This window comes from Xanthomonas sacchari (assembly GCF_040529065.1).
Classification (GTDB): Bacteria; Pseudomonadota; Gammaproteobacteria; order Xanthomonadales; family Xanthomonadaceae; genus Xanthomonas_A; species Xanthomonas_A sacchari.
The window spans coordinates 1824267-1881221 of record NZ_CP132343.1 but is presented as its reverse complement, the minus strand read 5'-3'; the positions used below and the strand labels follow the sequence as shown (position 1 = coordinate 1881221).

At 67.9% G+C, this 56955-nt stretch carries 47 protein-coding genes and 1 pseudogene (1 of these 48 cut by a window edge); 24 read left to right on the top strand and 24 right to left on the bottom strand.

Going from position 1 to position 56955, the window contains the following annotated elements:
• Positions 1–252 precede the first annotated feature (252 nt).
• The 5 genes from RAB71_RS07930 to RAB71_RS07910 all read right to left on the bottom strand — a co-directional run bounded on the left by RAB71_RS07930 (position 253) and on the right by RAB71_RS07910 (position 6950).
• Positions 253–1056, bottom strand: coding sequence for a dienelactone hydrolase family protein (locus RAB71_RS07930; protein ID WP_029561959.1), 804 nt, complete (start codon positions 1054–1056; stop codon positions 253–255).
• A gap of 79 nt (positions 1057–1135) precedes the next feature.
• Positions 1136–2572 (bottom strand): UDP-N-acetylmuramoyl-L-alanine--D-glutamate ligase, encoded by a 1437-nt coding sequence (murD, locus tag RAB71_RS07925; RefSeq protein WP_029561960.1) that lies wholly within the window; start codon positions 2570–2572, stop codon positions 1136–1138.
• On the bottom strand, positions 2553–3908 hold the full coding sequence (gene murL, locus RAB71_RS07920; RefSeq protein WP_010341995.1) for a UDP-N-acetyl-alpha-D-muramoyl-L-alanyl-L-glutamate epimerase: 1356 nt from the start codon (positions 3906–3908) through the stop codon (positions 2553–2555). The genes murD and murL overlap by 20 nt, the downstream gene beginning before the upstream one ends.
• Positions 3905–4357, bottom strand: coding sequence for a hypothetical protein (locus RAB71_RS07915; RefSeq protein ID WP_010341996.1), 453 nt, complete (start codon positions 4355–4357; stop codon positions 3905–3907). The genes murL and RAB71_RS07915 overlap by 4 nt, the downstream gene beginning before the upstream one ends.
• Positions 4341–6950 (bottom strand): bifunctional aspartate kinase/diaminopimelate decarboxylase, encoded by a 2610-nt coding sequence (locus tag RAB71_RS07910; RefSeq protein WP_010341997.1) that lies wholly within the window; start codon positions 6948–6950, stop codon positions 4341–4343. Before RAB71_RS07910 ends, RAB71_RS07915 begins: the two co-directional genes overlap by 17 nt.
• Positions 6951–7080: 130 nt before the next feature.
• On the opposite strand from RAB71_RS07910, the pseudogene RAB71_RS07905 reads away from it, so the two are divergent.
• Positions 7081–7361, top strand: a pseudogene (locus RAB71_RS07905) (PhzF family phenazine biosynthesis protein); the annotation flags it as partial.
• A 168-nt stretch (positions 7362–7529) separates the two neighbouring features.
• The gene (locus tag RAB71_RS07900) at positions 7530–8408 is read left to right on the top strand and encodes a PhzF family phenazine biosynthesis protein (protein ID WP_010342000.1); all 879 of its coding nucleotides are present in this window, start codon (positions 7530–7532) and stop codon (positions 8406–8408) included.
• A 98-nt stretch (positions 8409–8506) separates the two neighbouring features.
• On the opposite strand, the gene RAB71_RS07895 is transcribed toward RAB71_RS07900, so the two are convergent.
• Both RAB71_RS07895 and RAB71_RS07890 read right to left on the bottom strand, forming a co-directional pair.
• Positions 8507–9112 (bottom strand): glycine zipper 2TM domain-containing protein, encoded by a 606-nt coding sequence (locus RAB71_RS07895; RefSeq protein ID WP_010342001.1) that lies wholly within the window; start codon positions 9110–9112, stop codon positions 8507–8509.
• A 227-nt stretch (positions 9113–9339) separates the two neighbouring features.
• Positions 9340–9771: an OsmC family protein gene (locus tag RAB71_RS07890; protein WP_010342002.1), complete on the bottom strand. Its 432-nt coding sequence runs from the start codon at positions 9769–9771 to the stop codon at positions 9340–9342.
• Between the two features lie 290 nt (positions 9772–10061).
• Between RAB71_RS07890 and RAB71_RS07885 the strand changes: the two genes are divergently transcribed.
• The 5 genes from RAB71_RS07885 (at position 10062) to RAB71_RS07865 (ending at position 12950) form a co-directional block, all read left to right on the top strand.
• A complete protein-coding gene (locus RAB71_RS07885) occupies positions 10062–10460 on the top strand; it encodes an HU family DNA-binding protein (RefSeq protein ID WP_026143706.1) in 399 nt (132 codons plus the stop codon).
• A gap of 143 nt (positions 10461–10603) precedes the next feature.
• A complete protein-coding gene (locus RAB71_RS07880) occupies positions 10604–11299 on the top strand; it encodes a tellurite resistance TerB family protein (protein WP_010342004.1) in 696 nt (231 codons plus the stop codon).
• A 4-nt stretch (positions 11300–11303) separates the two neighbouring features.
• A complete protein-coding gene (locus RAB71_RS07875) occupies positions 11304–11870 on the top strand; it encodes a M23 family metallopeptidase (protein ID WP_010342005.1) in 567 nt (188 codons plus the stop codon).
• Positions 11871–11964: 94 nt separating this feature from the next.
• Complete coding sequence (locus RAB71_RS07870) at positions 11965–12264, top strand: DUF3861 family protein (RefSeq protein ID WP_010342007.1); 300 nt, start codon at positions 11965–11967, stop codon at positions 12262–12264.
• Between the two features lie 89 nt (positions 12265–12353).
• Complete coding sequence (locus tag RAB71_RS07865) at positions 12354–12950, top strand: DUF1439 domain-containing protein (RefSeq protein WP_010342008.1); 597 nt, start codon at positions 12354–12356, stop codon at positions 12948–12950.
• A 135-nt stretch (positions 12951–13085) separates the two neighbouring features.
• Here the strand turns inward: RAB71_RS07865 and RAB71_RS07860 are convergent, their stop codons facing one another.
• Positions 13086–13631, bottom strand: a complete 546-nt coding sequence (locus tag RAB71_RS07860; protein WP_010342010.1) for a type 1 glutamine amidotransferase domain-containing protein — start codon at positions 13629–13631, stop codon at positions 13086–13088.
• A gap of 97 nt (positions 13632–13728) precedes the next feature.
• Positions 13729–14196 (bottom strand): SET domain-containing protein, encoded by a 468-nt coding sequence (locus RAB71_RS07855; protein WP_010342011.1) that lies wholly within the window; start codon positions 14194–14196, stop codon positions 13729–13731.
• Positions 14197–14390: 194 nt separating this feature from the next.
• Here RAB71_RS07855 and RAB71_RS07850 point away from each other — a divergent pair, with 194 nt between their 5' ends.
• The 9 genes from RAB71_RS07850 (at position 14391) to upp (ending at position 24032) form a co-directional block, all read left to right on the top strand.
• Positions 14391–14849 carry an SUF system Fe-S cluster assembly regulator gene (locus RAB71_RS07850; RefSeq protein ID WP_010342012.1) on the top strand — a complete coding sequence of 153 codons (459 nt, stop codon included), beginning with the start codon at positions 14391–14393 and terminating at the stop codon, positions 14847–14849.
• Positions 14850–14864: 15 nt separating this feature from the next.
• Positions 14865–16307 carry a Fe-S cluster assembly protein SufB gene (gene sufB / locus RAB71_RS07845; protein WP_010342013.1) on the top strand — a complete coding sequence of 481 codons (1443 nt, stop codon included), beginning with the start codon at positions 14865–14867 and terminating at the stop codon, positions 16305–16307.
• 185 nt (positions 16308–16492) lie between these two features.
• On the top strand, positions 16493–17260 hold the full coding sequence (sufC, locus tag RAB71_RS07840) for a Fe-S cluster assembly ATPase SufC (protein WP_010342014.1): 768 nt from the start codon (positions 16493–16495) through the stop codon (positions 17258–17260).
• Positions 17257–18519 (top strand): Fe-S cluster assembly protein SufD, encoded by a 1263-nt coding sequence (sufD, locus tag RAB71_RS07835; protein ID WP_010342015.1) that lies wholly within the window; start codon positions 17257–17259, stop codon positions 18517–18519. Before sufC ends, sufD begins: the two co-directional genes overlap by 4 nt.
• Positions 18516–19766, top strand: coding sequence for a cysteine desulfurase (locus RAB71_RS07830; RefSeq protein WP_010342016.1), 1251 nt, complete (start codon positions 18516–18518; stop codon positions 19764–19766). Before sufD ends, RAB71_RS07830 begins: the two co-directional genes overlap by 4 nt.
• A 101-nt stretch (positions 19767–19867) precedes the next feature.
• Positions 19868–20404 carry a GNAT family N-acetyltransferase gene (locus RAB71_RS07825; RefSeq protein ID WP_010342017.1) on the top strand — a complete coding sequence of 179 codons (537 nt, stop codon included), beginning with the start codon at positions 19868–19870 and terminating at the stop codon, positions 20402–20404.
• Positions 20401–20733 (top strand): non-heme iron oxygenase ferredoxin subunit, encoded by a 333-nt coding sequence (locus RAB71_RS07820; RefSeq protein ID WP_010342018.1) that lies wholly within the window; start codon positions 20401–20403, stop codon positions 20731–20733. The genes RAB71_RS07825 and RAB71_RS07820 overlap by 4 nt, the downstream gene beginning before the upstream one ends.
• A gap of 348 nt (positions 20734–21081) precedes the next feature.
• Positions 21082–23262 (top strand): methyl-accepting chemotaxis protein, encoded by a 2181-nt coding sequence (locus RAB71_RS07815; protein ID WP_104609482.1) that lies wholly within the window; start codon positions 21082–21084, stop codon positions 23260–23262.
• Between the two features lie 137 nt (positions 23263–23399).
• Positions 23400–24032 carry a uracil phosphoribosyltransferase gene (gene upp, locus RAB71_RS07810; RefSeq protein ID WP_010342021.1) on the top strand — a complete coding sequence of 211 codons (633 nt, stop codon included), beginning with the start codon at positions 23400–23402 and terminating at the stop codon, positions 24030–24032.
• 25 nt (positions 24033–24057) lie between these two features.
• Here the strand turns inward: upp and RAB71_RS07805 are convergent, their stop codons facing one another.
• Positions 24058–25788: a glycoside hydrolase family 9 protein gene (locus RAB71_RS07805; protein ID WP_175300582.1), complete on the bottom strand. Its 1731-nt coding sequence runs from the start codon at positions 25786–25788 to the stop codon at positions 24058–24060.
• A 187-nt stretch (positions 25789–25975) separates the two neighbouring features.
• Between RAB71_RS07805 and RAB71_RS07800 the strand changes: the two genes are divergently transcribed.
• The 5 genes from RAB71_RS07800 to RAB71_RS07780 are packed head-to-tail and all read left to right on the top strand — an operon-like array spanning position 25976 to position 33928.
• Positions 25976–27463 carry an efflux transporter outer membrane subunit gene (locus RAB71_RS07800; RefSeq protein ID WP_199774619.1) on the top strand — a complete coding sequence of 496 codons (1488 nt, stop codon included), beginning with the start codon at positions 25976–25978 and terminating at the stop codon, positions 27461–27463.
• Positions 27464–27466: 3 nt separating this feature from the next.
• Entirely contained in the window at positions 27467–28669 is a 1203-nt protein-coding gene (locus tag RAB71_RS07795) for an efflux RND transporter periplasmic adaptor subunit (protein ID WP_010342026.1), read from the top strand.
• A complete protein-coding gene (locus RAB71_RS07790; protein ID WP_010342027.1) occupies positions 28666–31818 on the top strand; it encodes an efflux RND transporter permease subunit in 3153 nt (1050 codons plus the stop codon). The genes RAB71_RS07795 and RAB71_RS07790 overlap by 4 nt, the downstream gene beginning before the upstream one ends.
• Positions 31815–32498 carry a heavy metal response regulator transcription factor gene (locus RAB71_RS07785; RefSeq protein ID WP_010342028.1) on the top strand — a complete coding sequence of 228 codons (684 nt, stop codon included), beginning with the start codon at positions 31815–31817 and terminating at the stop codon, positions 32496–32498. Before RAB71_RS07790 ends, RAB71_RS07785 begins: the two co-directional genes overlap by 4 nt.
• A complete protein-coding gene (locus tag RAB71_RS07780; protein ID WP_010342029.1) occupies positions 32495–33928 on the top strand; it encodes a heavy metal sensor histidine kinase in 1434 nt (477 codons plus the stop codon). The genes RAB71_RS07785 and RAB71_RS07780 overlap by 4 nt, the downstream gene beginning before the upstream one ends.
• Positions 33929–33943: 15 nt before the next feature.
• Here the strand turns inward: RAB71_RS07780 and RAB71_RS07775 are convergent, their stop codons facing one another.
• The 3 genes from RAB71_RS07775 to RAB71_RS07765 are packed head-to-tail and all read right to left on the bottom strand — an operon-like array spanning position 33944 to position 36921.
• Positions 33944–34837 carry an MBL fold metallo-hydrolase gene (locus RAB71_RS07775; protein WP_010342030.1) on the bottom strand — a complete coding sequence of 298 codons (894 nt, stop codon included), beginning with the start codon at positions 34835–34837 and terminating at the stop codon, positions 33944–33946.
• Between the two features lie 45 nt (positions 34838–34882).
• Complete coding sequence (ggt, locus tag RAB71_RS07770) at positions 34883–36640, bottom strand: gamma-glutamyltransferase (RefSeq protein ID WP_010342031.1); 1758 nt, start codon at positions 36638–36640, stop codon at positions 34883–34885.
• Positions 36637–36921, bottom strand: a complete 285-nt coding sequence (locus RAB71_RS07765; RefSeq protein WP_010342032.1) for a YfhL family 4Fe-4S dicluster ferredoxin — start codon at positions 36919–36921, stop codon at positions 36637–36639. The genes ggt and RAB71_RS07765 overlap by 4 nt, the downstream gene beginning before the upstream one ends.
• A gap of 345 nt (positions 36922–37266) precedes the next feature.
• Here RAB71_RS07765 and RAB71_RS07760 point away from each other — a divergent pair, with 345 nt between their 5' ends.
• The gene (locus tag RAB71_RS07760; protein WP_010342033.1) at positions 37267–38211 is read left to right on the top strand and encodes an NmrA family NAD(P)-binding protein; all 945 of its coding nucleotides are present in this window, start codon (positions 37267–37269) and stop codon (positions 38209–38211) included.
• Here the strand turns inward: RAB71_RS07760 and RAB71_RS07755 are convergent.
• The 4 genes from RAB71_RS07755 to rsmD all read right to left on the bottom strand — a co-directional run bounded on the left by RAB71_RS07755 (position 38208) and on the right by rsmD (position 40479).
• Positions 38208–38705 (bottom strand): hypothetical protein, encoded by a 498-nt coding sequence (locus RAB71_RS07755; protein ID WP_010342034.1) that lies wholly within the window; start codon positions 38703–38705, stop codon positions 38208–38210. The genes RAB71_RS07760 and RAB71_RS07755 overlap by 4 nt on opposite strands.
• A gap of 130 nt (positions 38706–38835) precedes the next feature.
• On the bottom strand, positions 38836–39330 hold the full coding sequence (locus RAB71_RS07750) for a hypothetical protein (protein WP_010342035.1): 495 nt from the start codon (positions 39328–39330) through the stop codon (positions 38836–38838).
• Between the two features lie 40 nt (positions 39331–39370).
• A complete protein-coding gene (coaD, locus tag RAB71_RS07745) occupies positions 39371–39877 on the bottom strand; it encodes a pantetheine-phosphate adenylyltransferase (protein WP_010342036.1) in 507 nt (168 codons plus the stop codon).
• Positions 39874–40479 carry a 16S rRNA (guanine(966)-N(2))-methyltransferase RsmD gene (rsmD, locus tag RAB71_RS07740; RefSeq protein WP_010342037.1) on the bottom strand — a complete coding sequence of 202 codons (606 nt, stop codon included), beginning with the start codon at positions 40477–40479 and terminating at the stop codon, positions 39874–39876. Before rsmD ends, coaD begins: the two co-directional genes overlap by 4 nt.
• Positions 40480–40701: 222 nt before the next feature.
• Between rsmD and htpG the strand changes: the two genes are divergently transcribed.
• Positions 40702–42606 carry a molecular chaperone HtpG gene (gene htpG, locus RAB71_RS07735; RefSeq protein WP_010342038.1) on the top strand — a complete coding sequence of 635 codons (1905 nt, stop codon included), beginning with the start codon at positions 40702–40704 and terminating at the stop codon, positions 42604–42606.
• 542 nt (positions 42607–43148) lie between these two features.
• On the opposite strand, the gene RAB71_RS07730 is transcribed toward htpG, so the two are convergent.
• From RAB71_RS07730 to RAB71_RS07715, 4 genes are all read right to left on the bottom strand, one after another.
• A complete protein-coding gene (locus RAB71_RS07730) occupies positions 43149–43577 on the bottom strand; it encodes a hypothetical protein (RefSeq protein ID WP_138985731.1) in 429 nt (142 codons plus the stop codon).
• Positions 43574–44524 (bottom strand): RHS repeat-associated core domain-containing protein, encoded by a 951-nt coding sequence (locus tag RAB71_RS07725; protein WP_236614889.1) that lies wholly within the window; start codon positions 44522–44524, stop codon positions 43574–43576. The genes RAB71_RS07730 and RAB71_RS07725 overlap by 4 nt, the downstream gene beginning before the upstream one ends.
• Positions 44525–44791: 267 nt before the next feature.
• Entirely contained in the window at positions 44792–45070 is a 279-nt protein-coding gene (locus RAB71_RS07720) for a hypothetical protein (RefSeq protein ID WP_236614890.1), read from the bottom strand.
• Between the two features lie 104 nt (positions 45071–45174).
• Positions 45175–49359, bottom strand: coding sequence for an RHS repeat domain-containing protein (locus RAB71_RS07715; protein WP_234006552.1), 4185 nt, complete (start codon positions 49357–49359; stop codon positions 45175–45177).
• A gap of 392 nt (positions 49360–49751) precedes the next feature.
• Here RAB71_RS07715 and RAB71_RS07710 point away from each other — a divergent pair, with 392 nt between their 5' ends.
• Positions 49752–50774 carry an Ldh family oxidoreductase gene (locus tag RAB71_RS07710; protein ID WP_010343391.1) on the top strand — a complete coding sequence of 341 codons (1023 nt, stop codon included), beginning with the start codon at positions 49752–49754 and terminating at the stop codon, positions 50772–50774.
• A gap of 43 nt (positions 50775–50817) precedes the next feature.
• Here the strand turns inward: RAB71_RS07710 and RAB71_RS07705 are convergent, their stop codons facing one another.
• From RAB71_RS07705 to RAB71_RS07695, 3 genes are all read right to left on the bottom strand, one after another.
• Positions 50818–51759, bottom strand: a complete 942-nt coding sequence (locus RAB71_RS07705; protein ID WP_158255544.1) for a glycoside hydrolase family 43 protein — start codon at positions 51757–51759, stop codon at positions 50818–50820.
• 110 nt (positions 51760–51869) lie between these two features.
• On the bottom strand, positions 51870–54746 hold the full coding sequence (locus RAB71_RS07700; protein ID WP_010343393.1) for a TonB-dependent receptor: 2877 nt from the start codon (positions 54744–54746) through the stop codon (positions 51870–51872).
• A 494-nt stretch (positions 54747–55240) separates the two neighbouring features.
• On the bottom strand, positions 55241–56955 hold the 3' portion of the coding sequence (locus tag RAB71_RS07695; RefSeq protein WP_029562147.1) for a glycoside hydrolase family 127 protein. Its footprint extends 700 nt past the window's final position; 1715 of the gene's 2415 nt are visible here — the last part of the coding sequence; its start codon lies beyond the right edge, outside the window — the gene reads right to left on this strand; the stop codon is at positions 55241–55243.

Genomic DNA, 56955 nt, shown 5'->3' with positions numbered 1-56955 from the left:
CGCGCCGGGGGGATTGGGGAGTCGGGATTCGGGATTCGTTGAAACAGGGATTGGGGAATCGGGAATCGGGATTCGTGAGCGACTTGGCTGACGCCTGACGCGTTACTGCCTCACCCCGCTGAGGTCAACGGCGCACACGCCTTAGGTCTGATTACGCAGCGGAATTGGCAAAGCGCGATGTACCGCTTTTGCCAATCCCCAATCCCGCCAAGCACGCAGCGCGAGGCACCTCCCGAATCCCGGAGGCACGCCCTACTCCCGCCCGAACCGCTCCTCGAAGAAGTCCTCGAGCATCCGGTAGGCGCGCTTGGCGGCGCGGGGGTTGTACTGGCAGCCCGGCGGGCTGTTGGCGTCAGCTTCGGCGAAGCAGTGCACGGCACCGCTGAAGTTGACGAACTGCCAGTCGGCGCCGGCGCGGTTCATCTCCTGCTCGAAGGCGACGATGTCGTCGCGGCTCACGCTCTTGTCGTCGGCGCCGTTGAGCACCAGCACCGGCGCCTTGGCGCTGCCCGCGGCCGCCGGGGCCGCGGTGGCCAGGCCGCCATGCAGGCTGACCACACCGGCCAGTGGCGCACCGGCACGGACCAGTTCCAGCACCGTGGTGCCACCGAAGCAGAAACCGACCGCGCCGATCTTGGCCGGGTCCAGCGGCGCCTTGCCGGCCTGCGCTTTCAGCGCCGCCACCGCCGCCAACGCGCGTGCGCGCAGCGTGGCCGGGTCCTTCTTCAGCGCACCGGCGAACTGCCCGGCCTCGGCATCGTTGGCCGGCCGCTTGCCCTTGCCGTAGACGTCGGCCACCAACACCACGTAGTCGTCGCCGGCCAGGCGCTTGGCCTTCTCCACCGCGGAATCGTTGACGCCGCGCCAGTTCGGCACCATCACCAGGCCCGGGCGCTTGTCGTGGTCGGCATCATCGTAGACCAGCACGCCGCTGAAACTGTCCTTGCCGACCTGCCATTCCACCGGCTTGGCCTGCATCGCGGCCCAGGCCGGCAGCGGCAGCGCCAAGGCCAGCCCGAGCAACCCGGTCCACCGCATCATCGAACATGTGCGCATCGCCCTTCTCCCGTGGGAACCCGCGCGGGAGTGTACGCAAGGCGCCGCCAGCGCGATGTGTGCGCCGAGGCGACGCGGCTCAGGCGATGCCCAGCCCCGGAATGGCGCTGATCGCGTCCGGGTCGAACCCGGCCAGCGCGGCGAAATGGCGGCCGCGCGCCACGTAGTCGCGGTAGGCGCCGAAGCTGGGCGCGCCGGGCGACAGCAGCACCACGCCGCCCTGCTCGCCCAGCGCCGTGCGCGCCAGCGCCACCGCCTCCGCCAGGTCGGCCGCGGCATGCAGGCCGAAGCCGGCGGCGGCGGCCAGCGGCGCCAGCAGCGCATGGATGCGCGGGCCGTTGGCGCCCAGGGTGACGATCTCCAGCGGTGCCCCGCCATCGCGCATGTGGTCGGCGAAGTCCTGCCAGTCCAGGCCGCGGTCGTGACCGCCCACCAGCAGCGCGATGCGCCGCCCGCGGAAGCACTCCAGCGCCGCGAGGCTGGCATGCGGGGTGGTGCTGATCGAGTCGTTCACATAGGTCACGCCATCGCGCGTGCCGAGGGTCTGCAGCCGGTTCGGCAACGGCCGGAAACGATCGGCCGCCAGCGCCAGCGCCGCCGCATCCAGACCCAGCGCCTCGATCGCGGCCAGCACCGCGCACAGGTTGCCGCGGTTGTGCCGGCCCGGCAGCGGCGCCTGCGCGCTGTCGTACACCGCGGCGTCGCCGCGATAGACCACCTCGCCGCGCATGTGCCAGCCGTCCTCGCGGTTGAACCAGCGCACCTCGCTATCGGGCAGCTGCAGGGCGGCCAGTTGCGGATCGGCGGCGTTGAGCAGGGCGATGCGCGGCCGCGCATGGGTGACCAGCTCGAGCTTGTCGGCGATGTAGCGCGCCTGGCTGCCGTGCCAGTCCAGATGCTCGGGAAACAGGTTCAGCACCAGCGCCAGTTGCGGCCGTGCGCCGCTGCGGGCGACGTCGCCGGTCTGGTAGCTGGACAGTTCGATCGCCCAGTACTGCGGCGGCGGCATCGGCGCCAGCACTTCCAGCAGCGGCACGCCGATGTTGCCGACCAGGCCGGTGCGGTGGCCGCCGGCGCGCAGCAGGTGCGCCAGCAGCGCGGTGGTGGTGCTCTTGCCCTTGGTACCGGTGACGCAGACGCTGCCGGGCACCACCCCGTCGGCACCGGCGTGTTCGGCGAACCACAGCGCGGTACCGCCGATGAAGCGCGTGCCGCGCGCCGCGGCGGCCTGCGCCTCGGGCCGGTATGGACTGATCCCCGGCGACTTGATCACCACATCGAACGCGGCCAGGCGCTCGGCAGTGGCCTCGGTCTCGACACGCAACGCAGGATCGTGCAGCGCGGCGATCTCCGCGGCCTCCTCAGCCGAACAGAACACCGTCAGCGGCAGCGCGCGTGGCGATTCCCCGTTCCCGATTTCCGATTCCCAGCCACGCACCGCTGCATACGCCGCACGGCCCTCACGCCCCCAGCCCCACAGCGCGACGCGCTGCGACTCAAGCTGCGAAATTCGCACGCACGCGTTCCCACAGGTCGGCCGGGATGCGGTGCTGCGCGTCCAGTTCCAGCAACGGCTCCACGCGCAGGTCGGCGGGGTCGAGCTGCGGCTGGATCTCGCGGATGAAGCGCGCCACCAGCGCGTCCTCCTTCCATTCCGCGCGCGCCGCCAGCGCCGCCATCGCCGCGCGCGACTCGCGGCCTTCGCCGACGCACTCGAACGGCTTGTGGTCCTGGAACTCCAGCAGCGCATCGAAGCCGCCGGCCTGGCCGGCGTCGTCGAGCAGGTTGCGGCCGAAGATGCGCACCAGCCGCGTCTTGGGCATGAACGGCGCCAGCGCCAGGAACACGAAGTGGCACTTCGGGCAGACCCCGCACCAGCGGTGCGCCGGGCGCTCGCCGAGGATGTGGAAATTACGGTTGCAACTGGAGAAATGCGCGTCGTAGTGATCGGTCTTGGCGAACTGCCGCGCCACCGCCAGTTCCGACAGCGGGCGCAGCAACGAGTAGTAGCGCAGGTCCGCGGCCACGTAGCGCTGCACCTGCTCACCGAACGCCTGCTCGAAGGCCCAGCCCTTGGACCACTGGTGGTTGACCTCGCCGGTGCCGGCGATCTGGCTGCCATAGCTGGCCGAGTGCTCGTTGGAGAACACCACCTGGCCGGCGTCGTGCAGCACCGCGGCGAACACCAGGATCGCCGAGTTCACCGCCGTCACCGGGATATGCCCATTCCACGCACCCTGCCGGTTCAGCTCGAACAGTTCCGGCGCCAGCGTGCGGCCAATGTTCAAGGTCGGCAGGCCGGTGCGCTCGGCGCAGGCGCGGATCAGCTGCGAGCCGCCGATCCAGGTCACCGTCTGCGCCACGCCGGCCGCGCGCAAGGCCTCGATGCTGACCAGCGAATCCTTGCCGCCGCCGATCGCCACCAGCGCCTGGTCGCGCAGCCCGAGCGCCGCGGCATCGGCCGCGTCGGCCTCCGCGGCCGGGAAACGGATGCGCCCACGCAGGTCCAGGCCGTTGCGATAGGCGAACTCGCCCAGGCCATGCAGGTAGACGCTGTCCAGCAGCGCAGCGGTCTCCGCATCGATGGCGTAATCATCGATGACGATGCGCGGCGGCACCGCCGCCTTGTAGTAGCTGACGCCGGCGATCAGGTGCAGCAGGCGCAGGGCGCGCTGCGCCGCCTGCGCGCGCGCCGGGTCGAGCGCGAACGGCGCGCCGGGCACGGTGATGGTCTCCACCAGCTCCGGGCCGTCGTCGAACGCATAGACCAGGCGCGCCACGCCGCTGTCGGCGTCGAAGCCGCAGCGCACGAAGCGGAAGGTGGCGATCTGCTGTTTGTCGAAAGCGGTCATGGACGTCCTGCAAGCACACGGGTGTGCCGCAGATAGCGGCGGCACAGAAGAAATTCGAGCATCGAAAACGGCAAGGCGGCCCACAGCAGCGGCAGGCAGCCGAACACGAAGGCCATCAGCAGCAGTTGCCAGTGCTGTCCGGCCGGCACCGACGCGGCGGAGGCCAGCACGGCCACCAGCACATACAGCGCCAGCGCCGGCAGGTAGGCCAACGCGGCCAGGAGCGAGGTGCGCAGGGCCAGCGCGCCGGTGCTCGCCGCGGGCCCGCGGCGCTGCCAGCGCACCGCCAGCCATGCGCCGATGGCAGCGGCGGCCAACGCCGGCAACGCCCACTTCAGGCTGTCGGTCCACGGCAGCGATGTACCCGACTGATCCACCGCGGTGGCAGCCACCATCGCAAGCGCGCCGGCCGCGGCGCTGCCCGCGACGAACTCAGTCCGTGCGCGCATCGATCGCCTCCTCGCGGGGCAATTCGCGCTGGTTGTAGGTGCTGGCCATGCTGTAGCCGTAGGCACCGGTGTCGGCGATCAGCATCACGTCGTCGGGCGCGGTGCCCGCCGGCAGGCGCCGGCGCTTGCCGAACACGTCGCTGGATTCGCAGATCGGCCCGACCACGTCGAACACGGTCTCGGCCGGCTGTTCCAGGCGGCTCAGGTTCGCCACGTCGTGCCAGGCGTCGTACAGCGCCGGGCGGATCAAGGTGTTCATGCCGGCGTCCAGGCCGACCCGGCGGATACCGTCCTTCTCGATCACCTGGGTGGCGCGGGCCAGCAGCACACCGCATTCGGCGACCAGATAGCGGCCCGGTTCGATCGCCAGGCGGAACGCCGGGTGCACCGCCTTGGCCTCGGCTAGGCCCTGGGCGAAGGTGTCCAGGTCGAACGGTTCGTCGTCGGCGCTGTACGGGATCGGCAGGCCGCCGCCGATGTCGATGATCTCCACGCTGCCGATGCGCCGGGCGAAGCCGGCCAACTCGTCGCACATGCGCCGCCAGTGCTGCGCCGTCTCCACGCCGCTGCCCAGGTGCGCGTGCAGGCCGACGATGCGGATGTCCAGCGCGCGCGCGGCCTCGACGAACTCGTCGACGCGGGTCGCCGACAGGCCGAACTTGGAAGCCTTGCCGCCGGTGTTGACCTTCTCGTGGTGGCCGTCGCCATGGCCCAGGTCGATGCGCAGCCACAGGCTGCGGCCGCGGAACAGCTCCGGCCAGCGCTGCAGCGCCTCGACGTTGTCCACGGTCACGGTCACGCCCAGCGCGAACGCGGCTTCGTACTCGGCGCGGGGCGCGAAGCTGGGGGTGAACAGCACCCGCCGCGGCGACAGTTCCGGCACGATCTCGAACACCCGGCGCAGTTCGCCGTGCGAGACGCACTCCAGGCCGAAGCCTTCTTCTACCAGGGTCTGCAGGATCGCCGGATGCGCGTTGGCCTTGATCGCGTAGTAGCGCTGGTCCACCGCGGCGATCGCCTTCAGCGCACGCGCGCGTTCGCGCAGGGTCGGCAAGTGGTAGACGTAGCGCGGCGTGCCGGCCTCGGCCAGGCGCAGCAGATGCGCGCGCTCGCCCTGCCACCACGGCACCAGCCGCGGCCGCACCGTGCCGGCGATCTCGCGCCAGCGCGGGCCGAACACCTCGGTCTCCTCCACCGGCATCGCGCCGCTGTCGATCAGCTCGGCGTGCAGGATCGGCAGCAGTCCGTCGGCGTCGGTCTCGTCGATGACGAAGGTCAGGTTCAGGTCGTTGGACGACTGCGAGATCATGTGCACGCGCTCCTTGCCGAACGTGGCCCACACGTCCGAGAGCTTGTGCAGCAGCGAGCGCATGCCGCGCCCGACCAGGGTGATCGCGGCGCACGGCACGATGATCTTGACCCGGCAGATCTCCGCCAGGTCGGCCGACAGCGCCGCCAGCACGTCGGTGTTGACCAGGTTCTCGCTCGGGTCCAGCGACACGGTGACGTTGGTCTCGGCCGAGCCGATCAGGTCCACCGACAGCCCGTGCTTCTTGAACAGCGCGAACACGTCGGCCAGGAAGCCGACCTGCTGCCACATGCCGATGCCTTCCATCGACACCAGCACGATGCCGTTGCGGCGGCTGATCGCCTTGACCCCGGGCACGGTGCGGGCGTTGCCGTCGATGCTGGTGCCGGGCAGCTCCGGGCGCTCGGTGTCCAGGATCGCCATCGGCACGCCGCCATCGCGGCACGGCTTGATCGAGCGCGGGTGCAGCACCTTGGCGCCGGTGGTGGCGATTTCCTGCGCTTCGTAATAGTCCAGGCGGGTCAAAAGGCGCGCATCCGGCACCTCGCGCGGATTGGCGCTGAACATGCCGGGCACGTCGGTCCAGATCTCGACCCGGCTGGCGCCGAGCAGCGCGCCGAAATACGCCGCCGAGGTATCCGAGCCACCGCGGCCGAGGATGGCGGTGCCGCCGTCCTCGTGCCGGGCGATGAAGCCCTGGGTGATCAGCATGCGCGTGGGCTGGGCGACGAAGCGCGCTCGCCACTGCGGATCGGACTGCCACTGGCACGACACCGACAGGCGCCGCGACCAGGCGCTCTGGTTCGGCTGCGGCGGCAGCGCGTCCAGCCATTGCCGCGCGTCCATCCAGCCCATGTCCAGGCCGTTGGCGCGCAGGTAGGCGGCGCCGAGGGTGGAGGACAGCAGTTCGCCCTGCCCCAGCACCTCGGCCTGCCAGTCCAGCGTGCGCTCGGCCGCGCGCGGATCGTCGAGCAGGCCGCGCAGCGCCGCCAGGCGTTCGCCCAACACCGCCTCGGCGTCCAGTTCCAGTTCGGCCAGGAAGTCGCGGTGGCGCTGCTCCAGCGCGGCCACGCGCTGCGCGCTGTCGGCGCTGCCGTCGGCGATCGCGGTCAGTTCGTTGGTGACACCGGACAAGGCCGACACCACCACCAGCACCCGCGCACCGGTCTCCTCCGCGCGTTTTTTCGCCAGCCGTCCAATCGTGTCCCAGCGATGACGACGCGACACCGAAGTGCCGCCGAACTTGAGGACGATCCAGCGATCGACAGGAGAGGAAGCTGACATGGAGTGGGGGTGTCTGAGATGTGGGGAAAACGCCCGAATGCTCGAGCGGAACCCCCGATTCTACTGCCAACGGAGCGCGGATGAGCGCGCGCCGCCAGCCGCAACCGGGCGTCTTTTCCGCCAGCCTGGGGTGGGCACTCCACTGTGCGCGGTCCTCGATGCCGCCGACCTGGACGCACTGCGCATGCAGTGCCTGGCGGCCTGGCTGAACCTGTCAGAGACGGTGTTCTTCCTGCCGCCGGGCGCGGGCGCGGACGACCGCATCCGCCTCTTCAATCCCAGGGCGAACTGCCATTCGCAGGCCACCCCAGCGTCGGCGCGGCCTGGGCGGTCGTCGAACTCGGCCTGGCCACACCCCGCGACGGCGTGCTGATCCAGCAGTGCGATGCCGGTCTGCTGCCGGTGCGGATCGGTACCCACGCAGACGGTAGCCACGCCTTGGGGACGCAGTCCGCGTGCAGGCGCCGCGACACCATGCCGCCGCCGAGGGATGAACCGGCAACCTGGTGCAAGCGGTGATCGCCGACAAGATCGCTTGGTAGCTCCGGCCTCCCCCACCGCCGTCCGGAGTTTCCCGCCATGGCCGCACGCCGCTTCTTCCAGGTCGATGTCTTCTCCGCCCACGCCGGCAACGGCAATCCGCTGGCCGTTGTGCTCGATGCCGATGGATTGGACGCCGCTACGATGCAGGCCATCGCACGCTGGACGCGCCTGCCGGAAACCACCTTCGTGTTCGCGCCGACGCGCCCGGACGCCAGCTACGGCCTGCGCATGTTCAGCCCGCAGAAAGAAGTGCCGTTCGCCGGCCACCCCAGCGTCGGCACTGCGCACGTCGCGCTGCAAGCCGGCATCGCCACGCCGCGGGACGGCGTGCTGATGCAGGACGGCATCGCCGGCCTGCTGCCGCTGCGCGTCGATGTGGACGCTGGAGTACGCAGCATCGCCATCCGCACCCCGCGCGCGCAGGTGGCCGAGATCGCCGATGCCGCAGATGCGCGCCTGCAGGCGGCACTGCGCGGCTGGCCGCTGGGCGCGCTGCCGCCAGTGCGCATGGACGGTGGCCGCTGCTGGTGGCTGGTCGAAGTGGCCGACGAAGCCGCATTGCGCGCGCTGGCACCGGACTGGAACGCGATCGCCGCCCTGGCCGAAAGCACCGCCAGCATGGGCGTGTTCGCCTACGCCCGCGCCAGCGGCCAGGCCTATGCAGTGGCCGTGCGCGCCTTCGTCGGCAACGGCCGGCGCTTCGAGGACGCCGCCTCCGGTGCGGCCAACGCCGTGCTGGCGGCGTGGCTGGATCACAGCAAGGCCCTGCCCGGCAACGGCGGCCGCTACGTCGCCAGCCAGGGCCGCGAAGTCGGCCACGACGCCCTGCTGACGCTGCACGTGGACGAGACTGGGGAGGTGTGGTCTGGCGGCCAGGTGCAGACGGTGATCGAAGGCCACATCGACTGGCCCTGATCGAAGGTCGCCGGCACCTCGCATCGCAGGTGCCGACGGACGCGCAAACCAAAGGGCGCCTCGCAAGGAGGCGCCCTTTGGTTTAGTCGGGCAATACGTCAGTCGGGCAGCACGTCGACGCGGACGCGGATGCGGTCGCCCGGAGGCGAGGCGGTGCGGGTGTGGTAGTAGCGGCCGCCGTATTCGTAGGTCACGTCGTAGCCGTCGACACGGTCGTAGCGTTCGGTCCGATAGGACACCGGCTCGCATTCGCGGACCACGCCGCCACCGTAGCCGCCGCCATAGGCGCGGGCATTTGTGTCGTAGATCGAGCGGCCGGCCAGGCTGCCGAGCATGGTGCCGACGGCAGTGCCGACGAAGCGGCCATTGCCGCCGCCGACGCGGCTGCCGAGCACCGCACCGGCGATGCCGCCGACCACCGACGAGGCGGTGCGGCCGCCATCGGTGCCGCGGTAGCCGTAATCGCTGGCGTAGCTGCCGGACGCCGGGCGGTCGTAGCAGCGCTCGGTGGTCTCGCGCGGGCCGTTGACCTGCACCATGATCGGATCGGCGCGCACCACGCGCGCATATTCGTAGGTGCCGGACGCATACCCACGGTCGCGGTAGTCGTCATAGCGGGTGTAACCGTAATCCTGCGCGGCGGCGGAGCCGATGACGCCGACAGCGAGCGCAGCGGTCAACAGACGGGTCGAGAGCTTGTTCATGGCTATGGTTCCAAGCGCGTGGATCGCGCGACTGCATGCTCGATCCGAGGCGGTGAAACCAGACTGAATAGGGACGGTTGCGCCGCTTACATTTAGTGGCGCGACAGCATCGGGCAGCCCATGCGTGCAGGTCGGTACCGCAGCGATGTGCATGGCCGCCCCGCGGCGACACCATGTCGGTGCGCCGCAGCACGCGCGGCCCGGCATGCCGCCGGGCCGCACCGGGCTCAGCCCAATTCCGCTTCCAGACTGATCGGCACCGCGCTCAGCGCCTTGGACACCGGGCAGTTCTGCTTGGCGTCGTCGGCCAGTTCGCGGAAGCGCGCGGCCTCGATGTTCGGCACCACGGCCTTGACCTTCAGGCGGATCTGCGAGAGCTGCGGCCCGCCCTCCATCGACAGGTCGACGTCGGCGCGGGTGTCCAGCGCGGTCGGCGGAAAGCCGGCTTCGGTCAGCTTGGCAGACAACGCCATGGTGAAGCAGCCGGCGTGCGCGGCGGCGATCAGCTCCTCCGGATTGGTGCCCTTCTCCTCGCCGAAACGGCTGTTGAACGCGTAGCGGGTGTTCTCCAGCAAGCCGCTCTGCGGCGTGTTCAACCGGCCCTGGCCGGTCTTGAGATCGCCTTCCCAATGCGCGGTGGCGTGACGCGAAATGCCCATGCGAGGCTCCTGTCGGTGAGTGGAGCGCGGACCATAGGCGAGGCGGCGTTACGGGCTTGTGCTTCTGCCTGGCAGCGGCGATGGGCACGCGCGACAGCGGAAATGCCTGGCCATCTCGCCACGCGAAGTGCCGGCGCCGGCGCCGTCGTCGGCGAAAAAGACGCCAGTCGCGGCGAATATTCGCGTTTTTTTGCTTCCGGCCTATTGGCGCGGCGTAGCACATGCCCTACATTTCGCCATGCCGACGGGGTCGGCGCGACCCAAACCACCAAATACGGAATCAGGACATCATGGCAAAGACCGCAAAAAAGGCTGCCCCGAAGAAGGCAGTGAAGAAGGTAGCGACCAAGGCCGCCGCCAAACCGGCCGCTCCCAAGCCGATCAAGGACGTGCTGAGCAAGTCCGCGCTCGTCGCCCACATCGCCGAAACCAGCGGCGTGATCGCCAAGGACGTGCGCGCCGTGATGGCCTCGCTGGAGCACGCCGTGGCCGGTTCGGTCAGCAAGAAGGGCGCTGGCTCGTTCACCCTGCCGGGCCTGCTGAAGATCACCGCCGTCAGCGTGCCGGCCAAGCCGAAGCGCAAGGGCATCAACCCGTTCACCAAGGAAGAGCAGTGGTTCGCCGCCAAGCCGGCCACCACCAAGCTCAAGGTGCGCCCGCTGAAGAAGCTCAAGGACGCCGCGCTCTGAGCAGCGTCGCCTGATCCAGGCAAGCACACCGACGAGACGGCCCCGGCCGTCTCGTTTTTTTTGCGCGGCCTGCGCGCCCGGATTGACGGCCCGCTAAGGCCGCGACCGCTATACCGGTGCTTCCCTTCGATCGGATCACCTGCATGAAACTACAGGGCTTTCTCGACCAACTGCTGCAATCGGCGCAGGGCGTTCCCGGCCAGGCCACGGGCAAGACCGGCGCTGCCGCTCCGGCACCCGCCGGCACCGGCGGCCTGGGCGGCCTGCTCAACGCCGATTTCGGCAAGGGAGCCCTCAGCGGCGGCGCGCTCGGCCTGCTGCTCGGCAAGCACCGCACCACGCGCAAGCTGGCGACCTATGGCGGGCTGGCCGCATTGGGACTGATGGCCTATCGCGCCTATGGCGACTACCGGCGCCAGCAACTCGGCGCCGCCGCGCCCGAACCGCAGACGCTGGACCGGCTGCCGCCGCTGGAAGTCGAACAGCACAGCCAGGCGGTATTGCGCGCACTGGTCGGTGCGGCCAAGGCCGACGGGCACCTGGACGAACGCGAGCGCAACCTGATCGAAGGCGAATTCGCCCGCCTCCACGGCAACGACGCCGACGTGCAGCAGTGGCTGCATGCGGAACTGGAAAAGCCGCTGGATCCGGCCGAAGTGGCGCGCGCATCGACCACCCCGGAGATGGCCGCGGAAATGTATCTGGCCAGCCTGCTCGCCGCCGACGAACAGAGCTTCATGGAGCGCAGCTACCTGGACGAACTGGCACGACAGCTCGGCATCGACGACGCATTGAAGCAGCGCCTGCAGGAACAGGCAGCCGCCCTGCACGCGGACTGAGCGCATGGCCGCGGCGCCCACGCTTTCGCCGGCGCAGCGCCTGCGCCGCGAACTGCTGCGCGCGACCTTGCTGGCCGCACTGGCGGTGGCCGCGGCCTGGGCCTGGCGACATCCCTGGGCGCAGCGCCTGCGCGTCGGCTGGGAGTTGGCGCGCGCGCCGGCGCCGACGGCCCTGCACATGCCGGTCAAAGGCGTGGATCCGCGGCGCGTGGCCGCCACCTTAGGCGCGCCGCGCGGGCGCGACCGCCAGCACGCCGGCGTGGACATCTTCGCCAAACGCGGTACGCCGGTGGTGTCGGCGACGCGCGGCATCGTCGTCGCCATCGCCGACCGCGGCCTCGGCGGCCGCCAGGTCTGGGTACTCGGCCCGGCCCGGCAGCGTCATTACTACGCGCACCTGGAGACATGGGCACCCGGGCTGCAGGTCGGCGACCTGGTGGAACCGGGCGACCCGCTCGGCGCGGTGGGCGACAGCGGCAACGCGCGCGGCACGCCACCGCACCTGCATTACGGCGTCTACGCCGAAGGCGGCGCCTACGATCCGCTGCCGCTGCTGCGCGCGGCACGCTGAACGGACGCACTGGAACAGAGCGTCGCGGGCGGCGGGCTCGTGGCGCCGGTCGGTCGCGCCTATCTTGGAGGCACACACCGCGTGCGCCACTGCCATGACCGCCTCCCAACGCTACCGCGTCACCGTCACCCCGATCCAGGACGACGGCCTGCCCTGCCAGGGCCGCTGCACCATCGAACTGGAGGCGCGCTGCCGGCAGGACTGGATGCGCCTGCTCGAGGCGGCACAGCGCCAGCCCGGACTGCGCGGCGACGAGCGCGCCGCGCTGATCGTCGGCACGCAGTTGCTGCGCGGCCTCGGCGAGCGCAGCGAGGGAGAGGCGCGTGAACTGCTGGCGCCGCTGCAGCCGGCGCTGGACGCGCTGCTGGCACGGCTGGCGCTGCCGGCCGCCTGAGCGGCGACAGGCGCTCGGCCGGTTCCGCTAATCGCGCATTCACCGGCCACCGTTATGGTGAATTCCTCTCGTTCGCCCAGGGCTTCCCGATGATCTTCCGCAAGTTCACCCTGCGCGCGGCCGCGCTGCTGGCGTTCGCCGTCGCCACCCAGGCCCAGGCCGAACCGACCATCCAGGGCCGCCAGGTCAGTGTCGGCGCCGCCGACGTGCAGCACTACCTGGACGGCAGCTTCCCGCAGACGCACAAGGCGCTGGGCGGGCTGATCAAGATGACCGTACGCGATCCGAAGCTGAGTCTGCCGCCGGGCGACCGCCTGAAGATGCAGTTCGACCTGAGCATGGCCACGGGCGGCGGCGCGCCGACCCCGCTGGGCCAGGTCCTGCTGACCAGCGCGCTACGCTACGACCAGCAAAGCCAGAGCTTCCACCTGCAATCCCCGACCATCGACGACTTCCGCCCGGCCGCCAACGGCGGCAAGCTCGACGCCAACACGCGTGAGTTGCTCAATGCCTGGCTTGAGGATTACGCGCGCAAGGAGCCGATCTACAAGCTCGACCCGCGCCTGACCGCGATGCTGGGCGATGTGCAGATCCAGTCGGCTGGCGTGGAAAACGGCGCGCTGGTGGTGCGCTTCAACCAGGACATCGGCAAGCTGGTGCCGGCGGGCATGCTTCCGGGGCAGTAGCCCACGCGACGGCCAGGGTGCGGCGGTAGCCGCCACCAGCAGCGCACGTAGAAACGGCGGCCTCGGCCGCCGTTCCTGTTCCAGGTTTTCCCGCCTGCGCCACCATCGCGGCGGCGCAGACGAATCGCCGGGGACTCAGCCCAGCGCCTTGGCCACCGCCTGCGCGAAGGCCGGGATGTCGTCCGGCTTGCGGCTGGTGATCAGGTTGCCGTCCACCACCACCTCCTGGTCCTCCCAACGCCCGCCGGCATTGGACAGGTCGGTCTTCAGCGATGGCCACGAGGTCACCTGGCGGTCGCGCACCAGCCCGCTCTCGGCCAGCAGCCACGGGCCATGGCAGATCGCCGCCACCGGCTTGCCGGCACTGGCGAACGACTGGATGAAGGCGATCGCGGTCGGCTCGGTGCGCAGGTTGTCAGGGTTGATGACACCGCCCGGCAGCACCAGCGCGTCGTAGTCGCCGGCCTGGGCCTGTTGCAGGCGCTTGTCCACCGGCACGCTGTCGCCCCAGTCCTTCTTGTTCCAGCCGCGGATGCTGCTCGCGTCGCCCGGCGCGATCACGTCGACCTGAGCGCCCCAGGATTCGAGCAGGCGCTTGGGCTCCTGCAGTTCCGACTGTTCGAAACCGTCGGTGGCCAGGACAGCCACCTGCTTGCCGGCAAGGGAAGGCATTGCGCTCATGGGACACTCCTCGAGTAGGGGAGTCCCACCGTAGAAACGCGCCGGTGGCAGTACCGTGAACCGCGCGTCGGCGCGGCGTGCACGGCTGGACGCAACGTCAGCGCTTGGGCTGCAGCATGGTGCCGGTGCAGTTCTTGGCGCCGCAGCGGCACTCCCAGATCTTCTTCAGTCGCGGCGTGTGACGCTCGGCCAGGGTGATGCCGTAGTTGTAGGTGAGTTCCTCGCCGGGCTTGATGTCGCGCAGCGCCTCGATGACCACCTTGTCCTTGCGCCGGTCATCGCCCTCGGCCTCGACGATCACCGCTTCGCAGTTCGGCGCGCAGCTGTGGTTGATCCAGCGCGCGTCGTTGCCCTCGTAGTTGGCGTCGATCACGTAGTCGTCGCTGAGGGTGAACAGGAAGGTGTGCCCGGTCTCGACGTCGCCGGCTTCGTCGCGGTCGACCTCGGCGTGGCTGCGGCGGCGGCCCTTGTACTCGATGACCCGCTCGCCTTTCTTGAGCGGCAGCACGGCGAACACGCCGTTGCCATGGATGCGGGACTTGCGGGCGGCGATCTTGCGGGGCATGCGGCGATCCGGACAGGAAAGCCTAGATTCTGGCGCACATCGCCCGCGATCCCAAGTCTGCGCGTGCCGGCCCGCCGACCGCGTCCCCGCTCCGGCCCGATCGCACCGATCGAAACAAGAGATGAATAGCCTGCTTGGACGCTGCGGCGCAAAAGAGTACAATTTCGGTCCGCATTGAAATCCACCGCGTCGCCATGCTCCGCGTCACCAAGCTCACCGATTACGCCACCGTCGTGCTGACCGTGCTCGCCGCGCGTCCGAACGAAGTGTTGAGCGCGACCGAACTGGCCGAACAGGCCGGGCTGGAGCCGCCCACGGTCAGCAAGCTGCTCAAGCCGTTGGCCCAGGCCGGCCTGGTCGAGGGCCTGCGCGGCGTGCGCGGCGGCTATCGGCTGGCACGGCCGGCCGACGCCATCACCCTGATCCAGATCGTCGAGGCGATGGAAGGCCCGCTGGCGATCACCGAATGCAGCCACCACGGCAGCCAGTGCAGCATCGCCCAGACCTGCGGCGTGCGCTCCAACTGGCGGCTGATCAACGACGTGGTCGCCGATGCGCTGCGCGGCGTGACCCTGGCGCAGATGCTTCACCCCCTCCCCTCCTCCGGCGATCCGAAACGGCGTCCCATCGCCGTGCGGTTCGCGACCACCTGACCTGTAGGCAGCCCCATGGCCACCGAAAACGCTGAAATCCTGGAACGGCTGGGACGTCGCTACGACGCCGGCTTCGTCACCGACATCGAATCCGATTCGTTCCTGCCCGGCCTGAACGAGGACGTCGTGCGCGCCCTGTCCGTGAAGAAGGACGAGCCGGAATGGATGACCGAATGGCGCCTGGCCGCCTACCGGCACTGGCTGAAGATGCCGATGCCGCACTGGGCCAAGCTGGACATCGCGCCGATCGACTTCCAGGCGCTGAGCTACTACTCCGCCCCCAAGGGCCCGAAGTACGCCTCGCTGGACGAGGTGCCGAAGGAGCTGCTGGACACCTACGACAAGCTGGGCGTGCCGCTGCACGAGCGCGCCAAGCTGGCCGGCGTGGCGGTGGACGCGGTGTTCGACTCGGTCTCGGTCGGCACCACCTTCCGCAAGGAACTGGCCGAGAAGGGCGTGATCTTCTGCTCGATGTCCGAGGCGATCAAGGAACACCCGGAGCTGGTCAGGCAGTACCTGGGCAGCGTGGTGCCGGTCGGCGACAACTTCTTCGCCGCACTCAACTCGGCGGTGTTCTCCGACGGCAGCTTCGTGTTCATCCCCAAGGGCGTGCGCTGCCCGATGGAGCTGAGCACCTATTTCCGCATCAACGCCGGCCACACCGGCCAGTTCGAGCGCACCCTGATCGTGTGCGAGGACCAGGCCTACGTGTCCTACCTGGAAGGCTGCACCGCGCCGATGCGCGACGAGAACCAGCTGCACGCGGCGGTGGTCGAGCTGGTGGCGCTGGAAGACGCGGAGATCAAGTACTCCACCGTGCAGAACTGGTATCCGGGCGACGAGGAAGGCCGCGGCGGCATCTACAACTTCGTGACCAAGCGCGGCGAATGCCGCGGCGCGCGCAGCAAGATCACCTGGACCCAGGTCGAGACCGGTTCGGCGATCACCTGGAAGTACCCCTCGTGCGTGCTGCTGGGCGACGACTCGGTGGGCGAGTTCCACTCGGTGGCGCTGACCCATCACCGCCAGCAGGCCGACACCGGCACCAAGATGATCCACGTCGGCAAGCGCACCAAGAGCAAGATCGTCAGCAAGGGCATCAGCGCCGGCCGCGGGCAGAACACCTACCGCGGCCTGGTCAAGGTGGAGCGCAGCGCCGAGGGCGCGCGCAACTACACCCAGTGCGACTCGCTGCTGATCGGCAAGCAGTGCGGCGCGCACACCTTCCCCTACATCGAGGTCAAGCATCCGACCGCGACCGTCGAGCACGAGGCCACCACCTCCAAGATCAGCGACGACCAATTGTTCTATTGCCGCGCCCGCGGCATCGACCAGGAGAACGCGGTGTCGATGATCGTCGACGGCTTCTGCAAGCAGGTGTTCCGCGAACTGCCGATGGAGTTCGCGGTGGAAGCCAAGAAGCTGCTGGAAGTGTCGCTGGAAGGGTCGGTGGGCTAGCGCCTCTTCCTTCTCCCTTCGGGACCACGGCCCCCTTTTCGGGGGAAGGTGGCGCAAAGCGCCGGATGAGGGTACGTGCGAAGCCTCGCGCACCCAAACCCCGCGAGATGCTTCGCACCGCACCCTCACCCCAACCCCTCTCCCGGTGGGAGAGGGGCTAATCAAGAATTCTGATGGACTACCCCATGCTCAACATAGAAAACCTCCACGCCTCCGTCGCCGGCAAGGACATCCTCAAGGGCCTGTCGCTGCAGGTGAAGCCCGGCGAAGTGCACGCCATCATGGGTCCCAACGGCGCCGGCAAGTCCACCTTGGGCAACGTGCTGGCCGGCCGCGACGGCTACGAAGTGACCGCCGGCAGCGTGCGCTTCGACGACGCCGACCTGCTCGAACTGGAACCGGAGGAGCGCGCCGCCGCCGGCCTGTTCCTGGCCTTCCAGTACCCGGTGGAAATCCCCGGCGTGAACAACACCTACTTCCTGCGCGCCGCGCTCAATGCGCAGCGCAAGGCGCGCGGCGAGGCCGAGCTGGATTCGATGCAGTTCCTCAAGCTGGTGCGGCAGAAGCTGGCGGTGCTGCACCTGAAGGACGAACTGCTGCATCGCGGCGTCAACGAAGGCTTTTCCGGCGGCGAGAAGAAGCGCAACGAGATCTTCCAGCTGGCGGTGCTGGAACCGAAGCTGGCGATCCTCGACGAGACCGACAGCGGCCTGGACATCGACGCGCTCAAGACCGTGGCCGAAGGCGTCAACGCGCTGCGTTCGCCGGAGCGCGCGTTCGTGGTGATCACCCACTACCAGCGCCTGCTCGACTACATCAAGCCGGACGTGGTGCATGTGCTGGCCGACGGCCGCATCGTGCAGACCGGCGGCCCCGAACTGGCGCTGGAACTGGAAGCGCACGGCTATGCCTGGCTGAAGGAGCGCGTGGCGCCCGAGGCGGCAGTGCAATGAGCGCCCTGCTCGACTCGCTGGCCGCCGCGTTCCACGGCGACGCCGCCCGCCGCGCGCCGCTGGAGCAGGCGCTGCGCGACGGCCTGCCCGGCACGCGCAGCGAAACCTGGAAATACACCTCGCTGCGTGCGCTGGAGCGGCGCAGCTTTGCCGCGGCGCCGCAGAGCGCGCCAGTGGTGGACGCCGCGCTGCTCGACGGCATCCCGGCGCCGCGCCTGGTGTTCGTCAACGGCCGTGCCAGCGATGCGCTGTCGGACCTGTCCGGCCTGCCAGCCGGGGTGGAACTGCAGCGCCTGTCGACCATCCTGCGCAGCGGCGACGATGCCATGCGCTTCCTCGGCCGCCGCTTCGAACGCAGCGACGAGGTGTTCGCCCGGCTCAACGCCGCCCTCGCCGACGAAGGCAGCGTGCTGCGGGTGGACGCCGGTGTGCGCGTGGAACTGCCGCTGCACCTGGTGTTCGTCTCCACCGCCGCCGAGGCCGACCTGGCCTGGCACCATCGCCACCTGATCGAACTGCGCCAGGACGCAGCGTTGGCCGTGGTCGAGCATCACCTGCATGCCGGCGATGCGGCGCACCTGAGCAACAGCCTGGCGCACGTGCACCTGGCCGCCGGCGCGCAACTGACCCACGCCCGCGTCCAGGACGAAGCGGCGGGCGTCACCGCACTGCTGCGTACCGACGCGGTGCTTGCGCGCGACGCGCAGTACCGGCGCGTGGACCTGGAACTGGGCGGCGCGCTGGTCCGGCACGAACTGAATGTGCGCCTGGAGGGCGACAACGCCCGGCTGGTCGCCAATGGCGTGCTGCTCGGCAACGGCCGGCGCCAGTTCGATACCCGCCTGGGCATCGAGCACATCGCCCGCGACACCGCCTGCGAACTGCTGTGGCGCGGCGTCGCCACCGGCCGCAGCCGCGTGGCCTTCCATGGCGGCATTCATATCCGCCACGGTGCCGACGGCACCGCCGCGGCGCTGTCGAACAAGAACCTGCTGCTGTCCGCCGACGCCGAGATCGACACCCAGCCGGTGCTGGTGATCGATGCCGACGAGGTCAAGGCCGCGCACGGCGCCACCGTCGGCCAGCTCGATGCCAATGCGCTGTTCTACCTGCGCTCGCGCGGGCTGCCGCAGGAACGCGCGCAGCAGCTGCTGACCGCCGCGTTCTGCCGCGAGCCGGTCGGCACGCTGGAACCAGTGCTGGGCGAAGGCCTACTGGCGCGGCTGGAGCGGGCGCTCAGCGCCGCAGGCGTGGCATGAACGGGCCCGCCGCGCACACCGCCACGCCGCAGGCGCCGGACTGGGACGCGGTCCGCCGCGACTTCCCGCTGCTGATGCGGGAAGTGCACGGCAAGCCGCTGGTGTACTTCGACAACGCCAATACCGGGCAGAAGCCGCTGCAGGTGATCGCGGCGACCGACGCGTTCTACCGCCGCCACAACGCCAACGTCAGCCGCGCCGTGCACGCGCTCGGCAGCGAGGCGACCGAGGCCTACGAAGGCGCACGGACCCGGCTGGCGCGCTTCCTCAACGTACGCGCCGACGAGCTGGTGCTGTGCAGCGGCGCGACGTTCGCGCTGAACCTGGTGGCGTACTCGTGGGCGTTGCCGCGGCTGCGCGCCGGCGACACCATCCTGGTGTCGCGCATGGAGCACCACGCCAACATCGTGCCCTGGCAACTGGTCGCGCAACGCACCGGCGCCACGGTCAAGGTCGCCGAAATCACCGCCGACGGCGCACTGGACCTGGACGCGCTGCGCGCGGCGATGACCGCCGACGTCAAGCTGCTGGCCCTGGCCCATGTCTCCAACGTGCTGGGCACGGTCAACCCGGTCCGCGAGATCTGCCGCGAGGCGCGCAAGCGCGGCATCGTCAGCGTCATCGACGGCTCGCAGGCTGCGCCGCACCGGCCGCTGGACGTGGCCGCGATCGGCTGCGACTTCTACGCCATCACCGGCCACAAGATGTGCGGCCCGACCGGCACCGGCGCGCTGTGGGCGCGACGCGAGCACCTGCAGGCGATGCCGCCGTTCCTGGGCGGCGGCGAGATGATCAAGGAAGTCAGCTTCGACGGCACCGCGTTCAACGACCCGCCGCACAAGTTCGAGGCCGGCACCCCGAACATCGCCGGCTTCGTCGGCCTCGGCGCGGCGGTGGACTATCTGCAGGGGATCGGGCTGCAGCACGTGGAAGCGCGCGAGGCCGAACTGCTCGCGCACCTCACCGAGGAACTGCAGCGGATCGACGGCCTGCGTCTGTTCGGCACCGCACCGGGCAAGGCCGCAGTGGTCTCGTTCCTGATCGAGGGCGCGCATGCCCACGACCTGGCCACCCTGCTCGACCTGGAAGGCGTGGCGGTGCGTTCCGGCCAGCACTGCGCGCATCCGCTGCTGCAGTTCTACGGCGTCGCCGCCACCTGCCGCGCCTCGCTGGCGTTCTACAACACGCATGCCGAGATCGAGCGTTTCGTGGCGGCGTTGCGGAAGGTGCGGGCGCTGTTGGTTTGAGCGGGGATTGGGCATTCGGGATTGGGGATTCGTAAAGCGCCGCCTTCGCCAATCCCCAATCCCCACTCCCGAATCCCGGCCGCCAGGCTTAAAATCGGCCCATGCACACGCTCACCTTCCGCACCGCCACCGTCGACGATCTCGACGCCATCGCCGCGCTGGTCACCTCGGCCTATCGAGGCGACAGCAGCCGCGTCGGCTGGACCACCGAAGCCGACCTGCTCGACGGCAACCGCATCGACCGCGAGGTGCTGCGCGCCGACATCCTGCGTCCGCGCAGTCTGGTGTTGCTGGCCGAGCGCGATGGCGAATTGATCGCCTGCGCGCATGTCGCCGACGAGGACGGTGCCGGCTATTTCGGCATGTTCTCGGTGCAGCCGCAGGCGCAGGGCGGCGGCCTGGGCAAGACCGTGCTGGCCGAGGCCGAGCGCATCGCCTGGCAGGAATGGCGGTTGCCGCTGATGCGGATGTCGGTCATCGACCTGCGCGAGGAACTCATCGCCTTCTACGAGCGCCGCGGCTACCGCCGCACCGGCATCAAGAAGCCGTTTCCGTACGGCGATGCGCGCTTCGGCCTGCCCAAGCGCGAAGACCTGCGCTTCGAGGTGCTGGAAAAGCCGCTGGGCGGTGCTGCATGAGCGAGACCTGGACCTTCGTCTGCGCCGATGGCGAACTGCTGCCGGGCGAAATGAAGACGGTGTGGGACGAGGTGACCGATGCGCCGATCGTGGTGTTCAACTTCGACGGCCAGTTCTATGCGCTGGAAGACCGCTGCAGCCACGAGGACTACGAGCTGTCCCCCGGCACCTTCGACCCTGCTGCCGGCAGCATCGAGTGCGTGCTGCACGGCGCCCGATTCGACGTGCGCGACGGCCGCGCCCTGTGCGCACCGGCCTATGGCCCGGTGCCGAAGTTTCCGGTGAAGTCCGAACACGGCGGGCTGTGGACCCGCGACGACCGCGACTGAGGCCGCCCCACTTCGCCGCAATACGCACTTTGCCGCGCCCCTGGCGATAGCGTGACGCAGCATGCTCCTGCGCCTTGAACGCGCGTCGACACGGCCTTGATCCCAATCGCATCCTCACGGCGCGTGCACCTGCTGTGTGCATGCGCACGCGTGGGACATCTACAACTGGGATGGAAAGACCATCTCGATCGATCCGATTAAAGATCCCGATGCCCTCGCCGTTAACGGGAAACGAGGTAGACGAATATGCAATTGCGTCACGATTGCGTGAAATATTCGTTGCATTTCGTACCAAACAAGTGCCGCGACCATCCCTGGTACTCCCATCCCTCTTGCTAGGACCAGAGCATGACCGCTCTTCTGCATCGCTATAACGTTTCCCGGCGCCTCTCCTTCGCCTTCGGCCTGCTCATCCTGCTGTCCTGCGGGCTGGTGGTCGGCGGCCTGGTCACCCTGTCGCAGGCGCGCAGCCAGTTGGACACCGTCGCCCACCGCACCGTGTCCAGCATCGTCTATACCAACGAAATGCTCGATGCCAGTTCGGACATCGGCATTCAGTTGCGCAACATCGTGCTGCCGACCACGCAGGAGGAAAACATCGCCTTCGCCAAGATCATGGTGATGGAACTGCGCCGTTATCGCGAATACTGCACCAAGCTGTTCGCCATCCCCGCTACCAGCGCGCGCGATCACACCTTGCGCGAGCAGATGAACCGGACCTACGCGCAGGCGAGCGAGGTCAACCAGCAAGTGCTGGAACTGGGCCTGACCTACAAGTCCGACGACGCGATGAAGGTGCTGCTGCAGCAGGCCGCGCCGGCGACTCAGCGTTGGCGCGAGGCGATCAGCGCCTACGCCAGCTGGCAACGCAACAACGGCGAACAGGCCTACGCCGATGCGACCGCGGTGATGGCGCGCGGCCGCTTCCTGCTGATCGCTGGCGGCTTAGCAGTGGTGCTGGTCAGCAGCCTGCTGGCCTGGACGATCACCCGCAGCCTCACCGTGCCGCTGGCCCGCGCCACCCGTGCCGCCGAAGCCATCGCCGAGGGCCGCCTCGACAACGACGTGGCCACCGACGCGCGCGACGAACCCGGCCGCCTGCTGGTCGCGATGGGCCGCATGCAGACCCAGTTGCAGCGCTTCTCCCGCGAAACCGCGCTGATGATCGAGCTGCATGCCGACAAGGACATCAGCCACCGTATGCCGCAGGACTTCCCGGGCGTGTACGGCGAGCTGAGCAAGGGCATCAACACCATGATGTTCGAGCACCTGGACGCCATCGTCGAGGCCGTGGAGATCCTCAACGAGTACGCCAACGGCGACCTGCGCCGCGACGCGCGTCGCCTGCCCGGCAGCCGCGCGGTGCTGCACGAGTCGATGGATGCGGCCAAGGCGAGCCTGCTGGCGATCAACACCGAGATCAAGCGCCTGGCCGCGTCGGCCGCGGCCGGCGACTTCAGCACGCGCGGCGATGCCGCGCGCTTCCAGCACGACTTCCGCCTGATGGTGCAGGACCTCAACGCGATGATGGAGGTCAGCGACGTCAATCTGGGCAAGCTGTCGGCGTTGCTGCAGTCCATCGCCGCCGGCGACCTCACTACCCGCATGCATGGCGACTTCCACGGCGTGTTCGCACGGATGCGCGAGGACGCCAACGCCACCACCGACCAATTGACCGGCATCGTCGCGCGCATCCAGACCGCCGCCAGCAGCATCAGCGCCGCCGCCGGGGAGATCGCCAGCGGCAACGACGACCTGTCGCGCCGCACCGAACAGCAGGCCGCCAGCCTGGAGGAAACCGCCGCTTCGATGGAAGAACTGACCTCCACCGTCCGCCAGAACGCCGAGCATGCACGCCAGGCCAACCAGTTGGCGGTCGGTGCGGCCTCGGTGGCCTCGCAGGGCGGCGACGTGGTCGGCCAGGTCGTGCAGACCATGAGCGGCATCGAGGCGTCCTCCAAGAAGATTGCCGACATCATCTCGGTGATCGACGGCATCGCGTTCCAGACCAACATCCTGGCGCTAAACGCCGCGGTGGAAGCGGCCCGTGCCGGCGAGCAGGGCCGCGGCTTCGCAGTGGTCGCCAGCGAAGTGCGCACGCTGGCGCAACGCTCGGCCAACGCCGCCAAGGAAATCAAGGACCTCATCGATGACTCGGTCACCCGCGTCGCCGAGGGCTCGGCTCTGGTCGACCAGGCCGGCAAGACCATGCAGGAGATCGTGAGCTCGGTGCAGCGCGTCACCGACATCATGGGCGAGATTTCCGCCGCTTCGCAGGAGCAGTCGGCAGGCATCGAGCAGGTCAACCAGACCGTGACCCAGATGGACGAGGCCACCCAGCAGAATGCGGCGCTGGTGGAGGAAGCCACGGCCGCCGCGCGCGCGATGGAAGAACAGGCGGGCCAGCTGACCCAGGCGGTGGCGCTGTTCAAGATCGAGGCGGGCGGCAACGCATCGCCGGGCATGGCGCGCACCGTGACCGTGCAGCGCGCCCGAGCGCAGGCCGAGGCGCTCGAACCCGCGGCCTGAGTGTCGTCTCGGCATGGCCTGGGGCGCGCACGATCGGCGCGCCCCAGGCCATCCGCGCGGCATGCGCTGGCTCCGACACCTGGCGGCGCCGGAGCCGGCTGCGGCACACTGTGCGCCTCCCCCTTGCGAGCGCGCCCATGAAGATCGTCGAAGTCCGCCACCCGCTGGTACAGCACAAGATCGGCCTGTTGCGCGACGCGGCGCTGAGCACCAAGGGCTTCCGCGAACTGGTCACCGAGCTGGGCACCCTGCTCGGCTACGAGGCCACCGCCGACCTGGAGACCGAGACCCACACCATGGACGGCTGGGCCGGCCCGACCCAGGTGCAGCGCATCGCCGGCGCCAAGATCACCCTGGTGCCGATCCTGCGTGCCGGGCTGGGCATGCTGCCGGGCGTGCTGGCGCTGATTCCGGCGGCGCGGGTCAGCGTGGTCGGCCTGCAGCGCGACGAGGAAACGCTGCAACCGGTGCCCTACTTCGAACGCCTCACCGGCCGCCTTGAAGAACGCGACGCATTGATCCTGGATCCGATGCTGGCCACCGGCGGCACCCTGATCGCCACCGTGGACATGCTCAAGCGCGCCGGCGCGCGGCGGATCAAGGGCATCTTCCTGGTCGCCGCGCCGGAGGGCCTGCAGGCGCTGGAAGCGGCGCATCCGGACGTGGAGGTGTACACCGCCGCCATCGACGAACGGCTCAACGACAAGGGCTACATCCTGCCGGGCCTGGGCGACGCCGGCGACCGCATCTTCGGCACCCGCCTGGGCTGAGCGGCGCCACGGCGCCGGTGGTGGATCAGCGCTGCAGCACCTGCAGCGCGGCGCTGACGTACACCAGCGGCGCATTCCAGTTGATCGCCACTTCGTTGGTGGCGTAGCTGCATTCCTTGTCCAGGTACGACAGCGCCGGCAGCGACGACGTGTAGGCGTGCTTGCACGCGTCGGCGTCCTGCTGCCCCGGCTGCGGACCGCCGACCAGCCATCCCGGCACCGGCGTGGCCACGCCGTCGGCGATGGAGATGCGATGGTGGATGTGCATCGGCGAGCGCGCGCCGATGCCGGTGACGAAGGACAGGCCCAGCGGATTGCGGCCGAGCACGTAGTCCAGCTGCGACTGCGCGGCCTGCAGGTATTCGGGCTTGTGCTGCAACTGGTAGGCCTGCAGCAGCATCATCGCCTGGTTCAGCGCGGTGGCGTTGCTGCCCCAGTGGAAGTCGGCGTCGCGCATGGTCACGCGCCAGGCCGAGCCCTGCCATACCTGCACCAGGTGATCGCCCAGGCCCTCGATCTCGTCGGCGATCCGCGCCTGGTCGGCGCGCGGGGTCAGCCGCGCGCGGTGCTGCGCCAGCGACATCCAGGCCAGCCCGCCGACCTGGCGCCAGTCGGGCACGCTGGCCGGGACCTTGCGTGCCATCGCCGCCTCGTAGAACGCGTCGTCGGCGGTGGCCAGGTACAGCTCGGTGGCGGCCCAGGCGAACTCGTCGTCGAACTCGGTGTCGTCGTAGGCGCCGGTGTGCACATCGTCCGGCTGCCGGTAGGCCACGTCCGGATGCGCCTGCGCCCAGGCCCACGCGCGCCGCGACGCCTCCAGCATGCGCTTGGAGATGCCGCCGAACTGCGCGTCGTACGGCGCGTAGATGCGGCTGGCCTGGGCCATCACCGCAGCGAAGTCGAGCGTGGCCGCGGTGCTCTTCTGCACCACGTAGCGCGACGCGCGCGCCTGGTCCGGCATCTGCATGCCGGCGAAGTCCAGATTGGTCAGCTTGTGGTACACGCCGCCGTCGTGCGGATCCTGCATCGCCAGCAGCCACTGCAGGTTCCAGTCGACCTCGCGCAGGATGTCCGGCACGTCGCCGCCGCTGTTGGGAATGCCTTCGGGGTGCGTGCTGAAGTAGGTGGGGAACTGCTCGTAGGCGGCCAGCAGCGTGTACACGGTGATGCCGGAGCTGACCACGTACTTGTTGTAGTCGCCGGCGTCGTACCAGCCCTTGGGCGCGGCGATCACGGTGCCGGCCGGGCGCTCCGGCGAGGCCGCCGAGGCATGCACCAGCACGTGGTCGTCCGGGTGGCCGGCAGCGCGCGCGTGGCGGCCGGCGTAGGTGCCGTCCAGCGCGGTGCTGGCGCGGTTGTAGTAGTAGGCCTTGAGCGCGGCGCGCGACAGCGCGTTGTAGGCGTCTTCGCCGATGGCGAAGCTGTCCGACGGCGGCAGGCCGTCGACCTGCAGGCGGTAGCGGCCCGGCGTGCGCAGCGCGGAGAAATCGGCGATGCGCACGGTCTGCTGCGCCGGCGGCCACACCGCGGCGGCGCCGAGAGTGCCGCGCAGCACCACCTCGTCGCTGTCGGCGCGCGCGATCGAGAACGCGTCGCCATGGCCATCCGGCACCACCGCCAGCTTGCTGGCGGCAGGCAGGAAACCGACCTGATTCAGGCGGATCGGCGAGGGCATGGCGGTGTCGGCGTGCGAGGTGCAGCCGCCCAGCAACAGGCAGGCGAGGAACAGGCAGGACAGGGCGTGGGGCAGTTTCATGCGCCGATACTGGCCGGCCAGGATGACGGCTGCAAGCGCCAAATCGCGGGCATGTCGGGCGTGGCCTGCAACGCGGCGCGGAACGGCCGCAGGCGGCCTTGCTGACAGCGTCGTCAGCGAGGCGTCAGCGTGAGGTCGCCATGCGGCGCCTACGGTGACGGCCTGTCCCCACTGCCGGCGCCGCCCCGTGACCGCCCTGCCCCGACCGCCCGTTTCCCGTCGCCTGGCGCCGCTCGTGCCGCTGCTGAGTGTGCTGCTGCTCGGCGGCTGCATGGCCGGCCCGGACTACGTGCGCCCGGCGCCGCCGGCCGGCACGCAGCAGCCGTTCGAAGAAGCCGACGGCCGCTGGACGCCCGCCGCGCCGGCCGCGGCCGACCCGGAGGTGGCATGGTGGACCCGCTATGGCGATCCGCAGCTGGACGCCCTGGTCGAACAGGCCGACCGCGCCAACCAGACCCTGCGCCAGGCCGAGGCGCGCTATCGGCAGGCGCAGGCGCTGGTCGGCAGCGCGCGTGCCGCCGAGGCGCCGACGCTGGGCGTGCAGGCCGCGACCACGCGCGAGCGCACCGTCTCGCCCAAGCCGGGGCTGCGCGACGCCGATACGCTGGGGCTCAGCGCCAGTTGGGAGCCGGACTTCTGGGGCAAGGTCCGGCGCAGCGTCGAACAGGCCGGCGACAACGCCCAGGCCAGCGCCGCCGACCTGGCGCAGGCGCGGCTGTCGCTGCAGGCCGCGGTGGTCGCCGATTACCTGCAGTTGCGCTTCGACGACCAGACCATGGCGCTGTACCAACGCACCCTGGCCGGCTACCGCCACGCGCTGCGGCTGACCCAGGCGCGGGTGCGCGCCGGCGTCGCCAGCGCCGCCGATGTGGCCGCGGCCGAGGCCACCCTGCACAGCACCGAAGCCGCATCGACCGACCTGGCGCTGTCGCGCCGGCAACTGGACCACGCGCTGGCGGTGCTGCTCGGCCACACCCCCGCCGAATTCTCGCTGGCAGCCAGCGACGCACCGTTGCCGGCGCTGCCGCCGACTCCGCAAGCGCTGCCCTCGGTATTGCTGCAACGGCGCCCGGACATCGCCGGCGCCGAGCGGCGCATGGCCGCGGCCAATGCCGGCATCGGCATGGCCGTGGCGGCGTGGTTCCCGACCCTGTCGCTGAGCGCCAGCGGCGGCTACGACAGCGCCGGGCTGGCCTCGCTGCTGAGCGTGCCGAACCGGGTCTGGGCGGTGGGCGCAGCGCTGGCCGGCACGCTGTTCGACGGCGGCGCCCGCCACGCGCAACGCGCGCAAGCGCAAGCCAGCTTCGATGCGGCCGCAGCCAGCTATCGGCAAACCGTGTTGAGCGCGTTCCAGGGCGTGGAGGACCAGCTCGCGGCCACGCGCGAACTGGCGCGCGAGGAGCAGCAACAGCGCAGCGCCGCCGACGCCGCGCAGCAGGCCGAGCGCGTGCTGATGGATCAGTACCGCGCCGGCACCACCCTGTACAGCGCCGTGATCACCGCCCAAGCCAACGCGCTGGAAGCGCAACGCACGTTGCTGCAAGTGCAAGCGCGCCAGTTCGGCGCCCAGGTCGCGCTGCTGGTCGCGCTGGGTGGCGACTGGGACAGCGGCAATCTCCCCGCCGTGCGCGGCGCCTCGCCGGGCGCCACGCCGGCTCCTGTCCTCCCGGAGTAACCCATGTCCACCGCCGCGCCCACCCGCCCCGCCGATCCGCCACCGCGCCATGCCATGCCGCGGCGGCGCTGGCCATTCGTCGCCGCCGCAGTGCTGGTCGCGCTGCTGCTGGCGGTGTGGTTGCGCCCGCGCCACGCACCGACCAAGGCCACGCCGCCCGTGCCGGTGACCAGCGCGCCGGTGCTGCGCAAGGACGTGCCGATCCGCCAGACCGGGATCGGCACAGTGCTGCCGATCGCCTCGGTGACCGTGCACTCGCGCATCGACGGGCAACTGATCGCCGTGGGCTTCAGCGAAGGCCAGGACGTCAAGGCCGGGCAGGTGCTGGCGCGGCTGGATCCGCGCACCTACCAGGCGCAACTGGCCGCGGCCACCGCGCAACTGGCCAAGGACAAGGCGCAGTTGGGCAATGCGCAGGCCGACCTGCAGCGCTACCAGCAACTGCTGCAGGACAACGCCACCACCCGCCAGACCCTGGACACGCAGAAGGCGCTGGTGACGCAACTGCACGCCACCCTGCAGAGCGATGCGGCGGCGATCGACAACGCACGGGTGCAACTGGACTTCACCACCATCCGCGCGCCGATCGACGGCCGCGCCGGCGCGCGCCTGGTGGATCCGGGCAACATCGTCCACGCCAGCGATGCCGGCGGCCTGGTGGTACTGAACCAGATCGACCCGATCGCGGTGCAGTTCACCCTGCCGGAAAGCGCCTTCCAGCAGATCAACCGCGCACTGCAGGCCGCACCGGCCAGCGTGGGCGTGGACGCGGTCGACCACGGCAGCGGACAGGTGCTGGCGCACGGCACGCTGGCCCTGCTCAACAACCAGATCGACACCAGCACCGGCACCATCGCGATGAAGGCGCACTTCGCCAATCCCGCACACACGCTGTGGCCCGGGCAGAGCGTGGATGCGCGCATCACCCTGGGCATGCGCAGCGGTGCGCTGGTGGTGCCGAGCGCGGCCGTGCAGCGCAGCCAGGACGGTGAGTTCGTGTACGTGATCGGCAGCGACGGCAGCGTGCGCGACCAGTCGGTGCAGGTGCTGGACGAGGCCGATGGCGAGACGGTGATCGGCCAGGGCCTGCAGGCCGGGCAGCGGGTGGTGGTGGATGGGCAGTACCGGCTGCATCCCGGGGCGAAGGTGGTGGACGCCAAGCCGGCCAGACACGCCACGCCGGCCACCGCGGGAGCGCACGCGTGAGCGTCTCAGCCGCTTTCATCAAACGCCCGATCGGCACCTCGCTGCTGGCGATGGCGCTGCTGTTGCTGGGCCTGGTGGCCTGGCCGCTGCTGCCGGTGGCTCCGCTGCCGCAGGTCGACTTCCCCACCTTCCAGGTCTCGGCCAACCTGCCCGGTGCCAGCCCACAGACGATGGCCTCGAACGTGGCGCAGCCGCTGGAGCGGCAGTTGTCGCTGATCCCGGGCCTGAGCCAGATGACCTCGACCAGCGCGCTCGGCTCGACCCAGGTGACGCTGCAGTTCGACCTGGACCGCAACATCGACGCCGCCGCGCTCGACGTACAGACCGCGATCAACGCCGCGTCCGGGCAATTGCCGAGCGCACTGCCGAGCGCGCCGAGCTTCCGCAAGATCAACCCGGCCGAATCGCCGGCGCTGATCCTGGCGGTGCAATCGCAGGTGCTGCCGCTGACCAAGGTCGACGACTACGCCGACAACGTGCTGGCGCAGCAGATCTCGCGTATCTCCGGCGTCGGCCTCGTGAACCTGTTCGGCGCGCAGAAGCCGGCGGTGCGCGTGCAGGTGGATCCGGCCAAGCTGGCGGCGCTGGGGCTGAGCCTGGAGGACATCCGCTCGGTGATCGCCACCACCACGGTGAACGCGGCCACCGGTTCGATCGATGGCGCGCGCCAGGCCTTCACCGTCTCCACCAACGACCAATTGCTGCAGAGCCAGGCCTGGAACGACGCGGTGCTGGCCTGGCGCAACGGCGCGCCGATCCGCGTGCGCGACGTCGGCACCGCGGTGGACGCGCCGGAGAACGCCAAGATCGCCGCCTGGGGCTACGCCGGCGCCGCCGCACCGGCCGACAGCGGCATCGTCGATGGCCGCGCGATCATGATCGCCATCACCAAGGAGCCCGGCGCCAACGTCATCGACACAGTGGAACAGGTCAAGGCCGCGCTGCCCAAGCTGATGGCCTCGATCCCGCCCAGCGTCAGCGTCAAGATCCTCGCCGACCGCACGCAGAACATCCGCGCCTCGGTCAAGGACGTGGAGTTCACCCTGCTGCTGTCCATCGTGCTGGTGGTGGCGGTGATCTTCGTGTTCCTGCGCAGCGCGGTGGTGACGTTGATCCCGAGCCTGACCGTGCCGCTGGCGATCCTCGGCACCGCCGCGCTGATGTACGTGCTCGGCTACAGCCTGGACAACCTGTCGCTGATGGGCCTGACCATTGCGGTCGGCTTCGTGGTGGACGATGCCATCGTGATGCTGGAGAACATCTACCGGCACATCGAGGACGGCATGGCGCCATTGCAGGCGGCGCTGCAGGGTGCGGCCGAGATCGGCTTCACCCTGGTCTCGATCTCGGTGTCGCTGGTGGCGGTGTTCATCCCGCTGCTGCTGATGGGCGGCATCGTCGGCCGGCTGTTCCGCGAGTTCGCGGTGACGGTGAGCCTGACCATCCTGGTGTCGCTGCTGGTGTCGCTGACCCTGACCCCGATGCTGTGCGCGCGCCTGCTCAAGCCGCACGCCGAGCAGGCGCAGGGACGCCTGGCGCGCGCGTTCGAACGCGGCTTCGACGCGCTGCTGGCGGCGTACCGGCGCGGCCTGGAGACGGTGCTGCGGCACCCGCGCCTGACCCTGGCCAGCTTCCTGCTGACCGTGGCCACCAGCGTGGCGTTGTTCGTGGTGATGCCCAAGGGCTTCTTCCCGCAACAGGACACCGGCTTCATCTCCGGCACCGCCGATTCGGCGCAGGACTCGTCCTCGGCGGCGATGCGCACGCGCATGCTGCAACTGGCCGACATCATCCGCCGCGATCCGGACGTGCTGTCCTTCGGCATGCAGACCGGCGCCAGCACCTTCAACTCCGGCACCTTCTCGATCGCGCTCAAGCCCAAGGACGCGGGCCGCACCGCCAGCGCCGACCAGGTGATCGCGCGGCTGCGCAAGCGCCTGGCGCACGTGCAGGGCGTGACCCTGTTCATGCAGGCCGGGCAGGACATCAACGTCGGCGGCCGCCTGGCTCGCACCCAGTACCAGTACACCCTCACCGACGCGAACCTCGACGAGCTCAACACCTGGGCGCCGAAGCTGCTGAAGGCCTTCCGGGCGCTGCCGCAACTGACCGACGTCGCCTCCGACCAGCAGAACGCCGCGCCGATCGCCAGCCTGACCATCGACCGCCAGCGCGCGGCCAGCTTCGGCATCACCCCGCAGCAGATCGACGCGACCATCAACGACGCCATCGGCCAGCGCCAGGTCGCACAGTACTTCACCCAGCTCAACAGCTACCACGTGGTGCTGGAGGTGACGCCGGCGCTGCAGGGCGATCCGTCGCTGTTCCAGCGGCTGTACCTGACCTCGCCGCTGACCGGCAAGCAGGTGCCGCTGTCCACCTTCGCCACGCTCGACACCAGCAAGACCGGCTACCTGTCGGTAAGCCACCAGGGCCAGTTCCCGGCGGTGACCATCTCCTTTAACCTGGCGCCGGGCGCGGCGCTGGGCGATGCGGTGGACGCGATCCAAAAGACGCAGGCGCAACTGCGGGTGCCGGCCACGCTCAGCGGCAGCTTCCAGGGCACGGCGCAGGCGTTCAGCGCCTCGCTGCGCACCCAGCCGTACCTGATCCTGGCAGCGTTGGTTGCGGTCTACATCGTGCTCGGCCTGCTCTACGAGAGCTACATTCACCCGCTGACCATCCTCTCCACCCTGCCCTCGGCCGGCGTCGGCGCGCTGCTGATCCTGATGGCCGGCGGCTACGACTTGAGCGTGATCGCGATGATCGGCATCATCCTGCTGATCGGCATCGTCAAGAAGAACGGGATCATGATGGTGGACTTCGCCCTGCATGCCGAACGCGAACGCGGGCTGTCATCGCGCGATGCGATCTTCGAGGCCTGCCTGATGCGCTTCCGGCCGATCATGATGACCACCCTGTGTGCGCTGCTCGGCGGCCTGCCGCTGATGCTCAGCCACGGCGCCGGCTCGGAACTGCGGCGGCCGCTGGGCTATGCGATGGTCGGCGGGCTGCTGCTGTCGCAACTGCTGACGCTGTTCAGCACGCCGATCGTGTACCTGTACCTGGACCGCCTGCACGGCTGGTACCTGCAGCGGCGCCAGGCGCGGCGCGCCCGCATCGCCGCGCCGGAGGCGCTGCGGCCGTGAAGGTGCTGATCGTCGAGGACGAGCGCAAGACCGCCGACTACCTGCAGCAGGGGCTGAGCGAACAGGGCTGCACGGTCGACGTGGCCTACGACGGCATCGATGGCCAGCACCTGGCCCTGCATTACGACTTCGACGTGATCGTGCTCGATGTGATGCTGCCGGGCCTGGACGGCTTCGCCATCCTGCGCTCGCTGCGTTCGGTCAAGACCACCCCGGTGATCATGCTGACCGCGCGCGACAGCGTGGAGGACCGGGTCAAGGGCCTGCGCGAGGGCGCCGACGACTACCTGATCAAGCCGTTCTCCTTCATCGAACTGCTGGCGCGGCTGCAGGTGCTGGCGCGGCGCGGACGCGCGCAGGAAAGCACCCTGCTGCGCGTGGGCGACCTGCAGATCGACATGATCAGCCGCAAGGCCGTGCGCGGGCGGCAGCGGCTGGACCTGACCGCCAAGGAGTTCGCGCTGCTGGCGGCCCTGGCCCGGCACCAGGGCGAGATCCTGTCCAAGACCGCGATCGCCGAGATGGTCTGGGACATGAACTTCGACAGCAACACCAACGTGGTGGAAGTGGCGATCAAGCGCCTGCGCGCCAAGATCGATGTGCCGTTCGACGCCCCGCTGCTGCACACCGTGCGCGGCATGGGCTACGTGCTGGAAGAACGCGAGGACGCGGCCGGGTGAGCGCACCGGCGCGGCCCTCGATCGCGCTGCGCCTGGCCGGCCTGTTCGCGGCCACCGCGCTGCTCGGCTTCGCCCTGATCGGGCTGGTGCTGCATCAGGTGCTGGAGCACGAACTGCGCCGGCACCAGCGCGAAGAACTGCGCTCGCACATGGACGCGGTGCGGTACATGCTGGTTAACAGCCGCTCGCCGGATCTGGCGGCGCATGCGCGCACCCGCCTGGCCAGCCTTTCCAGCGCGCCGGACCTGCGCTTCTGGCTGTGGAGCGCCGATCCGGCGCTCCGCTACGGGCGCGGCGCCGAGGCGATGGCGCAGGCCACGCGCGGCCACAGCGGGCTGGTACGCATCGACGATCCGCAGGCACTGGGCATCGCCGATGCGCATCCGCAGGCCTGGCAGGCCATCGGCCAGGCGCTGCCGGCCACGCCGGTGCGCCCGCCGGTGCAACTGATCGCGGCGATGGACAGCGCACCGTTCGCGTTGACCCGGCGCCGCTTCGACATCGCCCTGGCGCTGGTGACGCTGGCCGGCACCGCGCTGGTCGGCGCGCTGGGCTACTGGACCGCCAAGCTCGGCCTGCGTCCGGTGCAACGGCTGTCGGCCGACGCCCAGCGCATCGGCCCGCACGACCGGCGGCGCCTGGACCTGCCGCGGCTGCCGCGCGAACTGGAGGACCTGGGCGCCTCGTTGAACGCCGCGTTCGACCGGCTCGATGCGGCCTATGCGCAGCAGGAAAGCTTCAATGCCGACGTCGCCCACGAACTGCGCACGCCGCTCGCCAGCCTGATCGGCCAGACCCAGGTGGCGCTGACCCGCCATCGCGATGCCGAGCAGTTGCGCCAGGTGCTGCAGTCGAACCTGGAGGAACTGGAGCGGCTGCGCGCGATTGTCGCCGACATGCTGTTCCTGGCGCGCGCCGAACAGGGCCAGCGCGCGCGCCAGTGCGAGGACGCGTCGCTGGCCGAGGAAGTCGGCAAGACCGTGGAGTTCTTCGAGGTGCTGCTGGACGAGGCCGGCTTGCAGGTGGAGGTGCGCGGCGACGTGGTGGTGCCGGTCGAGAAGTCGCTGCTGCGGCGCGCGCTGTCCAACCTGCTGCACAACGCCATCCAGCACTCGGCCGGTCACGCGCCGATCGTGGTGGAGATCGCACAGCGCGGCGGCGAGGCGCTGATCGCCTTCTCCAACCCCAGCGTGGCGCTGGCGCCGGAGCATCTGCAGCGCCTGTTCGATCGCTTCTACCGCGGTGACGCCGCCCGCGCCAACAGCCGCGAGAGCCACGGCCTGGGATTGGCCATCGTCAAGGCGGTGGCGACCATGCACGGCGGGCGCGTGTTCGCGCAGCACCGCGACGGCATCACCACGATCGGGTTTTCGGTGGCGCTGAACGGCACGGCTACCGGCGCGCCGGCGCACGCTGCCCTGCGCTGGTAAACCGCAAGGCCGCGCTCAGGCGGCCAGCGCGCGCGCCTGCAGCGCCGGCACTTCGTGCGCGGTGACAAAACGGCCCTTGGCATCGCGCTGCAACTGCGCCAGCGCGCAGTCCGGATCGTGGGTGAAGAACAGGCGCACGTCGCGGGCCAGCGCGTCTTCGAGGAACGCGCGCTTCTCGTCGATCAGCAGCTCGGCGTTGCGGTCGTAGCCCATGGTGATCGGCACGTGTACCCAGGAGCGGCCCGGGATCAGGTCGGCGCAGAACGCCACCCCACCGTGCGCCTGGCCATCCTCGCCGTGGCCGGGGCCGACGATCTCGGCCAGCATCAGTCCCGGCGTGTGGCCGTCGCTGAAACGGAACCGCACCGCCTCGCCGAGCGCGCGCGAATAGTCGCCGTCGACCAGTTCCAGGCGACCGCTGGCCTCGAGCAGGCCGGGCAGTTCCGGGATGAAGCTGGCGCGGTCGCGCGGATGCGGCTGCAGCGCGCGCTGCCAGTGCGCCGCGCCGACAAGGAACTGCGCGTTGGGGAACAGCAATTCCGGCGCAGCGCCCTCGCGGTACGCGGCCAGCAGCCCACCGGCGTGATCGAAATGCAGGTGGCTCAGCACCACCACGTCGATGTCGGTATGGGCGAAGCCGGCGTCCTGCAGCGAATCCAGCAGCACGTGGCGCGCCTCCTGCACGCCGTAGCGCTCGCGCAGCGCCGGCGGGAAGAACGCGCCGATCCCGGTCTCGAACAGCACCGTCTTGCCGGCCAGCGGGCTGGCCAGCAGCGCGCGGCAGGCCAGCGCGATGCGGTTGCCGTCGTCGGGCGCGGCCCACTGCTGCCACATCGCCTTGGGCGCGTTGCCGAACATCGCGCCGCCGTCGAGTTTCTGCGAGTTGCCTTGGATGGACCAGAGCTTCATGGTGGGAATTCGGGATTGGGGATTGGGGATTCGCAAACGCGGGCGTCAGGGTGCCGGCGCGGTCTGCAGCACTTCGGCGCTGCCGACTTCGTTGCGCGGGTCGCTGCCGCCGCTGAGCACGTTGCGGCGCTTGTCCCATTCCACAGTCTGCAGGTTGCCCCAGACGTGGCTGGAGCCGTGGCCGTCCTCGGCCGTGTCGCCGGGCAACTTGAGCGTGTGCCCCATGGCTTCCAGGCCCTTGGCCGTGGCCGCGTCGAAGGTGCCGGTTTCGGCCTCGATCACGTCCGGCAGCCACTGGTGGTGGTAGCGCGGCAGCGCGGCGACCTGCTGCGCCGTGAGGCCGTCGTCGTAGCCGAGGATGCCGAGCAGCACCATGGTGATGATGCGGCTGCCGCCCGGGGTGCCGAGCACGATGGCCTTGTCCGCGTTCTCCATGAAGGTGGGCGACATCGAACTGAGCGGGCGCTTGCCCGGCTTGGGCGCGTTGGCCGCGTAGCCCATCACCCCGAAGGCGTTGGGCGTGCCCGGACGCAGCGCGAAATCGTCCATCTCGTTGTTGAGCAGCACGCCGGTGCCCTTGGGGATCAGCCCGGAGCCGTACAGCAGGTTGACCGTCTGGGTGGCGCCGACGCGGTTGCCTTCGCCGTCGATGATCGAGAAATGCGTGGTCTCGTCGTCTTCCAGTGGGGTCGGCTGGCCGGACAGCAGGTCGCTGGGCGTGGCCTTGTCGGGATTGATGGTCGAGCGCAGGCCCACCGCATAGTCCTTGCTGAGCAGGATGCGCTGCGGTACGTGGGTGAAATCCGGGTCGCCCAGGAAGAAGGTGCGGTCGCGGTAGGCGCGGCGCATCGCTTCCACGGTCAGGTGCACGCGATGCACCGGGTCCATGGTCTTGAGGTCGTAGCCCTCCAGGATCTGCAGCATGCTGGCCAGGGCGATGCCGCCGGAGGACGGCGGCGGCGCGGTGGTGATGGTCCAGCCCTTGTAGTCGAAGCGGATCGGGATGCGTTCCTTGACCGTGTAGCCGGCCAGTTCCTCGGCGGTCCAGCGCCCACCGGCCTGCTTCACGCCGGACAGCAGCTTCTTGGCGGTGGCGCCGCGGTAGAAGCCATCGAAGCCCTTGTCGGCCAGCAGCTGCAGCGTGTTGGCCAGTTCCGGCTGCCTGAACACGTCGCCCACCGCGATCGGCCGGCCGTTGCGCAGGTAGACCTCGCGGGTGCCGGGATAGCGCTCCATCACCTTGCGCCGCGACTGGTAGCCCTCGGCCATGCGCGCGTAGACGGGAAAGCCGTCGCGGGCGATGCGGATCGCCGGCGCCAGCGACTGCCGCAGCGGCAGCCGGCCGTGCTTGGTCGCCAGTTCCACCAGCGCCGCCGGCAGCCCGGGAATACCGGCCGACCACGGACCGTTGATCGAACGGTCGCGGTCCAGCTCGCCCTTGGCGTCCAGGAACGCGGCCGGCGTCGCCGATTCCGGCGCGGTCTCGCGCGCGTCCAGCATCACGTCCTTGCCGGTCTTGGCGTCGTGCAGCAGGAAGAACCCGCCGCCGCCGAGGCCGGAGCTGATCGGTTCGACCACCGACAGCGTCGAGGACACCGCTACCGCGGCGTCGAAGGCATTGCCGCCCTCGCGCAGGATCTGCAGGCCGGCCTCGGTGGCCAGACGGTGGCCGCTGGCGATCGCGGCGCCGGGCGGGTGCGCGGCCGGGGCGGTGGCGGTCGCCTCGGCGACCGGCGCCTCGGCCCACGCCGACGGCGTCAGGACCAGGGCGAGCAGCAGGACACGGCGGACGAGGCTTCTCATGCGGCGGGGGGCTCCTGTGGGTACAACTCGGGGTGGTCGCGCTGCAGGCGCTGCAGCTTGGCCAGCAACTGCGCGGGGGTCTCCGGGATCGCCGGGTCCGGGTCGATGCATTCCACCGGGCACACCACCACGCACTGCGGCTCGTCGAAATGGCCGACGCATTCGGTGCAGCGGGCCGGGTCGATCACGTAGATCGTCTCGCCCATGGCGATGGCCTGGTTCGGGCAGGCCGGCTCGCAGACGTCGCAGTTGACGCAGAGCTCGTTGATCTTGAGGGACATGTGGCGCAATTCGGCACTGACCGATGCAGTTTACCGGATCGGGACGGGACGGCCCTGCGAAGGCGGCGCCGGGGCGCGGAACGCTGTATCGCCACCATGCCGGGAGCCGCAGAGCGCATGGCGCGTGGCGATTGACGACCGCATTGGCCGCGCCTAGAGTCGCTGCGTCGAAAATGGCTGGCCTGGTCTCGGTAGGCCCAGGCCCTTCTCCGCGCTGGCGGAGAGGCTCTGTTCGCGCCGTGCCGCGCGATTCCCCGACAGTCCCCGTGTCCATCGTCCCGGGGTCTGTCCGTGGGCGCCTTCGACCGGGCTTGCTGCGGCGGATCCCTCAGCAGGAGCCAACGCATGTCCCCGATTCCCTCTTCCGGCCCCCTCCTCGTCTATCTGGGCAACGGCGTGCAGGGCGCCGCCGTGGTTCGCGCCGCACGGCGGCACGGCCTCGCCGTCCGCGCCCTGGTTCGCGCAGGCGCCGCCACCGCGGCGCTGCGCGCGCTGGGCGCGGAGGTGGTCGAAGCCGACCTGGACGATCCTGCCGCAGTGCTCGCGGCCAGCCGCGGCGCCGCCCACGCGGTCCTGCAGTTTCCCGCCGGCCCCGGCGAGACGACGCTGGCTCGGGCCAGACATGCGCTGGCCGCCGCGCGCGCGGCGCGACTGACCTCATTCGTGCTGAAACTGAGCAGCGCGCCGCTGCCGGCGCCGTGCCCGGAACCCAGCCTGCGTACCAATGCCGAGCTCGCAGCACTGGCGCGCAGCGCCGACCTGCCCGGCGCGGTCCTGTGGCCGACGCTGTACCTGGACAACCTGCTGAAGCCCTCGGCGCGCGCCGACATCGTCGCGCATGGCATGTTCGCGCCGCCGATCGCCGCCACGCAACGCATCGCCTGGACCTCGGCCGATGCTTGCGCCGAGGCTGCGCTGGCGCTGCTGCGACAGGGCGTGGACGGCGGCAGCTACCGGATTGCCGGCACCGAGAGCCTGACCGGCCCGGAACTGGTGCAGCGGCTCACCGCCGGACTCGGCCGCCCGGTGCGCTATCGCGCGCAGCCGCTGGACGCGTTCGAGCGCGAGGTGGATGCGGCGCTAGGCGCCGGCCACGGCCGCGTGGTGGCGTCGAAGTTCCGCTTCTTCGCCGCGTCCCCGCAGCAGGCCGATGCGCTGCTAGCCGCGCCACTGCAGGCGCAGCCCGGACTTGGGGATTTTCAACCCGGTTCGATCGATGCCTGGATCGCGGCGCATCGGCAGGCATTCCTGGCACCTTCATCGGCACCGGTCGGCCAGCCCGCCGGCTAGTCCAGCGGCGGTGGCAATCGCACGCGGCTGTGGCGAATCAGCAAGGTCCTGGCGCGGAACGGCGCGAGCTTGGCCAGCAGCAGCGCGCGCTCTTCACGATGGTAGTTGCGGCTCCAGGCCAGCATCTGCGGCAACCGCGCCAGGGTCGGCCGGTAGGCGGCAGCCTCCAGGCCAAGCCACTGTCGGCCCAGCCGCAGCACGATCTGCAGGGTGGTGCGCCAGGATGGCGCATCGATCACCACGATGTGGTCTGCGCGTGCGAGCGCCGGGTCGGCCCATTTGAACTGCACGCCTTCGACGATCCAACACTCGCCGTCGACGATGTGCTGCAGCAGCGGCAGTTTCTCCTCGAGCGGACGACGGACATCCCCTTCGGGACATCGCACCCAGTGCAGGTCGTCCAGCGCGTGGCAGGCAATGCCGTGGCGGCAGCCGAGCCGGCGCGCCAGTGTGGTCTTGCCGGCGCCGGTAGGGCCGGTGATGAAGATCCGCATCGCCTGTGCCCTGCCTGGAACTGCGGAACTGCGCGACGGCATCCGGCACGTCGGCGCGACGCAACCGCCCGTTGCGGGCGGTGCGGGATGGCGGAACCGGCGCGCATCGGCGCGCCAGCCCGCGCGGGGCTTACTTGGCTTCGACGAAGATGTAGTCGGCGCCGGTCGGCTTGACCACGGCTTCGACGCGGGCGTTGTCGGCCGGAGCGCCGATGTAGACCACGCGCACGCCCTTCATGCTGTTCGCCTCGACCTTGGCGAACGCGGCGGCGATCAGGTCGGCCATCTTGGCCGAGGCCGAAGAACCGAACGCCAGCATGTTGCCCGGCTGGATGCCGCGGCCGATGGCGGTGGTGGCGCTTTCGACCTGGCGCTCGTACTTGGCCTGGAACTCCGGATCCGATTCCGGCGGCAGGTAGTACAGGAACGGGCTGTTGGTGACGTTGCCCATGTTCTGGATCGCCACTTCCTGCAGGTACTTCTTCCAGCCGGCGTCGTCGTCCTTGGCCGGGGCGGTCAGCGCGGGCTGCGCGTCGGCGGCCGGCTTGGCGGCCTCTTCCTTCTTGCAGGCGGTGAAGCCCAGGGCCAGCGAAGCGATCAGCAACGCGCGTGCGGTGGTGTTCATGGAACGGCTCCCTCTGTGTCGTCAGTGAATGGTGGTCGGCTCAGCGCTGCGCGGCGGCCTGGCGGGCCTGGACCAGCGCCTGCACCACCGACGGCGGCACGAAGCCGGAGACGTCCCCGCCCAGGCGCGCGATCTCGCGCACCAACGAGGACGAAATGAAGCTGTGTTGCTCGGCCGGGGTGAGGAACAGCGTCTCCACCTCCGGGATCAGATGCCGGTTCATGCTCGCCATCTGGAACTCGTATTCGAAATCCGACACCGCGCGCAGGCCGCGCAGCAGCACGCCGCCGCCGACCGAGCGCACGAAATGCGCCAGCAGAGTGTCGAAGCCCAGCACTTCCACGTTGCGGTGCCCGGCCAGCGCTTCGCGGGCCAGCGACACGCGCAGATCCAGCGGCAGGGTCGGCCCCTTGGAGGGGCTCTGCGCCACGCCCACGATCACCTGCTCGAACAGCGGTGCGGCACGGTTGACCAGATCGATATGGCCGTTGGTGATCGGATCGAAGGTGCCGGGATAGACGGCGATGCGGCTATGGGCCACGGTCATGCGTCGGGTACCGCGTGAAGGTCGCCGGGAAGTGTAGCAGCGGTGCGCCGGTACAGGGCAGCGCGGACCTCGCGGCTGCCGCCCTCGCGGTACAGCGCCCAGGACGCCGGCACTGCGGGCGCCTGCCCGACCGGCGACTCGAGGTATAGCCAGGCATCGGCCGCCAGCCGCGCCGGCAGGCGTTGCAGCACCGCGTCCCACAGCCCGGCGGCGAACGGTGGGTCGACGAAGGCGATGTCCGCCGGGACCTCTGGCGGGGCCTCGGCCAGCCAGCGCAGCGCATCGCCCTGCACCACCTGCACCTGATCCTGCGCCTGCAGCCGCGCGACCGTGGCGCGCAACTGCGCCGCCTGGCCCGGATCGCGTTCGACCAGCACCGCAGCGGCCGCGCCGCGCGACACCGCCTCCAGCCCCAGCGCGCCGCTGCCGGCGAACAGGTCCAGCACGCGCGCCCCGGGCAGGACCGGCTGCAGCCAGTTGAACAGGGTCTCGCGGACCCGGTCGGAGGTCGGGCGCAGCCCGGCCAGGTCCGGCACCGGCAGCCGCGTGTTGCGCCAGCGCCCGCCGATGATCCGCACCTGGCCGCCGCCGGGACGGCTCATCGGCGGCCTCGCAGGGGCCGGGACAGGCGGAACGGGGAACGCAGGAACGGCATGGGCGGCGGGCAGTGGGCGGCGCGGAAACGGGGTCCGGATCATAGACCAGCGCGGTGTCGCGCGTATGCGCGGCGCGGCGCTTGAAGCCGGCCGCGGCCGCCACCATGTCGGCCGGCAGAGCCGCGCCCTCCTCCGCGCGGCCGCCCATCCTTCATGGAGCACCTACCGATGAGCGTGGAAACCCAAAAAGAAACCCTGGGCTTTCAGACCGAGGTCAAGCAGCTGCTGCAGCTGATGATCCATTCGCTGTATTCCAACAAGGAGATCTTCCTGCGCGAGCTGATCTCCAATGCCTCCGACGCCGCCGACAAGCTGCGCTTCGAGGCGCTGGTCAAGCCGGAGCTGCTGGACGGCGACGCGCAGTTGCGCATCCGCATCGGCTTCGACAAGGAGGCCGGCACCGTCACCATCGACGACAACGGCATCGGCATGAGCCGCGAGGAGATCGTGGCGCACCTGGGCACCATCGCCAAGTCCGGCACCTCCGAGTTCCTCAAGCACCTGTCCGGCGACCAGAAGAAGGACTCGCACCTGATCGGCCAGTTCGGCGTGGGCTTCTACAGCGCCTTCATCGTCGCCGACCAGGTCGACGTGTACAGCCGCCGCGCCGGCCTGCCGGCCAGCGAGGGCGTGCACTGGTCCTCGCGCGGCGAAGGCGAGTTCGAGGTCGCCACCATCGAGAAGGCCGAGCGCGGCACCCGCATCGTGCTGCACCTGAAGGACGACGAGAAGGACTTCGCCGACGGCTGGAAGCTGCGCGGCATCGTGCGCAAGTATTCCGACCACATCGCGCTGCCCATCGAGTTTCACAAGGAACACTATGGCGAGGACAAGGACAAGCCCGAGACCCCGGAATGGGAAACCGTCAACCGCGCCAGCGCGCTGTGGACGCGTCCGCGCACCGAGATCAAGGACGAGGAATACCAGGAGCTGTACAAGCACATCGCCCACGACCACGAGAACCCGGTGGCGTGGAGCCACAACAAGGTCGAGGGCAAGCTGGAGTACACCTCGCTGCTGTACGTGCCCGGCCGCGCCCCGTTCGACCTGTACCAGCGCGACGCCTCGCGCGGGCTCAAGCTGTACGTGCAGCGCGTCTTCATCATGGACCAGGCCGAGCAGTTCCTGCCGCTGTACCTGCGCTTCATCAAGGGCATCGTCGATTCCAGCGACCTGCCGCTGAACGTCTCGCGCGAGATCCTGCAGTCCGGCCCGGTGATCGACTCGATGAAGTCGGCACTGACCAAGCGCGCCCTGGACATGCTGGAGAAGCTGGCCAAGGACGACGCCGAGCGCTACCAGGGCGTGTGGAAGAACTTCGGCCAGGTGCTGAAGGAAGGCCCGGCCGAGGACTTCGGCAACCGCGAGAAGATCGCCGGCCTGCTGCGCTTCGCCTCCACCCACGGCAGCGACGGCGCGCAGAACGTGTCGCTGGCCGACTACGTGGCGCGGATGCAGGAAGGCCAGGACAAGCTGTACTACCTGACCGGCGAGAGCTACGCGCAGATCAAGGACAGCCCGCACCTGGAAGTGTTCCGCAAGAAGGGCATCGAAGTGCTGCTGCTCACCGACCGCATCGACGAGTGGCTGATGAGCTACCTCACCGAGTTCGACGGCAAGTCCTTCGTCGACGTGGCGCGCGGCGACCTGGACCTGGGCAAGCTCGACAGCGAAGAAGAGAAGCAGGCCAAGGAAGAGGCGGCCAAGGCCAAGCAGGGCCTGGTCGAGCGCATCCAGAACGTGCTCAAGGACGAGGTTTCCGAAGTGCGCGTCTCGCACCGCCTGACCGACTCCCCGGCGATCCTGGCCATCGGCCAGGGCGACCTGGGCCTGCAGATGCGGCAAATCCTCGAAGCCAGCGGCCAGAAGCTGCCCGAGAGCAAGCCGGTGTTCGAGTTCAACCCCGCGCACCCGCTGATCGAGAAGCTGGACGCGGAAGCCGACGGCGAGCGCTTCGGCGACCTGGCGAAGGTGCTGTTCGATCAAGCGGCTTTGGCAGCGGGCGATAGTCTGAAGGATCCGGCGGCGTATGTGCGTCGGCTCAACAAGTTGTTGTTGGAGTTGTCGGTGTAAGCATCCGATATGACTGCCGTCGTTACTAAGCACAGCTTAGCAACGACGGCGTTACTGCCAATAAAGTATATGCTGGTTTCTTTTGACGGGAATGGCCGCTTAGCCTGGCTGAGAATTAAGTATGCGGCAAATCACAGAAGTGCCTTTGTCGGCCGCTACGGCGAACTGGCTACAGTGAAGAACTGAATATTAATATCTGATCTTGCCGCTGCGTCCTTCGTTCACCTACGGCCTATTCCATTGCAGCAAATTATCTAGCCGCATTGAATCCACCGATCTCGCTCAAGGTGACGCCAAAGTGGTTAACTCGATGCGTCGGCAATCGGATATCGCATCGCAAGCGTATTAGCTACTTATTTCATTGCTAACGTAGCAAGCTTGAATAGGCTCTCAAATAGCCGGACATCCAGCTCGCCACCACTACGCGCGGGAGTAAAGTCCACAATCAATGCTTGCTTCAGAATTAAAATAAAATAATTAAAAAATTTATTGCACCTTAATACTTGCCTAGCAAGCACGCCTTAAAGATTTGAGCACCACGGCTATTTGGACCTTTTTTCCAGCCCTGAAATATCCTCCAGAATGAACAAAATTTCCGGCCTTTCCCCTCTCTTGATTACCACCCTCCCCGTGAATGTTGCCCATACCCGATAACTTCCATCAAAAGCCTCTGGCCCAAAGCTACTCCCGACCAGCTCAACAACATCTGGATTTTTTCTCATCTTTTTCGGCACAAAAAGCGCCACACCTTTTGCACCAGAAGCATTATCGTAAAGCATAGTCATGTGCATATCCGTTAAAGCATATGCATTGACGCGAACGCGCCTATCATTAAATTTATCTTTCGAATATATTATTGAGCAAATTTTTGCGTCCTCTGCCCCCTCATCTTTAGCAATAGCAACTCCTGATGCGACCATAAAAGAATAAAAAAATCCAAATCCAATGAAATTCCCAATAATTTTTTTCATTTACATGAATCTCCGCACCAAAGACTAGTGGCCGCATCGGCCTCTTTTTTTATCGCATCCTCGTTGTAGCCGCCAAGATTTGTCCAAGTACCCCACCAGGAATCCGTTTTCATTAATTCCCAGGCACTAGCCTCAGTTCTCGCCGCACGAAGTTCTCCTGCATGTTCCTGGCGGCTTGTTTTAGGCATACCATCCCGCTTCCAGTCTATTCCATGTTGACCTTCATGGAATAGGGTTGCCGTCAAAGCAGCATCCCGAGAGATCCCGCGCCTATCAGCCAAATTATTTATCCCATCCCTGTCGATAGATATTGTTGTTTTCCCACCTTGAGACAAGGTATTCCCCATCCCATATCCATCACCAAATTTTATTGTCACACCATTATCAACACCATCTTTTCCAAGAAATTTCAAAACTGAATTAAGCGCAGCCTTATCCTCACCAACCTTTATAGCGCTTTGCGTCATAGAGCGCGCGTCCCTAAGTGCGGCCTTTACTGCCTTACAATCTGAATCACTTCCAGAAGAACAAACATATCGCCCATCCGGGTCAATAAATCGATATGGGTTGTTATTGGAGTACCAATAGCGATTCATGTTGCTACCTTTTGCAGAACTCACTGATACTGGATCTACAGACAAGAACCGCCCGACGACTGAATCGTAGTACCGCTGCTGCATGTACGTCATTCCGGTCGCTGCATCCATGACATGACCGGTGTAGCCAGGCCCGTCCATTACGGGTTGGTTCACCACACTCCCGTAAGGCTCATATTCTCGGCGTTCAACAACGTTACGGTCCTTGTCCGTCACCAACACAACAGACCCCAGCCCATCAGTATGGATGTAGCGGACTGTTTGCGCCGAGACGCCAAAGACGATGAGCAATGAAAGGGCGGCTGCAGCCATCAGGTGCATTGCCACACGAATCCCCTGGAAATTTGACATCACTCGTCCTTGCGAGTTGGAACCATAGATGCGCGATGTAGAGTCGACGTTTCTCATGAACGTCGGATCGACAACGCTTCCCTAGCAAATTTACGGCGCAACGTAACCAACGAAATCTACGTTCTGCATCGATTCGTTTGGCGATGCTGACCCACTCAGACTAGCAAGCAACAACAACGGGGCCCATGTAGTTCTCATAGTTATTTTTTTCTCTTCCGTTAATTGCTGCTTTTTCTAGATAGCTGCCTAGCTTGTGCTCTAACAAGTTCAATCGACCACATAGATGAACTTTCCGGTGCACGACGTATCGTTGTCGTCCATGATCAAGGTCACGCGTTTCCCGCTGACGAACGCCGACATCAACGCCGCATAAATCGCCTTGTTATTCTCCTGATCCTTAGCCCAATAAACCGGCTTTCCGGCGGGGCACGTGGCATTTCCTTCGCTCAAGAGAAAAGGAATCTGGGTAGGCATGTAGGTCGCCTCGATTTGCGTCACCTTGCCAGTGATGATTTGCAAGGCATTCGCCGAATCGCTGTAAGACATCCAGAACAGCGCACATCCCAGCGTCAAGATACAACGCATAAAATTTCCACCCCTAAGAAATTAAAGATTATGTTGCGCCCGCCGTCCTTCAGGCACTGCGGGCTTCAACCGTTCAATAGCAATTGATACAGCAACGGCACGATATCCACTGCAGGCCGCTGGTCATGCGTCACGTTCGAAACCGCAGTGCAGTTACCGTCCGCCGTGCATGCAGTCACGCGGTACGAGTAGGTCCCTGCTGGCCTGGCCAACGAGGTCCAGTTGCCCTGGCTGCCGTCGTACACAGAGGTCCATGTGACGCCGTCCACGCTCTCTTCCACCACGTAGCGGGTCGCGCCGGAGACCGCGTTCCAGTTGACGTAGTCCTTGACCGAGAGCGTCTGCCCCAGCGGCCAGTCGGCCTCGGCCACCAGGCTGCCGCTCAGCAGTATGTAATCCGTGGACTTGGACTGGCGCTGGTTCTTCTGGAAGCGCAACGCCCCTGACTGGTCGTACAGCGAGCCGATGTTGCCGGCGCTCTGCAGCGCCAACGTGCGGCGGCCGTTGCCGTCGTAGCGATAGGTCTCCTTGCCGGTCGCCTGGCGCAGGCGGTTGCCGTAATCGAACACGAAGGCCTGACCATTCTTGTTGCTGAGATTACCCTGCGGGTCGTAGCTCATGCCGATGACCGTGCTGCCGCCGCAGCTGCTGGTCTTGACGTTGGTGAGCTGCCAGTTGGCGTCGTAGCAGTAGTACTGATCCCGACCAGGCGCCACGACATGGGTCAGGTTGTCGAGGACGTCGTAGCTGTAGCTTGCGGGCGTGGATCCGAACATCGCCGACTTGGTGGAAATCAGGCGATCCAACCCGTCGTAGGTCATATCGCGATTGCCGCGTCCACCACGACCGGTGGCGCCGTCACTGATCGCGGCAACGTTGCCATTGGCATCGTAGTCGTAGCCATCGCTGAGGAACGCCGTGCCGCCGTAGGCATCCTGGCTGGTATCCGGCAACTGACGCGCGTTCTGCGTCATGGTGTGGACGATGCCGTTGCCGTAGGTGAACTGCTTGATCGCGCCATTCGGGTAGTAGCTCACGCTGGTGGCATAGCTACCGGCCTGGGTCGGTTGGCCCAGGGCATTGGGCGCGTAGTCCACCGTCTGCCCCGACGGATAGCGATGCGCGGCGAGGTGGCCATTGGCATCGTAGGCGTAGCCCAGCGCCCAGGTCTCGCCATCGGCCTGGCCCTGGCTCTCCGCAATCAGCAGGCGGCGCTTGTTGTACGCGTAGCTGTTGTAGGTGGCGACGCCGTTGTTGGTGGTGGTGATCTGCTTGACCGCCCCATCCGGCCAGTAGCTCCACGCCTGGTTGCCATTGCCGTCCGGGAAGCTCAACGCCTTGATCCGGTTACGCACGTCGTAGCTGCGGTCGACTCGGCGGCCAGAGGCAAACGCGGTATCCGCATCGCACGATGACGTGCTGGGCAGGGACAGGCCCGCCGCGCTCCAGACCAGGTTGCCTGCGGCATCGTAGCCGTTGGCGGTGGCGCCGGTTTCGGGTTCTACTGTCTTGCACAGCTGCTGATAGCCGTCGTAGACGTAGCTGCGCGTCACCGACACCGTGCTATTAACATCACGGCGGCGGATGGACAGCGGCTTGCCGAAGATATCGCGGTTGATGTCGGTGTAGGCACCTTCTGGATGCTGGATCCAGACCGGTGTCGTGTAATCGGGCTGGTCAAAAACTTGATAGCCCGTCACGGTCTTGTTGCCGCGTGGATCAGTCACGCGGGTTTGGTTGCCTGCCAAATACTCTGTCAAGGTGATCAACGCCCCACCCTGTTCGCTGTCCTGGGAAACCGAGGTCTTGCGCCCCAGTGCGTCGTAATTCGTCCAGGTTCCGGAAGTCAGTGCGTCGCTGGCTCCCGGATACGAGGCGAATGTGGTGCGACCATCTTGATCGTAGGCGAACCTCTGGAGCCGCTGGGTAGCCGCCTCGTTGCCAGCATCGAACTCGCGGGTCAGCATGGGCTGCCACAATGCGTCGAAGTACGTCACCTTGCGTGCATTGCCGGTGGCGACGGTCTGCCGCCAATGCCCCGCGGCCAGTCCGTACTCGCTGGTGCCGACCTGCTCGAACGCTTGAGTGGTCGAGGCCCAGGCCACAGTGTCGTTGGCCGGATAGGCGATGCTCCCCAGTCGGCCCATCGCGTCGTAGCCATAGTTGGTGGTGTAGCCGTTCTCGTCGGTGGTCGCGGTGATCCAGCCGCTGTCGTTGACCGTTGCAGCATCGGTGGTGCCATCCGGATAACGGATCGATTGCGGAACGCCGCGCTTCCAACTGGACACGGTGGTCGTGTTGTTGTTGCCGTCCTTGACGGTAGCCAACGTGCCATCGCCGTTGTAGCCAAGTGTCAGGCGCAGCTTGCCGAACGACCAGCGCTGCGACGGCATCGCATTGGTGTCGTAGCTGGTCTGGGACTCCACCAGACCGGTGTCGGTGTTGGTACTCCTGGCGCGCTGCCCAATGATCCACTTACCCAGGTCGTCGTAATACTCGGTCGCATCCGTACGCGAATACCAGGGGCTGGCGCGGGTCACGCTAAGCGTCCGCGCAAAGGCATCGAAGCTGTTTGCTGTCCAGGTATAGGAGGTACCGTCCTGCACCACAGTCTTGCTGCGCAGCGGACGCAGGACGTTGGTCAGTGGGTTGGGAATTCCCAGCAGCGACTGTCCCATCTCCGCCGGAAATGGCTGCGCAGCCACGTCGCCATCAGCAAAGTAGGTGTTGCTGGTCTTGGAGACGACATTGCCCTTGGCATCCAAGGCCGTGGTACTCAGCAGGCGGCCGTCGTTGAGGCCGTACATCATTCCGAATGCGTAAGCAGTGGCGGTACCGTCCGGATTGGTCACTTTGACGGTCTTACTCGGCGTGCAGGTTGGGCAGGGATCGGTGGCCTTGCCCGTCTTGTAGAGTTGCGTTACCCCATCACCAGGAATGTAGTGCCAGGCCTGCTGCGCAAGACCCGGCCCGGTGACGGTCTTCGACTTGAGGACATAGTTGTCGAAATAGCTTGGCACGTAAGGAACCGGCGGCTCCTGCCCGGCAGGTACATCGCACCGACTGGCTGGCGTATGGGCACGATACTGACGCTGATAATCGAACACGAACAGGCCGCTGGCACCGGACGGATGGGTGACCTGCAGGGAGACAGCGCCATTCATCGGATCTGGTTCGGAAACGCAATTGCTGGCGCCACCACCGGCAGGCGGCTCGCGCGTCGGCATCATGTTGCCGCTGGCGATCGTGTAGGTCCACTGCGAACCGTCGGGCTCGGTGACGGTCTTCAGGCGATAAGCACCCTGTGGCCATGGATAGGCGGTGCTGAACTCGTAGCCATAGCTCCAGGTCTGGCCGTTGGCCTGGACGCTGCTGATCAGATCGCCGTTGTAGGTCAGTGCAACCGCTCGCCCGTCGCTGGATTGGATCGAGGACAGCTTGTCGCCCGTGTAGCTGTAGGTCACCCAGTTGCCGAAGCGGTCTTCGACGCGACTGGCCATCAATGCGACGCGCGTGCGCGCAGCCAAATTGATCTTTCCACTTATGGTCAACTTATACGGCTTGACGTTGATGACGACGGCATAGTCGAAGTAGTACTTCACACCCGATGGCGAGATGGCGAGAAAGCCTTCGCCTGCATAATTGCTGACGCTGCTCAGACAGCCCAGGCGCCAGCCTTCCTTCGTGATCCACGGACGAGAGACGCTATCGGTCGGACGCGGCGTCTTGGTCTGGTTGTCGACCAGCAGTTCCTGTTCGCCAGCACCTGGCACATGCAGGTAATAGCCATGCCAGACATCGTCTGCCGTGCCCGGATAGGTCGTGCCGTTGACCGTCATGGCGGCGTCCGGCCGGGCCGGCACCGAACAACGCGCCGTGGGCAAGCCGCTGGTCGTCACCCAGCCCTTCTCCGCAAGGAACTCACCGTAGACACGCGGCACATCGATTTCCCAGTCACCGAATCCCTTCGCCACATACTCCTGGCGCCGGTTCATCACCTTGAACTCGCGCGCCACCGTCACCGGCAGTGCGTTGTTGCCCGGGATGTCCACATCCGTAGCGCGGAAACCCACGCTGAGATCGTAGAGGCTGATGTTCTCGCCGAAGATGTCGCCTTTCAGCGGACCGACGACCTGAGCGGCCTTGATCTTCTTCTCGTATTCCTCATAGGGCGCCACTTCGTCTGCCGCATGGGCACGCGCGCCCATGCAAACCAGCAGCATGCCGATCGCCAGCCTTACCTTGAACATCGCTTGCCTCTTCCCTTTCAGCCCGAAGGGGCCGAATTCTCTGGACGACCGCGATACTTCTCCTGGGAGGCATCGCGGTAACGAAATCGCAAAAAACACAACGCCCCATCGCGCCGGGGCACGAGGCAATCGATCTAACAAAATCCCCTATAGGCCAGGTCCTGACCTCGTCGAATTATCGGATCGGTTCAGGGATAGCTGTCAAGGAAATTTTCAAACATCCGATAGGCGGATCGTCTTTCCCAAGGTTTGGCACCGCCAGCAAGACCGCGGCTCGACGCGCTTTACTCCAAACATGACAAGCAGCTCGGTTCGGGCTGACACCCTCTGGCTTCTCACCATGCCCAGCGCAGGCGAGAATCAGGCCATCCTCTACCCCTCGCTTTTTTTCGATGAACCCCAGCGACACCATCCCCCTGTCCCTGGACCAGGCCACCACCCTGGTCGAGCGTATCCTGACCCACGCCGGCTTCAGCCCCGCGCACGTGCAGGCGCTCACCCATACCATCGTCGCCGGCGAACGCGACGGATGCGCCTCGCACGGGTTGTACCGGACGCTCAGCTGCGTAGCGACGCTGCGCAACGGCAAGGTGGTGGGCGATGCCGAGCCTGTCGTGCACGATCAGGCGCCTGGCATCGTGCGGGTCGATGCACGCGGTGGGTTCTCGCTGCTGGCGTTCGAGCGTGGGCTGCCGCTGTTGATCGAGAAGACCCGTGCCAATGGCCTGGCGGCACTGGCAATCAACCATTGCGTGCATTTCTCTGCGCTGTGGCCGGAAGTCGAACGCACCACCGAGGCCGGGCTGGTCGCACTGATCTGCAATCCCAGCCACGCCTGGGTCACGCCGGCCGGCGGACGCACGCCGTTGCTGGGCACCAATCCGCTGGCGTTCGGCTGGCCACGCGTGGACGCGCCGCCGTTCGTGTTCGATTTCGCCACCAGTGCGGTAGCGCGCGGCGAGATCGAGCTGCGTCGCCGCGCCGGCCAGCCGATTCCCGAAGGCTGGGGGGTGGATGCGGCGGGCGCGCCAACCACCGATCCGGCCGCGGTCGCCGACGGCGGCGCGATGCTGACCTTTGGCGGCCACAAGGGCTCGGCGCTGTCGGCGATGATCGAACTGATCGCCGGGCCGCTGATCGGCGACCTGACCAGCGCCGAATCGCTGGCCCACGACGCTGGCGCCGGCGCTTCGCCCTACCATGGCGAACTGATTCTGGCGCTCGATCCGGCGCGGTTCCTGGGCGCCGAGCGGGTCGCGCACATGGCACGCGCCGAGGCCTTCTTCGCCGCCTACCAGGACACCGGTGCGCGGCTGCCCTCGCAACGCCGCTATCAGGCGCGAGCGCGCAGCCTCCACGAGGGCGTGCGGATTCCGCGCGATCTGCATCGAGACCTACTGACGTTGCTGGAGTAAATCGGCGCGGCTATGGCGTGGGCGCGCCAGACATCGCTTGCATTCAGTGCCGCGCAGGCGACCAGGCATCGCGCCAATCGATCCGGAAGCCCTGGCCATCCAGCGTCAACGGCAACCAGACATAGCGCCCATCGATGGGATTGCCGGGATTCCAGCGGTCGCCGAGATAGATGAAATGCCCTGGCCTTCCCGGCCATGGCAGCACATAGGCGCTCTGGCTGTGGAAGGTCAGCGCAGCGTCCTCGCCACGGGCCGGATTGCCGAACTCGGTCCACGGCCCGGTCGGTGACGGCGCGGTGGCGCCATGCGCGGTATTGGGCTTCCAGCCGGTGCATTCGGAACCAAGGAAGTAGTAGCGCCCCGCCTGCTTGAACACCGCCGGCGCCTCCAGCCAGCGCTCGACGAAAATGCGCGCGAAAGTCGGTTCGGTATCCAGGTAATCCGAACGCAAGCGGGTGACATGCATCGTCGCGTTGCCTTCGGAGCTGTAGAACAGGTAAGCGCTGCCGTCGTCGTCCTGGAACAGGGTCATGTCGCGCGACTCCTGGCCATTGGGCCGGAACGAACGCAGGTAGCGGTACGGCCCGTCCACCCGCTCGGCCATCGCGACCCCGACCCGTGCATCCTTGTAGCCCTGCCCTGGCCGCTCCAGGTGGAACCACATCACGTAGCGGCCGGTGGCTGCGTTGTACAGCACCTTCGGACGCTCGATCACGGCCCCCTTGGCGATATCGGACTGCCGGTCATCGGCTACCTGCAGCGCGATGCCGCGGTTGTCCCAATGCAACAGGTCGCGCGACCGATACACCGACACGCCCACCTGGGCGGTATTGCCGCCCGCGCCGGCCGTCTTGTATTCGCCGAACCAGTAGTAGGTGCCGTCGCGGTCGCGCAGCACGCCGGCGCCATGGGCGTTGATGGCAACGCCCTGGCGATCGTTCCACACCGCCCCGGGGCGGATCTGCCCGGCACCGGCAGCCGCCATGCATGGGGCCGCCAGCAGCAGTGCGCAGCCCCACATCACGCTGCGCTGGCGCAGACGCCCGCCTGCGACGGGCGCTGCAACGTCCTGGGTCGGACTGCCGGAAGGCACGCTCAGAACTTCACCGTCGCCCGCGCCCAGTAGTAGCGGCCGAGCAGATCGTAGGTGGCCACGTCGGTGTTGGCGTTGGTGACGTTGTTGGCGTAGTACAGCGGCGGCTGCCGGTCGGCCAGGTTGTCCACGCCCACTTCGAAACGGGTGTTCCACGGCTTGACCTGATAGCCCACCTGCACGCTGTGGTAGACGTAGGCGCCGATGTCGCGGACCACGGCGGGCTGGTCGGCATCGGCCGACAGGCTCTGGCGGGTATCGGCGCTGCCGATCTCGGTGCGGCCGATGTAGCGGATGCGCCACGAGGCGCTCCAGTCGCCCAGGTTCCAGTTCAGTGTGCCCAGGGCACGCCAGCGCGGGAAGTTGCCGTAGGCATAGGTGTACTTGCCGGCGTTGTGGATGGTGACGGTGCTGGCGTCGGTGGTATCGGGGTTGATGTCGTAGCGGATCACGTAGGTGCCGTTGAGGCCGGCGCTGAAGTTGCCCCAGGCGGTGTCCGGCAGGCGGTAGGTGAGGCTGAAGTCCGCGCCGCTGGCCCACAGCTTGCCGAGGTTCACGGTGGGCTCGGCGATGTAGTTGATGGTGCCGTTGTCGTTGCGGTGGATCAGCGCGCAGAACGCGCTGGCGTCGTTGGCGTAGCACTGGTTGAGCACCGTCTGCGCCGAGACCTGGGTGATGGTGTCCTTGAGGTTGATCTTCCACAGGTCCGCACTCATCGACAGGCCCTCGACCCAACCCGGGTCGTAGACCACGCCGAAGTCGTAGGACATGCCGGTCTCCGGCTTGAGCTGGTAGCCGGCCACGGCCGCGCCGGAGGCCTTGGCGCCGACCTGGTTGTCCGACTGCTGGTAGCTGCCGTCGGTGGGCACGTTGGCGCAGGCCGCGGCATGGCCGCCGGTATAGCCGTTGCACGGATCGGTGACCGATGGCGCGTCGCCGGCCACGCCGGCATACAGCTCGCTGATGTTGGGCGCACGAAACACCTGCGAGGCGGTACCGCGCAACAACAGGTTCTCGATCGGGCGATACTCCAGCGAGACCTTGCTGTTGGTCTTGCTGCCGACGGTGTCGTAGTCGGAGAAGCGGCTGCCCACGGTCAGGTTGAGCGAATGCACGCCCGGCAGCCCGGCCAGCAGCGGGAACAGCGCTTCGGCATAGGCTTCCTTGACGCTGAAGCTGCCGCCGAGCACCGAGGCGCAGTACTCGATCACGCCGCACATGCCGTTCTCGTCGCCGGTCCACAGCGGATCGGCGGCGGTGCTGGTGCTTTCCTTGCGATAGGAGACACCCACGGCCAGGCTCGCGGTGCCGGCCGGCAGTGCGAACAGTTCGCCGTTGGCGTTGGCCTCGAACTGCTTGACCGTATAGACGTTGGTGACGATCGGGTTGACCACCAGCGCTTCCAGCGCGGCCTTGTTGCTGGCGGCGTTGAGGTTGAACACGTCGATCGGAGTGCAGCCGGCGATCACCGCGCCGGCGCTGCCGCACTTGACCGTGCCGTCGGCGGCCAGGAACGACGGCCCCACCGCGGCATTGAAGCCGGCGTAGTCGAGGAAGCCGTAGTTGATCGACTTCTGCTTGACCTTGCCGTAGTTGAGGCTGGCATCCCACTGCCAGGAACTGTCGCCAAAGCTGCCGCGCAGGCCCGGATTGATCTGGAAATTGTAGGTGTTGTACTCGTAGCGGCGGTTGCCCAGCACGGTGGCGCGGGTGTTGAAGTTGTTGTACGAGGTGCCGGTGCTGCGGTCGGTGCCGAAGTTGACCCCGAACGGGTTGTAGTAGCTGGCGGAGGAGACCAGGAAGTTGTCGCCGTTGGCGAAGATCGGGATCGGCGCGATGATCGAGGACGAGGTGGTCTTGCTGAAATAGGTGTTGACGTAGCCTTCCAGGTGGTCGCTGAAGCGGTAGCTGCCGAGCACGAAGGCGTTGGTGCGTTCCTGCGGGGTCTGCAGCAGGTTGTACGGCTGGTAGTTGTAGGAATCGGTGGAGGCGACGTAGCAGTGGTACTGGCTGGCGTTGGTCGGGCTGCTGCTGCCGCCGTTGAAGGTGACCCGCGAACAGCCGTTGCTGGCCGCCAGCGCCTTGGCCGCGGCAGAGCCGTCGTTGAAGCTGATGCTGCCGGTCGGCGTGGCCGAGGAGCCCTGCTTCACCCCGACGCCGTCGATCAGCGACAGCGCGTCCTTGGAATACGCGCGCGCGCCGGCCGAGACCGGGTCGATGTCGTGGTAGGACAGACCGGCGACGATGCTTCCGCGCTCGCCGGTCTTGCCGGCGGTGAGCGAGAAGTTGCGGCGGTTGCCGTCGCTGCGCGAACTGGTGCCGAAATCGGCGCTGGCCTCGACGCCGTCGAAGCCCTTGCGCAGGATGAAGTTGACCACGCCGCCGATCGCGTCCGAGCCGTACACCGCCGAGGCGCCGTCGCTGAGCACTTCCACCCGCTCGATCATGGTCGCCGGGATCGCATTGACGTCGTTGCTGGCCAGGCGCGTGCCGTTGACCAGGACCAGGGTGCGCTTCTCGCCGAGGCCGCGCAGCGAGATCACCGAGGCGCCGGTGCCGCCGCCGTTGTTGGTGTTGGGATTGGTGGCGTTGCCGGCGATCGACGGCAGTTCCTGCACCAAGTCGCCGAGCGTGGCCTTGCCGGTGGCTTCGATCTGCGCGCGGCTGATGGTCACCACCGGGTTGGCGGTCTCGGTATCGACGCGGCGCAGGCGCGAGCCGGTGACCACGATGCTGTCCAGGGTCTGGGTGGCGCTGTCGGCGCTCGCCTCCTGCGCCTGCGCCGCCCCTGCGCTCCCCAGCGACAGGGCCGTGGCGACTGCCAGCGCCAGCGGCGTCGCGGCATGACGGAAGGAAGGGCGTGGCTGCGGAAACGACATGGGGCGGGCTCCTGGAAGGTGGCGAGACGAAACAGCGAAAAAACGCAGGCCGAACGACGCCATGCCGGCGCCATGCCGACGGACGGACCTGCTGGACGGTGGCGCCTGCGCGGCGCCTGCGGTGGCGTGCCTGCACCGGACCACGACGGCCTGGCGCACAACGGGGAGGCCGATTTCCTGCGCGCACGGCCGTGCGCGGCTCCCCGCTCCTACGATGACGTCCGACGACGATGGCGGCGCTCCGGTGGCGCGCGCCGGCGCCACGGCCGGTACGACGATGCGATCAGATTTTCATCACGCGGTCACACTGTGCCGTGTGCGCACGCCCGCGTCTTGTCGCGATTCGCGGTTTCGCATGCGGAATCATGCATGGTCGTGCGTGGCTGCGCGCCTGCATGCGGCGCTCGTGGCGAGGCATGGCGTTGTGTGTCGCGCAGACACGACACGGCAGGCACACACTGCCATCGCTGCGCGCGGCGATGCCGCTGTTGCGGTCACGCCGGGATCAGCCAGCCGCCGAACAACGGGCCGGCGGTGTCGCCGTGCTGCGGCTCGATGCGCACGGTCAGCGGCTGCGCATCGCGCGTCAGTTCCGGCGGCAACGGGTAGTCGCGGTCGACGAAATCGATCACCTGGCCGCGCTCCACCGCCACTTCCACCGCCAGCTTGCCGTTGATCAGGATGTTGAAGCGGCCCTTGTCGCTGCCCCAGAAGCGCAGCCGCAGCACCAGCGGCTGCGCGCTGCCGCGCATGCGGAACTCGACGAAGCCCTTGCCGCGCACGTCGCGGCACTGCTGGCGGCGGTAGGCGCCGCCGAAGGAGGTGTCGCTGCGCAACTGGTGGGCCTGCTCGGAGGCTTCGTCGCCGAACTGGATCATGTCCACCGCGATCGCACGCAGCTTGTCCTGCTCGGCCTGGCGGCGCGCCCGCCGCTGGGATTCCTGCGCCCACTGGGTCGGGCCCATGCGCTTGAAATACAGCGCACTGCGGCGCTCGTACTGCGCGTAGAACGGCACGAAGGTCAGCCCCGGCGGCTGCGTGCTGCTGGCCAGGAAATGGCCGGGCTGCGGCAGTTCGGCGAAGCCGCGTAGCGGATCGGCCGCGGCCACCAGCGCCGGGTCCGGCGCGTCGTAGGGTGTACTCACGGGCCCGAGGTCGGCGGCCAGCGCCAGCGGCCCGCGCATCACCACCACCGTGTCCGCGTCGCCGGCGGCGTGTTCCAGCCGCAGCGGCGTGGCCAGGTCCAGGTCGATCACGTCGCCGGCGCGCCAGTCGCGCTCCAGCGTCAGGTAGCCATCAACCAGCGCTGCCCGTGCGGGGCTGCCGTTCACGCGCAGCGCGTAGCGGCCCTGGCACCAGGCCGGCACCCGCAACAGCAGGCGCCGCGGCGCGCGTTGCCCGGCGCGCAGCACCTGCAAACGCACCTTGCCGTTGTCGGGCACGCCGCTGTCCAGTTCCAGCGCCAGATCGCGCTCGGTCCAATCCAGCCGCGAGGGAATGTAGAGATTGACGTACAGCGAGGTGGCATCCTGCCAGTAGATCGCATCGCCGAACTGCGCGTGCGCTTCCATGCCGCTGCCGACGCAGCACCAGAACGAATCGAACTTGTCGGAGAAACCGCGCTCGCCGCCGCTGATCATCGGCGTCATGTAGGTGAACATGCCTGTGGCCGGATGCTGCGCGGCCATGGTGTGGTTGTGCAGCGTGCGCTCGTAGTAGTCGAAGTACCGCGCCTGCGGCGTCCACTGGTACAGGTGCCGGGTCAGCTTGAGCATGTTGTAGCTGTTGCAATGCTCGCAGGTCTGCTCGGTCAGGAACGCGGCGATGGTATCCGGCTCCTGGAAATACTCGCGGTCGGCATTGCCGCCGATGACATAGCTGTAGTGCGCGGTGACCGTCTCCCAGAAGAACCGTGCCGCCGCGGCCGCATCGGCATCGCCGGCGACCTCGAACTGGCGCGCCTCGCCGATGAACTTGGGCACCTGGGTGTTGGCGTGGATGTGCGGCAGTTCGTCGCGCCCGGCCGCGGCCGGGTCGATCACCTTTTCGTGGCGCAGGCGCTTGCCGATGGCGACCCAGCGCGCATCGCCGGTGCGCGCGCCCAGTTCGATGTAGGACTCGTTGAGCCCGCCGAACTCGGTGTCCAGCAGGGTCTGCATCTGCGCGTGATCGAGTGCATCGAAAACGCCGGCGGTGTAGGCGGCCAGCG

What these genes read in the sequence shown, in the direction of transcription:
- RAB71_RS07705 (WP_158255544.1), bottom strand. Translation starts at nt 51,759, where the DNA reads ATGGCGGCTGCCGGTGCCGGGCAGATCCGCCCCGGGGCGGTGTGGAAC.
- RAB71_RS07885 (WP_026143706.1), top strand. Translation starts at nt 10,062, where the DNA reads ATGGCAAAGACCGCAAAAAAGGCTGCCCCGAAGAAGGCAGTGAAGAAG.
- RAB71_RS07820 (WP_010342018.1), top strand. Translation starts at nt 20,401, where the DNA reads ATGAGCGAGACCTGGACCTTCGTCTGCGCCGATGGCGAACTGCTGCCG.
- RAB71_RS07750 (WP_010342035.1), bottom strand. Translation starts at nt 39,330, where the DNA reads ATGAACACCACCGCACGCGCGTTGCTGATCGCTTCGCTGGCCCTGGGC.
- RAB71_RS07760 (WP_010342033.1), top strand. Translation starts at nt 37,267, where the DNA reads ATGTCCCCGATTCCCTCTTCCGGCCCCCTCCTCGTCTATCTGGGCAAC.
- RAB71_RS07910 (WP_010341997.1), bottom strand. Translation starts at nt 6,950, where the DNA reads ATGTCAGCTTCCTCTCCTGTCGATCGCTGGATCGTCCTCAAGTTCGGC.
- RAB71_RS07895 (WP_010342001.1), bottom strand. Translation starts at nt 9,112, where the DNA reads ATGAACAAGCTCTCGACCCGTCTGTTGACCGCTGCGCTCGCTGTCGGC.
- RAB71_RS07730 (WP_138985731.1), bottom strand. Translation starts at nt 43,577, where the DNA reads ATGAAAAAAATTATTGGGAATTTCATTGGATTTGGATTTTTTTATTCT.
- RAB71_RS07700 (WP_010343393.1), bottom strand. Translation starts at nt 54,746, where the DNA reads ATGTCGTTTCCGCAGCCACGCCCTTCCTTCCGTCATGCCGCGACGCCG.
- RAB71_RS07875 (WP_010342005.1), top strand. Translation starts at nt 11,304, where the DNA reads ATGGCCGCGGCGCCCACGCTTTCGCCGGCGCAGCGCCTGCGCCGCGAA.
- htpG (WP_010342038.1), top strand. Translation starts at nt 40,702, where the DNA reads ATGAGCGTGGAAACCCAAAAAGAAACCCTGGGCTTTCAGACCGAGGTC.
- RAB71_RS07815 (WP_104609482.1), top strand. Translation starts at nt 21,082, where the DNA reads ATGACCGCTCTTCTGCATCGCTATAACGTTTCCCGGCGCCTCTCCTTC.
- RAB71_RS07855 (WP_010342011.1), bottom strand. Translation starts at nt 14,196, where the DNA reads ATGCCCCGCAAGATCGCCGCCCGCAAGTCCCGCATCCATGGCAACGGC.
- upp (WP_010342021.1), top strand. Translation starts at nt 23,400, where the DNA reads ATGAAGATCGTCGAAGTCCGCCACCCGCTGGTACAGCACAAGATCGGC.
- sufD (WP_010342015.1), top strand. Translation starts at nt 17,257, where the DNA reads ATGAGCGCCCTGCTCGACTCGCTGGCCGCCGCGTTCCACGGCGACGCC.
- RAB71_RS07765 (WP_010342032.1), bottom strand. Translation starts at nt 36,921, where the DNA reads ATGTCCCTCAAGATCAACGAGCTCTGCGTCAACTGCGACGTCTGCGAG.
- sufB (WP_010342013.1), top strand. Translation starts at nt 14,865, where the DNA reads ATGGCCACCGAAAACGCTGAAATCCTGGAACGGCTGGGACGTCGCTAC.
- RAB71_RS07710 (WP_010343391.1), top strand. Translation starts at nt 49,752, where the DNA reads ATGAACCCCAGCGACACCATCCCCCTGTCCCTGGACCAGGCCACCACC.
- RAB71_RS07755 (WP_010342034.1), bottom strand. Translation starts at nt 38,705, where the DNA reads ATGCGGATCTTCATCACCGGCCCTACCGGCGCCGGCAAGACCACACTG.
- RAB71_RS07825 (WP_010342017.1), top strand. Translation starts at nt 19,868, where the DNA reads ATGCACACGCTCACCTTCCGCACCGCCACCGTCGACGATCTCGACGCC.
- RAB71_RS07805 (WP_175300582.1), bottom strand. Translation starts at nt 25,788, where the DNA reads ATGAAACTGCCCCACGCCCTGTCCTGCCTGTTCCTCGCCTGCCTGTTG.
- RAB71_RS07915 (WP_010341996.1), bottom strand. Translation starts at nt 4,357, where the DNA reads ATGCGCGCACGGACTGAGTTCGTCGCGGGCAGCGCCGCGGCCGGCGCG.
- ggt (WP_010342031.1), bottom strand. Translation starts at nt 36,640, where the DNA reads ATGAGAAGCCTCGTCCGCCGTGTCCTGCTGCTCGCCCTGGTCCTGACG.
- RAB71_RS07870 (WP_010342007.1), top strand. Translation starts at nt 11,965, where the DNA reads ATGACCGCCTCCCAACGCTACCGCGTCACCGTCACCCCGATCCAGGAC.
- sufC (WP_010342014.1), top strand. Translation starts at nt 16,493, where the DNA reads ATGCTCAACATAGAAAACCTCCACGCCTCCGTCGCCGGCAAGGACATC.
- rsmD (WP_010342037.1), bottom strand. Translation starts at nt 40,479, where the DNA reads ATGAGCCGTCCCGGCGGCGGCCAGGTGCGGATCATCGGCGGGCGCTGG.
- RAB71_RS07715 (WP_234006552.1), bottom strand. Translation starts at nt 49,359, where the DNA reads ATGTTCAAGGTAAGGCTGGCGATCGGCATGCTGCTGGTTTGCATGGGC.
- RAB71_RS07900 (WP_010342000.1), top strand. Translation starts at nt 7,530, where the DNA reads ATGGCCGCACGCCGCTTCTTCCAGGTCGATGTCTTCTCCGCCCACGCC.
- murL (WP_010341995.1), bottom strand. Translation starts at nt 3,908, where the DNA reads ATGACCGCTTTCGACAAACAGCAGATCGCCACCTTCCGCTTCGTGCGC.
- RAB71_RS07775 (WP_010342030.1), bottom strand. Translation starts at nt 34,837, where the DNA reads ATGAAGCTCTGGTCCATCCAAGGCAACTCGCAGAAACTCGACGGCGGC.
- RAB71_RS07830 (WP_010342016.1), top strand. Translation starts at nt 18,516, where the DNA reads ATGAACGGGCCCGCCGCGCACACCGCCACGCCGCAGGCGCCGGACTGG.
- RAB71_RS07860 (WP_010342010.1), bottom strand. Translation starts at nt 13,631, where the DNA reads ATGAGCGCAATGCCTTCCCTTGCCGGCAAGCAGGTGGCTGTCCTGGCC.
- RAB71_RS07890 (WP_010342002.1), bottom strand. Translation starts at nt 9,771, where the DNA reads ATGGGCATTTCGCGTCACGCCACCGCGCATTGGGAAGGCGATCTCAAG.
- RAB71_RS07865 (WP_010342008.1), top strand. Translation starts at nt 12,354, where the DNA reads ATGATCTTCCGCAAGTTCACCCTGCGCGCGGCCGCGCTGCTGGCGTTC.
- RAB71_RS07720 (WP_236614890.1), bottom strand. Translation starts at nt 45,070, where the DNA reads ATGTCTTACAGCGATTCGGCGAATGCCTTGCAAATCATCACTGGCAAG.
- RAB71_RS07725 (WP_236614889.1), bottom strand. Translation starts at nt 44,524, where the DNA reads ATGTCAAATTTCCAGGGGATTCGTGTGGCAATGCACCTGATGGCTGCA.
- RAB71_RS07795 (WP_010342026.1), top strand. Translation starts at nt 27,467, where the DNA reads ATGTCCACCGCCGCGCCCACCCGCCCCGCCGATCCGCCACCGCGCCAT.
- RAB71_RS07850 (WP_010342012.1), top strand. Translation starts at nt 14,391, where the DNA reads ATGCTCCGCGTCACCAAGCTCACCGATTACGCCACCGTCGTGCTGACC.
- RAB71_RS07880 (WP_010342004.1), top strand. Translation starts at nt 10,604, where the DNA reads ATGAAACTACAGGGCTTTCTCGACCAACTGCTGCAATCGGCGCAGGGC.
- coaD (WP_010342036.1), bottom strand. Translation starts at nt 39,877, where the DNA reads ATGACCGTGGCCCATAGCCGCATCGCCGTCTATCCCGGCACCTTCGAT.
- RAB71_RS07930 (WP_029561959.1), bottom strand. Translation starts at nt 1,056, where the DNA reads ATGCGCACATGTTCGATGATGCGGTGGACCGGGTTGCTCGGGCTGGCC.